This is a genomic window from Kitasatospora sp. NPDC097691, from assembly GCF_040302665.1.
GTDB lineage: Bacteria > Actinomycetota > Actinomycetes > Streptomycetales > Streptomycetaceae > Kitasatospora.
This window is the reverse complement of the sequence record NZ_JBEORY010000014.1, coordinates 1-41220: the sequence shown is the minus strand read 5'-3', so window position 1 is coordinate 41220 and position 41220 is coordinate 1. Positions and strand designations below refer to the sequence as shown.

Annotated in this window: 30 protein-coding genes, 1 tRNA gene and 1 pseudogene; 13 read left to right on the top strand and 19 right to left on the bottom strand. The window is 74.5% G+C overall.

Translation table 11 applies throughout. The features are described from left to right. Positions 1–79: 79 nt before the first annotated feature. Both ABTY56_RS12770 and ABTY56_RS12765 read right to left on the bottom strand, forming a co-directional pair. Positions 80–637 (bottom strand): bifunctional DNA primase/polymerase, encoded by a 558-nt coding sequence (locus ABTY56_RS12770; protein ID WP_350628698.1) that lies wholly within the window; start codon positions 635–637, stop codon positions 80–82. Between the two features lie 158 nt (positions 638–795). Next, entirely contained in the window at positions 796–1152 is a 357-nt protein-coding gene (locus ABTY56_RS12765) for a DUF8844 domain-containing protein (protein ID WP_350628696.1), read from the bottom strand. Positions 1153–1397: 245 nt separating this feature from the next. Here ABTY56_RS12765 and ABTY56_RS12760 point away from each other — a divergent pair, with 245 nt between their 5' ends. Beyond that, positions 1398–1706, top strand: coding sequence for a hypothetical protein (locus ABTY56_RS12760; protein WP_350628694.1), 309 nt, complete (start codon positions 1398–1400; stop codon positions 1704–1706). Between the two features lie 63 nt (positions 1707–1769). On the opposite strand, the gene ABTY56_RS12755 is transcribed toward ABTY56_RS12760, so the two are convergent. From ABTY56_RS12755 to ABTY56_RS12745, 3 genes are read right to left on the bottom strand one after another with little or no spacing between them, the layout of a single operon-like run. Continuing rightward, on the bottom strand, positions 1770–3179 hold the full coding sequence (locus ABTY56_RS12755) for an AAA family ATPase (protein ID WP_350628692.1): 1410 nt from the start codon (positions 3177–3179) through the stop codon (positions 1770–1772). Then, entirely contained in the window at positions 3179–4807 is a 1629-nt protein-coding gene (locus ABTY56_RS12750; protein WP_350628690.1) for a hypothetical protein, read from the bottom strand. Before ABTY56_RS12750 ends, ABTY56_RS12755 begins: the two co-directional genes overlap by 1 nt. Further along, the gene (locus ABTY56_RS12745; protein ID WP_350628688.1) at positions 4804–6036 is read right to left on the bottom strand and encodes a hypothetical protein; all 1233 of its coding nucleotides are present in this window, start codon (positions 6034–6036) and stop codon (positions 4804–4806) included. Before ABTY56_RS12745 ends, ABTY56_RS12750 begins: the two co-directional genes overlap by 4 nt. A gap of 199 nt (positions 6037–6235) precedes the next feature. Here ABTY56_RS12745 and ABTY56_RS12740 point away from each other — a divergent pair, with 199 nt between their 5' ends. Then, positions 6236–6892: a histidine phosphatase family protein gene (locus ABTY56_RS12740; RefSeq protein ID WP_350628687.1), complete on the top strand. Its 657-nt coding sequence runs from the start codon at positions 6236–6238 to the stop codon at positions 6890–6892. Between the two features lie 37 nt (positions 6893–6929). On the opposite strand, the gene ABTY56_RS12735 is transcribed toward ABTY56_RS12740, so the two are convergent. Continuing rightward, positions 6930–8552 (bottom strand): NsdA family TPR-like regulatory protein, encoded by a 1623-nt coding sequence (locus ABTY56_RS12735; RefSeq protein WP_350628686.1) that lies wholly within the window; start codon positions 8550–8552, stop codon positions 6930–6932. Positions 8553–8812: 260 nt separating this feature from the next. Between ABTY56_RS12735 and ABTY56_RS12730 the strand changes: the two genes are divergently transcribed. After that, entirely contained in the window at positions 8813–9328 is a 516-nt protein-coding gene (locus tag ABTY56_RS12730) for a hypothetical protein (RefSeq protein WP_350628685.1), read from the top strand. Positions 9329–9563: 235 nt separating this feature from the next. Continuing rightward, entirely contained in the window at positions 9564–10469 is a 906-nt protein-coding gene (locus ABTY56_RS12725; RefSeq protein WP_350628684.1) for a spermidine synthase, read from the top strand. 245 nt (positions 10470–10714) lie between these two features. Here the strand turns inward: ABTY56_RS12725 and ABTY56_RS12720 are convergent, their stop codons facing one another. The 5 genes and pseudogenes from ABTY56_RS12720 to ABTY56_RS12700 form a co-directional block, all read right to left on the bottom strand. Next, the gene (locus ABTY56_RS12720) at positions 10715–11617 is read right to left on the bottom strand and encodes a hypothetical protein (protein ID WP_350628683.1); all 903 of its coding nucleotides are present in this window, start codon (positions 11615–11617) and stop codon (positions 10715–10717) included. A gap of 110 nt (positions 11618–11727) precedes the next feature. Next, entirely contained in the window at positions 11728–12174 is a 447-nt protein-coding gene (locus ABTY56_RS12715) for a DUF4442 domain-containing protein (protein ID WP_350628682.1), read from the bottom strand. A gap of 148 nt (positions 12175–12322) precedes the next feature. Then, positions 12323–12398, bottom strand: a tRNA-His gene (locus ABTY56_RS12710). Positions 12399–12547: 149 nt separating this feature from the next. Further along, complete coding sequence (orn, locus tag ABTY56_RS12705; protein WP_350628681.1) at positions 12548–13150, bottom strand: oligoribonuclease; 603 nt, start codon at positions 13148–13150, stop codon at positions 12548–12550. Positions 13151–13991: 841 nt separating this feature from the next. Next, positions 13992–15009, bottom strand: a pseudogene (locus tag ABTY56_RS12700) (helix-turn-helix domain-containing protein); the annotation flags it as partial. A 1085-nt stretch (positions 15010–16094) separates the two neighbouring features. Here ABTY56_RS12700 and ABTY56_RS12695 point away from each other — a divergent pair. Continuing rightward, positions 16095–16895, top strand: coding sequence for a GNAT family N-acetyltransferase (locus ABTY56_RS12695; protein WP_350628679.1), 801 nt, complete (start codon positions 16095–16097; stop codon positions 16893–16895). A 10-nt stretch (positions 16896–16905) separates the two neighbouring features. Here ABTY56_RS12695 and ABTY56_RS12690 read toward each other — a convergent pair whose 3' ends face one another. Next, on the bottom strand, positions 16906–18162 hold the full coding sequence (locus tag ABTY56_RS12690) for an HAD family hydrolase (protein WP_350628677.1): 1257 nt from the start codon (positions 18160–18162) through the stop codon (positions 16906–16908). A gap of 1072 nt (positions 18163–19234) precedes the next feature. Between ABTY56_RS12690 and ABTY56_RS12685 the strand changes: the two genes are divergently transcribed. Continuing rightward, on the top strand, positions 19235–19774 hold the full coding sequence (locus ABTY56_RS12685; RefSeq protein WP_502893095.1) for a universal stress protein: 540 nt from the start codon (positions 19235–19237) through the stop codon (positions 19772–19774). 260 nt (positions 19775–20034) lie between these two features. Here the strand turns inward: ABTY56_RS12685 and ABTY56_RS12680 are convergent, their stop codons facing one another. The 4 genes from ABTY56_RS12680 to ABTY56_RS12665 form a co-directional block, all read right to left on the bottom strand. Continuing rightward, positions 20035–21225, bottom strand: a complete 1191-nt coding sequence (locus ABTY56_RS12680; RefSeq protein WP_350628675.1) for an acyl-CoA dehydrogenase family protein — start codon at positions 21223–21225, stop codon at positions 20035–20037. Between the two features lie 175 nt (positions 21226–21400). After that, complete coding sequence (locus ABTY56_RS12675) at positions 21401–22387, bottom strand: hydroxymethylglutaryl-CoA lyase (RefSeq protein ID WP_502893094.1); 987 nt, start codon at positions 22385–22387, stop codon at positions 21401–21403. Beyond that, on the bottom strand, positions 22384–24675 hold the full coding sequence (locus tag ABTY56_RS12670) for an acetyl/propionyl/methylcrotonyl-CoA carboxylase subunit alpha (protein WP_350628673.1): 2292 nt from the start codon (positions 24673–24675) through the stop codon (positions 22384–22386). Before ABTY56_RS12670 ends, ABTY56_RS12675 begins: the two co-directional genes overlap by 4 nt. Before the next feature lie 143 nt (positions 24676–24818). Next, positions 24819–26531: a carboxyl transferase domain-containing protein gene (locus ABTY56_RS12665; protein ID WP_350628671.1), complete on the bottom strand. Its 1713-nt coding sequence runs from the start codon at positions 26529–26531 to the stop codon at positions 24819–24821. A gap of 127 nt (positions 26532–26658) precedes the next feature. Between ABTY56_RS12665 and ABTY56_RS12660 the strand changes: the two genes are divergently transcribed. After that, the gene (locus tag ABTY56_RS12660) at positions 26659–27366 is read left to right on the top strand and encodes a TetR/AcrR family transcriptional regulator (protein WP_350628670.1); all 708 of its coding nucleotides are present in this window, start codon (positions 26659–26661) and stop codon (positions 27364–27366) included. A gap of 404 nt (positions 27367–27770) precedes the next feature. Then, positions 27771–31778: an ABC transporter ATP-binding protein gene (locus ABTY56_RS12655; protein ID WP_350628669.1), complete on the top strand. Its 4008-nt coding sequence runs from the start codon at positions 27771–27773 to the stop codon at positions 31776–31778. Between the two features lie 89 nt (positions 31779–31867). Here ABTY56_RS12655 and ABTY56_RS12650 read toward each other — a convergent pair whose 3' ends face one another. Next, complete coding sequence (locus ABTY56_RS12650; RefSeq protein WP_350628668.1) at positions 31868–32917, bottom strand: ATP-grasp domain-containing protein; 1050 nt, start codon at positions 32915–32917, stop codon at positions 31868–31870. Positions 32918–33039: 122 nt separating this feature from the next. Between ABTY56_RS12650 and ABTY56_RS12645 the strand changes: the two genes are divergently transcribed. Then, on the top strand, positions 33040–33585 hold the full coding sequence (locus ABTY56_RS12645; protein WP_350628667.1) for an NUDIX hydrolase: 546 nt from the start codon (positions 33040–33042) through the stop codon (positions 33583–33585). Between the two features lie 110 nt (positions 33586–33695). On the opposite strand, the gene ABTY56_RS12640 is transcribed toward ABTY56_RS12645, so the two are convergent. Both ABTY56_RS12640 and ABTY56_RS12635 read right to left on the bottom strand, forming a co-directional pair. Continuing rightward, a complete protein-coding gene (locus ABTY56_RS12640) occupies positions 33696–34910 on the bottom strand; it encodes a hypothetical protein (RefSeq protein ID WP_350628666.1) in 1215 nt (404 codons plus the stop codon). A gap of 271 nt (positions 34911–35181) precedes the next feature. After that, a complete protein-coding gene (locus ABTY56_RS12635) occupies positions 35182–35721 on the bottom strand; it encodes an ABC transporter substrate-binding protein (protein ID WP_350628664.1) in 540 nt (179 codons plus the stop codon). A gap of 234 nt (positions 35722–35955) precedes the next feature. Here ABTY56_RS12635 and ABTY56_RS12630 point away from each other — a divergent pair, with 234 nt between their 5' ends. The 4 genes from ABTY56_RS12630 (at position 35956) to ABTY56_RS12615 (ending at position 40785) form a co-directional block, all read left to right on the top strand. Next, a complete protein-coding gene (locus ABTY56_RS12630) occupies positions 35956–37527 on the top strand; it encodes an APC family permease (RefSeq protein WP_350628662.1) in 1572 nt (523 codons plus the stop codon). Between the two features lie 182 nt (positions 37528–37709). Beyond that, positions 37710–38828, top strand: a complete 1119-nt coding sequence (trpS, locus tag ABTY56_RS12625) for a tryptophan--tRNA ligase (RefSeq protein WP_502893093.1) — start codon at positions 37710–37712, stop codon at positions 38826–38828. 218 nt (positions 38829–39046) lie between these two features. After that, positions 39047–40039 carry a S66 peptidase family protein gene (locus ABTY56_RS12620; RefSeq protein ID WP_350628660.1) on the top strand — a complete coding sequence of 331 codons (993 nt, stop codon included), beginning with the start codon at positions 39047–39049 and terminating at the stop codon, positions 40037–40039. 71 nt (positions 40040–40110) lie between these two features. Continuing rightward, the gene (locus tag ABTY56_RS12615; protein WP_350628658.1) at positions 40111–40785 is read left to right on the top strand and encodes a nucleoside/nucleotide kinase family protein; all 675 of its coding nucleotides are present in this window, start codon (positions 40111–40113) and stop codon (positions 40783–40785) included. Positions 40786–41220: the final 435 nt, after the last annotated feature.

Genomic DNA, 41220 nt, shown 5'->3' with positions numbered 1-41220 from the left:
GCTAGCGGCGCCTGCTGACAGAGAAGACTCTAGCAGCGCCGTACGTCCGAGCCAAAATCGAATACCGGTCGCTCCGCGTTCACCCGCCGGTCACGACGGCCGCCCCGGCGGGAACCGGTGCGCCCGGCTCGCGCGCCGCCCGTACGCAGGCCCACAGCACCACCGAGGCGCCCGGCAGCCAGGGCTCCCGGTCCTCCGGGGCGACGATCCACCGGCCGGCGCCCTGGCCGGGGGAGTCCGGGCTGTTCAGCATGCGCTGCATCGGCGGCACGGTCACCGCGTCGCCCTTCCCGTGGCAGAGCAGCGGCGGCACGTCCCGGGCCCACTCCTCCCAGGCCAGCAGCCGACGCAGCCGGGGTGCCGCGCCCGGCTGGACGAACAGCAGCGTCCGCCCCCGGTAGGCCGCGACCGGGCCGCAGCCCGGGCCGGAGGCCCACAGCTCGTCCAGCACCCGGCGGCCGAACAGGGCCGGCATGCTGATCACGTCGAAGGCGCGTCCGCAGGGCAGCACCGAGGGCGCCCACGGGCGGGTCTCCCAGAGGGCGCGCATGCTGCGCGGGTACTCGCTGGCGGAGGCGAGCCAGGCCTCTCCGGCCACGCTGACGTACTCCACCGACTGATGCGTCCAGATGTCCACGCACAGCAGCCTGCGCCGTGCGCGCCGCCGGCGCGGCGGAAAGCCCCGTTCGCCGGACAGCGCGGCGGGGAACGGCGTACCCTTCCCGCCGCGCATATGCCGGAGGCCAGTGTCCGGGTGCGACGCGCGGGGGCGCGGACCGGCTCGCGCGGGGGCGCTCAGTCCTCGTGGCGGCGCGGCTGGAGCAGCGTGCGGCCGTACTCGATCATCTTGCCGGCGTAGTCCGGGGTCCAGTCCGCCCGCGCGGCGATCTCGGCGTCCGACAGGGCGTCGAACCGGCGCGGGTCGGCGAGCTGGGCGGCGGCGACGGCCTGGAAGTCGGTGGCCCGCTCGGCGGCCGCCCGGAAGGCCAGGGCCAGCTCGGTGGAGCGGCGCAGCAGCTCCGCCGGGTCCTCGATCGACTCCAGGTCGAAGAATCGTTCCGGCTCCGGTTCGGCGGACTGCGGCTCGAACAGCAGCTGCGCCGGACGCTGGCGCCTGGTGGGCTCGGTCGACTCGGCAGGGGAGTCGGGCATGGACGGACACCTCCGGGGTCTCGGTGGGGCGGGCAGAGAGCTGCTCCGGGCTGCGCCGCCCGGGTTGTGGCCGTCGTCCATTGTCTCGCGGCGATGGCCGGTAGCGGAACGGTGCGCGTGTGGGCGCTATTCCCCGGTGCGCGCCGGAGGCGTGATTCTGGCGCCGCGCATCCGGATCGCACGCGAACCGGTTGTGTCGGTGCAGTTCCGTGTAGTTCCAGTCACCCACAGATCGGGGAGATCCCATGCACGTGCGGACGATCCTGCCCTTCGGCGTCCTGCTGACCGCCTCCGCCCTCGGCCTGGCCGCGGCGGCGCCGGCCGTCGCCGCCGAGACGGCGGTGGTGGTGCAGGGCCAGGTCAGTGCCCCGGGCGGCCTGTCGCAGGCGACCTGCCCGGGAGGCACCCACCTGACCGGCGGCGGGTACCAGCTGCCGGCCGGGACGCACGACACCGTCACCTACAACGGCCCGTCCCAGGACGCCCGCAGCTGGTACGCGCAGGCCGACCACACGGCCGTCAAGGCCTTCGCGGTCTGCGAGACCGAGGACTGACCCGAGGCCCGAGGCCCGAGGCGCGAGCCACGGGACCCGGGGGTGGGAGCGGGGGTCCGGGGCCTACCGCAGGCGGACCCGGTGGCCGCCCAGGTGGTGCAGCACCTCGTGGTTGGCCTCCCAGCCGTCCGGGAAGGTCACCGGGACCCCCAACTGCACCGGCTCGGTCGCCGGGTGCTCGTCCAGCAGCTCGGCGATCCCGGCCCGGGCCACCACGATGCAGGCGTGCCGGTGGCGGGAGGCGAGCACGCAGAGCCGTCCGGTCTCCAGGTGGAAGGCGGTCGCGTCGGGGCGGCCGGAGAGCGGGTGCAGCACCACGGTGACGTCGTACTCGCGGCCCTGCAGCCGGTTGGCGGTGTCCACCGTGACGGCGGGCCCGGCCGTGCCGTCCACCGGGACGCCCGCCTTGAGCAGGGCCGCGCGCACCGCCGCCGCCTGGTCGCGGTGGGCGGTGCCGACGGCGATCCGGTCTGCGGTGAGCGGAGCCGCGCCCTGCTCGGAGTGCGCCGTCAGCCCGCGCTCCAGCAGTCGCCGCACCGTCGCCGCGACCGCCGCGACGGCCTGCGGGTCGGTTCGGACGGTGTGCCGGGCGGGCAGCTCGAGCAGGGCCCAGCCGTGCTCGGCGGCCCGGTCGATCGCCGCGTCCAGGGCGGAGCCGTCGGGGCGGACGGTGCCGGTCAGCCGGCGGTCGTCCGGACCGGTGCCGGAGCGGAACGGGGTGTACGGGTAGAAGGCCCGGGAGATCAGCGGCGCCGCGCTGGCGGGCAGCCGCCAGGAGACCGGCAGCCGGTGCGGCTCGATCTGCGGGTTGTGCGCCAGCATGGTGACCACGGCGCTGCCGGACGGGTCGTACGACAGGCCGGCCCACTGCTCGGTGCCGACCACGGTGAACGGGTCCAGCTGGCCCGGGTCGCCGACGAACAGCGCCCGCTCGAACAGCCGGGCCACCGCGAGCAGGGCGTCCGAACGCATCTGGTACGCCTCGTCGACGATCGCGTGCCGCCACGGCGCCTCGGCCCGCACCCACTGCCACTTGGCCGAGGTGGAGATCACCACGTCGTGCTCGACCAGGTCGGCGATCTTGTCCGAGGGCGTGACGCCGGCGTGCTTCAGCACCTCCGGGCCCGGACGGGCGTCCGCGGCGTGCAGCCGGCCGATCGTCAACTCCGGAGCCTTCTCGGCCAGTCGGCCGACCAGGTCGTCCACTTGGCCGTTGGTCTGGGCGACGATCATCAGCCGCTCGCCGGCCTCGACCAGCTCGCGGGCGGCCCGCACCACGAGCGTGGACTTCCCGGCGCCGGGCGGGGAGTCCACCACCACGCCGCGCGGGGCGCCGACCGGCGGGCGGACGGTCGCGGCCAGGATCCCGGCCACGGCGGCGTCGGCGGCCGCGCCCGGGGCCTGGTCGGGGGCCGACCGGGCGCCCGGGCCCGGCCCGCCGTGCCGGTCGGGCTGGGGGATCGAGGCGGTCATCACTCCCACTCCTCGGAGGCGATCGCGGCGGGTACGGGCGGTGCGGCGCCGGGCGGGCCGCCGTGCGTCCAGGGGGTGTCGTCCGGCTCGGGCAACGGCGCGGACTGGCGGACCGTCAACTCGAACAGGGTGAAGGTGACCGGCTCGCCGGGCTCGGGCAGACTGCCCGGCTCCGGCTCCTTCTTGCGGCCCATGCCGGACAGCACCCGCAGCGTGATGGTGCCCTCGGCGGTGTCGACCGCCACGATCTCGGCCTTCTGCGCGGACGGGCCCGCCCCGGTCTCCGCCCGGGGGGACCCCCACACCCGGTGCACCTCCCGGCCGAGGTCCGCGTGCGGGCGGTCGGCGGTGCGCAGGGTGACCAGCGGGCGGGGCTTGGGGGAGCGGCCGGTGGTGTCCCAGTCCGGCACCACCTCCGTCACCTCGCCGCTGAACGCCTCGCCGGCCAGCCGGTGTTCGGCCATCGCCAGCGGGTCGTCCAGCGCCTCCTGGACGTCCAGCCGGGTCTGCTCGCGCTCGCGCTGGGCGAGCTTGCGGGCGGCGGTGACGGCGTCGTCCTGCCGGGGCTGCGGTGGCTCGCCCGCCGCCAGGCGGTCCCGGTGGCCGGTGTAGGACCAGCGGTCGCCCGTCCAGCGCTCCGCCAGGTGGCCGGCCGGCGGCAGACCGCGCAGCAGGTCCAGGCCCTGCCAGACGTCGCGCCAGGTCGGCAGCAGGACGGCCGTCAGCGCCTCCTCCAGCTGCCCGACCGCGGCCCGCACCGCCGCCCGGGCGTGCTCGGCGGCCTCCTCGTCGTGCTGCTCGGTGCTGTGCCGCAGGGCGCCCACGGCGGAGTCGTAGCGGGCGATCGCCGGGGCGAGCACGGTCTCGTCGAAGCGGGGGTCGGTGGCCGGGCCGGCCGGTGGGTGCAGCAGCTGCCCGTGCTCGTCCCGCGCGGATTCGGCCAGCTCGGCGGCCTCGGCGCCGGTCAGGCCGGGCGGCGGGCGGTGCCAGGCCAGTCGGGCCGCGAGGTGCTGGTCCTCCAGGTGGCTCTGGCCGGTGGCCCAGTGCCGGGCCAGCAGGCCGGTCATCGGCAGCAGCAGGCTGGAGCCGGGCACCTGGGCGCGCTCGCTGAGGTGGGTCAGCCAGCGGCCCAGCAGCGGCACCCGGACCGGGGCCGGGTAGGGACCCGGCTCGTCGTCCTCGACGGTGCGGCGGAAGCGGGTCGAACGGCCGATCAGGGCGAGGTGGTGGATTCCCGCGCCGTTCGGCACGATCAGCTGCGGGGCGTCCGCGCACAGCTCGCGGAACACCTGGGTCTTCTCGCCGGTCTCCGGGTCCTTCTCGGAGCCCTCGACCTGCTCGACGTCGTCGGCGAAGGACTCCAGGTAGGGCAGCAGGTCGGCGGCCAGCTCGGCCAGGAAGTCGAACCGCAGGGTGCGGTTGAGCGGCTGCGGCACCAGGTGCAGCCGGGGCGCGTCCCGGTCGGTGCCCAGCATCATCGCCAGCGGCGCGCCGGCCTCACCGGCGGCGGTCAGCGGGACGAGCACCATCGGGCGGTCGGACAGGTGCCGGTGCCGGACGGTGGCCAGCGGCTCGGCCCGTCCGCTTCGGACGGCCTCCAGGCGGGCCAGGGTGGTGAGGAGACTCATGCCTTCCCCAGGGCTTCCGCGCGCAGGGCGGCCGCGTAGGCCAGGCGCTCGGCGGCGTCGTCGGTGCCGTCCTCCGGCCCGCCCGTCCGGTCTGCACCGCCACCGCCTGCTCCGCCACCGCCGACGCCGGCGGCGGCCAGCGCCGCGGCGACCGTCCGGATGCTGCCCAGCTCGCCGCGCACGCCCCGGCCCAGCTGCTCGACCCGGTCGCCGCAGCGGGCCCGGGCGCGGCAGTGGAAGCCGAGCTCGCACGTGGAGAGGCAGTCCGGGCTGTACGCGGCGGGCACGGCCTCGACCGCGGCGGTCAGCTGTTCGGCGGACCGCGCCGGCGTGCCCGCCTCGTCGGACGCCAGGTCGAAGTCGGTGCCCGGCGGCAGCGCGTCCAGCAACCCGCCGATGCCGGTCATCCGGCTCAGCTGGCGGCGGGTGGTGGCCAGCTCGCGGCGGACGTCGACGGCGACCGCGGTCGGCCGGTTGCCGAAGTCCTTGGGGCAGACCAGCAGCACGCTCGTCCGGGGACTGCCGGGCAGCCCCTGCTCGGTGTAGGGGTCGTCGTCCAGGGGCAGCCCGGCCGCCGCGGCGGCGGCCTGCTGGAGCGCCAGCACGTACACGGCGGCCTGGCGGGCGGCGGCGCCGACCTTGGCCGGGTCCGCGCTGCCGTCGACCACCGGGAAGGACTTGATCTCGACCACCGTGCACCGGCCGCCGTGCACCACGAGCGCGTCCGGCTCCAGGTAGGCCGCGCTGCCGGCCACCTCCAGGCGCAGCAGCGGGTGGTCGAGCAGCGTCCAGGACTCCGGGTCGGCGGCGGCCCGCGCCAGCGCCTGGGCCGTCCGGTCGGCGCGGACGGCCGGGCCGGAGCGCTGCAGCAGGTCCGGCACCTCCAGCGGGGAGTGGCCGTCCACCGGGACGTCGAGGTGGCGGCGGAGCGGCTCCAGCAGTGCGGCGTAGTCGTCCGCCTTCAGCCGGGACTCGAAGATCACGCCGCGGGCGATCGCGAAGGGGGACTGGCCGAAGGGGGCGGGGCGGCCGAGCCGGGCGGCCAGCGCCGACTTGTCGACCCCGGCCGCGTCGAGCACCGCGCGGCGGTGACAGCCCGGATTGGCCGCGAGCGCGGCGAGGGAACGGGCGTTCAGACTGCGCTGGAGGGCCGGTCCGCGCAGCTCGGCGAGCCGCTGGGCGAGCGGCTCAGCGGACCCGCCGGGCGGGACGTTCGTCGAGACGTTCATGGTGCGGCCCAGTGTCGCATCCGGGTCCGACAAGTTGGTGCGGACCGGCCACGGCGGACCGTGCGGGCCGCCGGAAGCGGTGCCCCGCGACCGTCCGCACCGGCCCGCGATCGTGGCCGCCGCCCGGGTGGGGGATCATGGAACCCGGTGCTCGATGGTGAGACCGACCGTTGCACCGCCCCGTTGCGAGGAGCCCCCCATGCCCGCCCGAATCGTGCTGGTCCGCCACGGCGAGACCGAGTGGTCCGCCACCGGCCGCCACACCGGCCGCACCGACATCCCGCTGACCGACGACGGCCGCGCGATGGCCCGGGCCCTCGGCGCCCGCCTCGCCGAGGCCCCCTGGAACGGGCTGCCGGACGCACTCGTCTACACCAGCCCGCTCGGCCGCGCCAAGGAGACCTGCGCCCTGGCCGGCTTCGGCGACCGCGCGGTGGAGCGCCCGGAGCTGATGGAGTGGGACTACGGCCGCTACGAGGGCCGCACCGGCGTGGACATCCGGGCCACCGACCACCCCGGCTGGCTGATCTGGCGGGACGGCGTGCCCGGCGGCGAGAAGCTGTCCGAGGTGGCCGCCCGGGTGGACGACTTCCTCGCCGACCTCAACCGGGAGCACGGCGTCCCGGAAGCCGACACCACCGTGATGCACTGCGCCGACCGGGACGTCGTGCTGTTCGCGCACGGCCACCTGCTGCGCATCCTGGCCGCCCGCTGGCTGGGCCTGCCGCCCGAGTTCGCGCAGCGGTTCAAGCTCGGTACGGCGGCGCTGTGCGTGCTGTCCTGGGAGTACGGCGCCCCGGCCGTGGAGATCTGGAACGACCTCTCCCACCTGGACGCCCTGAACGCCGGGCACTGACGCCCGCTGCGCCCCCGGGCGGCCGCCGCGGCTCCGGCTAGGCGGCCGCCGCCCGGTCGTACTCGGCCAGGAACCGGCGCACCTCGGGTACCGCGGCGTGCGGGCGCAACCGTCCCGCGGTGTCCGCCAGCATGCTCCGGATCCGGGCCGAGCGGACGTCCGCGAACAGCGCGACGGCGGACGAACCGTGGTGCGCAGCGCCGGCCAGGTCCCCCCGGCCGAGGCGGTCGTGGGCCAGCTCGGCGGTGTACAGCACCCGGTTGCGGAGGAAGTGCGGCTCCTGCAGCGTTATGGCCAGCCCGGCCTGCTCGCTGGCGCGGTCCCAGTCGCCGAGCGCGGACCAGCACTGCGACTGGAGGCCGGCGATCTCGGCCTCGCCGAAGAAGGACATCCACTCCGGATCGGCCTCGGAGTGACCGCGGCCGAACAGCGCGTACGCCCGGCCGAGCGCGCGTTCGCAGGAGGCGCGGTCCTGCAGCAGGGCCCAGGCGCCGGCCTCGCGCATGGCCAGCAGCGCGAGCAGGCGGCCGGAGCCCAGGCCGCGGGCGGCGACCTGCCCGGCCTGGGCGGCGCGCAGCGCCTCGCGGGGACGGCCGGCGTCCCGGGCGAGGAAGGCGCTGTTGCAGAAGACGTGGGCCTCCAGCGCGGAGTCCCCGGCCATCCGGGCGGTGGCCAGCGCCTCGGAGTAGAACGAGCGGGCGTCCGCGAGCCGGTTCGAGTCGTGTGCCAACCAGCCCACCGAGATGGCGAGTTCGCCGGCCCCGGCCTGCAGCCGGCGTTCCGTGTCGGCGCTGTACTCGCCCTCGTTGAGCAGCACGTACGCGTTGCGCAGCGACTGCCCGGCGAGCTCGTACAGGGCGTCGGCGCCGTGCGCGTCGTCGGCCAGCCGGATGTCCCGGACGGCCTGTTCGACACCGAGCACCTCGGCGGCGCCGACCCGGCGCAGCGGCGGGACCGGCCCGGGCCGGCCGGGTACCGGCGGGTCGACCGAGAGCAGCGACGGTGCGGCGAACTCCGCACCGGGAAGGGCGCCTCGGCCGGTGAGGACACCGGAGGCGCCGTCGGTACCGGCCTGCCGACCGGCGGCCGCGGCCGGCCGATCGATGCCGATCACGGCGGCCAGCGCGGTGGTGCCGCCGGCCAGGAACGTACGGCGACGCACGTCGTCGTTCTCCTCGTCGAGATAGGGCGATCCATCGGGCCCCCGGGGCACCGCGCCGGGACTCGGCCACGGGGGGCCCTTCGGAGCGGTCGGATCCGCGTACGGCGAGGCAGCGTACGGGAGTTGAGTGGAGAGTGGTGAGCGCGGGGCGGGCAGGGGCGGGAACGGCGGGTGGAGCGGAGGCGGCTCGGCCCGCCCGGTGCCGCCGTCCGCCGGGCGGCGGCGGACGGCGGTCCGGGGGGCGAAGCCGAGGTCGCTGAGCGTGCTGCCCGGCCACATGTGCCGGAAGACCCGCTCGTAGGCGTAGTTGGGGCAGCGGATCTCACCGGACTCGACCCGTCCGACGTAGCGGGCGTCGCAGGAGACGTGCTCGCCGATCTCGCGGGCCGCCCGGCGCACCGCCATGGCGAACTCGCCGGGAGAGCGGTCGCCGCGCAGCGCGCGCATCACGGCGTTGGGGAACGGTCGGTTCGGCTCGGCCGGTGGGGTGGCTGCCATGGCGCCGAGAGTACTCGGAGTCACCGACCGGCCACATTGGGTTGGCGGGAGATATAGGAACAATCCCGGGCAGAGCGGGCTATGTTGCGGGATATCTGCCATGAAATGCCATGCCTTGCTGTAAGGCGCCCCGTGGCCTGGGGTGCATCCCCGGCGTTGTCCTGATACGTGGAAGCCCAGGCCGTCGCCCCGGCCCGTCCCAGCCCGGTGGCCCCTCCGGGCGGCTGTGCTTCCGGATCCGACGAGGTACAGGAGGGCCCATGATGGCCACCGGACTGCCGCAGCACCGACCCGTCGCCGGGGGCGTGCTCTCCGGCGCAGCCCCCGCCCTGCTGCCCGACCCCGCCGACGACCGGATCCCCGGCCGGGGTCCGGCCGAGGGCGGTCACGGCCCCTGCGGCGGCCCCCGGCGCGAACGCGCCGTCCCCGACGAGGGCGCCCTCGTCACCGCCTGCGACACCGTGACGGTCGCCCTGCGCCACGGCCTGGAGGCCGTCGACATCCTGAGACTGCGCCGCGCATGCGGAGTCGTGCTGCAGAGCCGCAACGGCAGCACCGTCTCCTTCCTCGTCCCGGCCGGCACCTGGGAGACCTGGCACCTGCCCGGCAGCTCCTGTACGGCCGGCGCCCTCGTCCCCTCCGCCACCGACCCGCGCTGGGTGATCCCGCCCGCCGGATCCGGACCCGCCGCCCGCCCGACCGACGCCTGGGTGCTCCGCTCCGCCCTCTGCGAGGCCGCCTGCACTCTCACCGCAGGCGGCCTCGGCCCGTTCTAGCGGGCGTGCCGCGCGGATCCCGCCGGACCCACGAGCCCCGCTCGCCCTTCCGGCCCGATCCCCGTGGCACGGCCCTGACCGTCGGGTGTTCCTTCCGGTGGCAGCGACGTTCCCTGCGCCTGCGGCGACGCCTGCCTCTGCGCCTGCGGCGACGCCTGCCTCTGCGCCTGCGGCGACGCCTGCCCCTGCGCCTACGGCGACACCTGCCCCTGCGCCTACGGCGATAATGTCCGACATGGGACGAAGCAGTAGAGCCGCGCGCGGCAGCGAGGCGGCGGTCACGACCGGCGCGGGCGGACGCACCCACGACCAGGGGCCGCTCACCCGTCCCGTCGGCTCCGGCCTGGCCGAGCTGCGGCCCGACCGCGACCGCCCCGCCGCGTGGTCGCTGCTGATCGACGGTGCCCCGCAGTCCATGGTCGACCTCGCCGATCCCACGCACCTCGGCTTCGAGTACCAGCGCCGGCTCGGCCACCTGATCGACCTGGTCGCCCCGCCGGGCCGCCCGTTGACCGTCCTGCACCTGGGCGGCGGCGCCCTCACCCTGGCCCGCTACGTCGCCGCCACCCGGCCGCGCTCCCGCCAGCAGGTCGCCGAGATCGACACCGCGCTCACCGAACTCGTCCGCGCCGAACTGCCGTTGGACCGCGGCTGGCAGATCAAGGTGCGTGGCGGGGACGCCCGCAGCGTGCTGGAGCGCACCCCCGAGGGCACCGTCGACCTGGTCATCACCGACGTCTTCTCCGGTGCCCGCACCCCGGCCCACTGCACCACCGTCGAGTTCACCACCCTCGCCGCCCGAGCCCTGGCCCCCGGCGGCTGGTACTCCGCGAACATTGCCGACGGCGGCGCCCTCCCCTTCGCCCGCTCCCAAGTCTCCACCCTCGGCGCGGTCTTCCCCGAACTCTGCCTGATCGCCGACCCGGCCGTCCTGCGCGGCAAGCGCTTCGGCAACCTCGTCCTGGCCGCCGCCCACACCCCCCTCCCGGTCGCCGACCTGACCCGCCGCGCCGCCTCCGACTCCGCCCACGCCAGGGTCGAACACGGCCGCGGCCTCACCGACTTCGCCGCCGGGGCCGCGCCCGCGACGGACGCCACGGCGGCGCCGTCGCCGGAACCGCCGCCGGGCGTCTTCCGCTGACGGCCGGTGGTCGCCGCCGCGCCCCCGCCGTGACGCGTGCTGCCGACTGCGTCATCGGTGCAGGTCCGCGATCGGGCCTCGCCGCCGGGGCCGCGTCGGCGGGCCGACGACCCCGTCGCGAACGCCGAACCGTTCGGTCCGGCCACCCGGGTCCGCCCCGACCCCCGGTGCGAACTCCCGTCGATGGCGCCGGAAGCGGCCGCCGGGGCCGGCTCCCGGAGCTCCTCCGGGGGCAGCCACCCCGCTCAGTGGCCGCGCGGCAGCCCGCGGTGCTTGCACATGGCCGCTCCGGTGAGCAGCAGTCCGGCGGCGATGGGGGCGAGTACGGCGGTCGCGGTGGTGGAACCGTGCTCCACGGGGGTCACCGTGGCGGTGTCGGCGATGGCGAGGGTCTCGGGCGTCCCGCCGTCGCCCGGTGCGGCAGGGCCGGCGGGGGCCGTCGTTGTGTCCCGATCGGCGGGGGTCCCGGTCGCGGTGTCGGTCTCGGAGGCCTCCAGGATCGGCGGGGCGTCCGCGCCCTCGCCCTGCCGCGGCTCGGTGGAGCGGTTGGTGCCGGGGTGCGTCCGGTCGCCGGAGGGCAGGCCGGCGGGCCCGCCTTCGCAGATGGCGCGGGTCTCGGCCGGGTCGGCCTGGGCGGGGACGGTGTCGAGCAGGCCGGAGGCGATCGCGAAGGCGTCGGGGACGGCCGCCCGCTGGCCGGGCAGCGGCAGCCCGCCGGCCCGGATCCGTTCCTGCAGGCTGCCCCCGGACACTCCGGCGGCTCCTTCGGCTGTGGTGCCGGTGAGGCCCCCGAGGAGCCCGGGGGAGCGGCGCGGCGCCTCGCCCGTCGAAGGCTCCTGGCCGACGGGGCGTGCGGCTGACTGTCCGTCGAGTGCGGGGGCGTCGGGTGCGGCCGTGTCGAGGGCCGGCCCGCCGAGCGCCGGTGCGCCGTGCGGGACGCGGCGGACGGCGGGTCGGGCGGGTTCCCGCAGCGGGTCGGCGGACGCCGCGTACGCGCCGGCTGCGCCGAGGCCCCAGAGCTGTGCGAGCAGGGCTCCGGCGGCTGCGACGACGCGGGGGCGGGGCAGCCACCGCGTGATTCTGCCGCGGGCTCCGGCGACGCCGCGGCTGGCGGGTTCCCGGGGCTTGGTCGCGTGATTGGCTCGCACGTGAGTTGAGAACGAGCGGACGGGCGGTGAGGTCACGCCCGCCGTCACGGACAGTCATCGCGGGAGCGGCCCCGGGCCGGCGTTCCCCGGGGCCACCGACCGCGCGGCGGTCAGGAGTTGGGACGCAGGGTCCAGGTGACCGTCATCACACCGGTGACGGCGCCGTCGGCGCGGGTGATCTCGACGGTGACCGGGAACTCCGGGCGGCCGCCGGCGTCCAGCTCGGCGACGACCTCGGCGGCCGGGCGGCCGAGCACGGCGGTGGCGGTGACCTCACCCATGGCGAGCTTCTTGTACCCGATCTCGGCGTTCACGGCGAGCGGCACGGCCCGGGACAGCTGGTCGCCGAAGGCGGCGAGCACGATGCAGCCGCTGGCGGACTCGGCGAGCGTGAACATCGCGCCGGCGTGCGGGCCGCCGACGTGGTTGTGGAACTCGGCCTGGTCGGGCAGCCGGAGCACGGCGCGCTCCGGGGTGGTCTCCAGGTACTCGAGCTTCAGGGTGTGCGCCATCGGCACGGTGGCGTCGAGCATCTGGCCGATCGTAGGTGTGGTCATGGCGACGATGTTACTAGCCGGTAGCTTCGGGCGGCAGGGGTCGACCGGAAAACCCGGGCCACCGGGCGCAATTGAAGGGGTGCGATATCGGAGGAACGCGAAAACGCCCGAGGGGCCGACCTCTTGAAGAGATCGGCCCCTCGGGCTCTGGGGTGAGTGACGGGACTCGAACCCGCGGCCACCTGGACCACAACCAGGTGCTCTACCAACTGAGCTACACCCACCATCTGTCCGGTCCGTTCCCGCTCTCGCGTTCCCGTTCCGACAGGAAGAACTCTACAGGATCCGAGAGGGTGCTCGCGCCAGGGTTCCGTTCCGGCAGACGCGGCACCCCCGCGGACCCCGTTCCGGGCCACCGCCGGGTGCTACCGGGTCAGCTCGTGGGGGCCTGGTACTTCGCGGCGATGGTGCGCGCGGTGTCGGCGTCCGGGCCGGGCTGGGGGACGAACACGGCCTCGCGGTAGTACCGCAGTTCGTCGATGCTCTCCCGGATGTCGGCGAGCGCCCGGTGGTTGCCGCCCTTCTGCGGGCTGTTGTAGTACGCCTTCGGGTACCAGCGGCGGGCCAGCTCCTTGATCGAGGAGACGTCCACGATCCGGTAGTGCAGGTGCTTCTCCAGGGCCGGCATGTCCCGGGCCAGGAAGCCGCGGTCGGTGGCCACCGAGTTGCCGCACAGCGGCGTCTTCCCGGCCTCCGGCGCGTGCTCGCGCACGTACGCGAGGACCCGCTCCTCGGCCTCGGCCAGGGTCACGCCCTGCTCGAGCTCCTCCAGCAGGCCGGAGGCGGTGTGCATCGCGCGCACCACCTCGGGCATGTTCGCCAAGGCCTCCGCCGGCGGCCGGATGATGACGTCCACGCCCTCGCCGAGGACGTTCAGCTCGGAGTCCGTCACCAGCACCGCGACCTCGACCAGAGCGTCCCGGTCGAGGTCGAGGCCGGTCATTTCACAGTCGATCCATACCAAACGGTCATTCACGCAACTCACCCTACGGCGCGATCACGCGCCGTGGGGACCGGTGGAGCCGAGCGGGGTGCCGGAGCACAGCCCTCGGCCTGGTGCTCCTCCGCCCCGTCGTGCGCGCCGCGGCCGTCCGCGTGCTCGCCCTCCCGGCCGGTGCGGACCGCGTGTCCGTCCCGCCCGGCACGGGCATCGCGCGCCGCCCGGGCGCCGTCGGCCGCGGGCCGACCGCCCTGGCTGCGGACCTGCGGCGCCCGCGCCTGCCGGCCGCGGAGCTCGCCCGCCCCCGGCGTCGGCTGCCCGGCGGGGGCCGCCATCCGTCCGGCGGCCGCACCGTGACCGCGCCCGGCCGCGCCGGGCTCGTCCGCGGGCCGTTCGACCGCGCTCCGGTGCCCCTGGCCCTGACCGCGCGCCCCCGGCTGGGGGAGGCCGTCCTCGGCCGCCGCGTGCTCGGCGGTACGCGGTGGACGTCCCGCCCCCGCGCCCGGCCCGGCCTGCGGCGGCACCAGCGGTGGCCGCACCGGACCGCGCCCCGCCGCACCCTGCTGCCCGGGGTGCGGCTGCTGCGCGGCCGGCTGGTGCGGGTACGCCTGACCGGCACGGGCGTGGAAGGCCTGGGCGGCCGGCGTCCCGGCCTGTCCCGGACCGAACCCGCCCGGCTGACCGTGGCCCATCGGCTGCCCGTGCATCGGCTGCCCGTGCGGACCGACCGGCACCGGCGCCCCCGGCCCGGCCGCGAACGGCTGCGCCGACGGCCCGCCGTGCGCCCCGCCGAACAGCGCTCCGCCCGCCGCCGAGGAGGCCGCCGCGTGCGACAGCGCGCCGGGCAGCCGCAGGTCGCCGCCGTGCGCACCGGCCGCCGCGGGCGACTGCTGCCCGGGACGGCGTGCCCGGTAGCTGGTCCGGTACGCGGCCGGGGACACCCCGAGCTGGCGGCGGAAGTGCCCGCGCAGCGCCACCGGCGAACGGAACCCGCACCGGCGCGCGACGTCGTCCACCGACAGCTCCGAGGTCTCCAGCAGCCGCTGCGCCTGGAGCACCCGCTGGGTGATCAGCCACTGCAGCGGCGCACTGCCGGTGAGCGTGCGGAACCGCCGGTCGAAGGTGCGCCGGCTCATGTACGCGCGAGCCGCCAGCACCTCGACGTCGAACTGCTGGTTGAGGTTCTCCAGCGCCCAGGTGACCACCTCGGCCAACGGGTCGTTGCCGATCTCCTCCGGTAAAGACTGATCGATGTACTGGGCCTGTCCTCCGCCGCCGCGACGGCTGGGCACCACCAGGCGGCGGGCCAGCGCGTTGGCCGCCTCGGCGCCGTGGTCACTGCGCACCACGTGCAGGCACAGGTCGATGCCGGCGGCGGTGCCTGCCGAGGTGAGCACGTCGCCGTCGTCCACGAACAGCTCGCGCGGGTCGACGTGCACCCGCGGGTAGCGCTTGGCCAGGGTCGGCGCGTACATCCAGTGGGTGGTGGCCGGCCGCCCGTCGAGCAGGCCGGCCGCAGCCAGGACGAAGGCGCCGGTGCAGAGGCCGATGATCCGCGCGCCCTCGTGGTGGGCCTTGCGCAGGGCGGTGATGGCCTCGACGGGCGGGGGCTGGGAGATCGAGCGCCAGGCCGGTACGACGATCGTGCCGGCCCGGGCGAGGGCCTCCAGGCCGTACGGGGCGGAGAGGGTCAGGCCGCCCGTGGTCGCCAGCGGCCCCTCCTCGCCGGCGCAGACCAGCAGGCGGTAGCGGGGCACCCCGGCGTCCTGGCGGTCCACGCCGAAGACGGAGAGCGGGATGGAGCTCTCGAAGATCGGGGCGCCGCCGAAGATCAGCACCGCGACGGTCTCCCGGCGGCGTCGGCCCGACAGCTTGCGCGGCGCGGCGGCCGTCACCGACGAGAGCGAGCCGTTCGCACCGGGGCCGCCGCCGTGGCCCAGCGGCCCGTGGCCGGGGGCGGAACCGAGCGCGAGTCCGCCGAGCGGGCCGCCGACGGATCCGGAGGCGCCGTTCGGGCCCGGAACGCCGCCGGGGTGGGCGGGGTGCGAGGGGTGGCCGGAGTAGGCGGGGTAGCCGGGGTTTCCTGCGTAGCCGGGGTGCTCGCCGCCGTACGCCGGTGCGTGGCTGACGAGGCCTCGGCTGACGGGCTGTCCGCCGGTCGGCTGGCCTCCGAACGGCTGGCCGCCGCCGGCGGGGTGCCCCCCGCTGACGGGGAGTCCGGCGGCGTGCTGGCCGCCGGTGTTCTGTCCGGGGCCGTGCTGCCCCGGGCCGTGCTGCCCCGGGCCGCTCTGCCCCGGGCTGCTCTGCCCGGCGAACGGGGGCTGGCCGCCGTACGGTGCCGTTGCGCGGTGCTCGGCGCCGGCCGGGGTCGTGCCCGGGTCACCGGCGGGGGAGGGCACTGCGGGGTACGAGGAGTGCGGGGCGGCGCCCGGGGTGCGGGTGCTGGCGGCGATCGCGGAGGTGGCGGAGGTGCCGGTGCTTCTCGCGGACCGACCCGCGGTGCCGGCCACCGCCTGGCCGCTGTCAGGACCCGCGTCGCTCCTGCTCACCCTGCTCAAGGCGCTCAAGCCCCCTCGGTGGTGTGGTGTGGGTGGTGCGGCACTGCTGGCCAAGATCGAAATCTATCGGGTGGACCATTGCCGTTGTGACAAGTTCACCATCCGACGCTATGTCGACATGGCAATTTGGCGTGATGCATTCGATCACGAAGCGTGGCACCCGTCGACCCTTCTGGGAAGAGGGCCGGGGCAACGGTGGCTGGTTGTCGCGGGGCCGCTCCTGGGGTGTCCGGCCCTCGTGCGCCCGATCGGCGGGTCTGGGCTGCGGATTTGCCCAAGGGGGAGGGATCGGCGCGAAATTGACCGAAAATCGGCGGTGCACGAGAGGGCGCACGGACGTGAGTCGTGCGCCTCCCAGGCTTCATCCGGCCAAGCCTGGTGCGGCGGAACCGGTATCCGGACCGCCGGGTTACGGTCCTGCCGTGAACAGCAACAGCCGGCTCGAACGGGCCAACGACAACGCCGCCGCCTTCTGGCTCGCCCAAGCCCGCGTGCACGGCTGGCGATCCCTCGTTCTCCCCGGTCTGACGGCCGTCCGCTGCGCCCGCACACCGGACGACTCGCACCGCGTCGTGGTGACCCGCCCCTACGCCGAACCCGGCGCGGTGGAAAAGGAGTTGGCGGACCTGCTGAGCGAGTGGTCGACCATACGCTTCACCCTGGAGGACCCGTACGGCGGGCTCGACCTCTCCCGCTTCGGGGCCACCCGGATGCCGGAGATGCCGGTGATGGTCCGGGACCCGGGCCCGGTCGAGGGCGCGACGACCGCCCTGCCCGCGGTCTCGGGGGCGCACGGAGGCGGCAGCCTGACGGTCGATGAGGTGCTGGACGGGGACGGCTTCGCGCTGGTCGAACGCGCGATCGTGGAGGGCTTCCCGCTGCCCGCCCGCCAGCCCTGGGTGCGCGGCGAGGCGCTCCCGGAGCAGTTGCTGGGCGAACCCGGATGGCGGGCGTGGCTCGGCCGCGTCGACGGCGCCGTCGCGGGCACCTGCCTCACCTACGACGACGGGCGGGCCACCGGCGTGTACTGGGTCGCCACCCTGCCCGACTGGCGCGGCCGCGGAGTGGCGAAGGCCGTCCTGCGGACCGCGCTGGTCCACGCGCACCCGGACCGCCCGGCCACCCTGGTCGCCACCACGCTCGGCGAACCGCTCTACCGCACGCTCGGGTTCGTCGAGCAGGCCCGAACCTGCTGGTGGAGCCGCACGTCGGCGGAGGGCTGACCGGCGGGCGCTACCGAGCGACCGCTGCGACCGCGACTGCGGCTGCGGCCGGTGCCGCGGTCGCGGTGACGACGGTGGGTGCGGTGGGTGCGGTGCGCGCGGGGGGCGTCGCGCGTACTGAGGGTGTCGCGGGTGTCGCGGGTGTCGCGGGTGTCGCGGGTGTCGCGGCGAAGGCGGCCCGGGTGGGCGCGGCGGCCCCCTCGTCCGCCGGAGCGAGGGCTGCCGGAGCGAGGGCTGCCGGAGCGAGGGGCGCCGCACGGAGGGGTGTCGGGCGCGCCGCCGGGGCCGGCCCGCAGCCGTCCGCACCCTCCCCCGGCACGGTGCCCGCCCGCGCCCCGGATGCCGCCGCGACGCCGGTGAGGGCGTCGGCGATCACGGCAAACCCGGCGGATCGGTTTCGGACACCGGTTCCGGCTCCGACTCCCGGAGCGCTGTCCGCCCCGGCGTTCGCAGGAAAGGGCGCATTCGGACCCTCCGGGGCGGACGCCGTCGAGAGTGCGCCGGACCGTGCGCCGACCAGCGCCGTCGCCGCCCGCACCGGTACCCCGGCAGCCCGCCGCCGGGCGGGCCCGGTGGCGCGGATCCCCGGCCGGGGCGCCGGCGCGTTGCGCGCGGTGAGCACCTGGCCGACGGCCTCCGGCAGCCCGGCCGCCTTCAGCGTCGGCCGGTAGCCGCTCTCCGCCCACGGCCGGCCGTGGTGCAGCCAGACGCTGCGCAGCCCGGTCAGTTCGGCCCCGGCGATGTCGGCGGGCGCGTGGTCCCCGATCATCCAGGTGTGCGCGGCCCAGTCGCCGGTGGGCACGACGCCGCAGCGCTGGGCGGCCATCTCGAAGATCAGCGGATCCGGCTTGACGCAGTCGGCCTCCTCGGAGATGACCCAGCCGTCGACCAGTGGCCCCAGACCGGTCCGCCGGATCTTCTCCAACTGCGGCCGGGTGCCGCCGTTGCTGACGATCCCGAGCGTCCACCCGGCCGCCCGCGCGGCCTTCAGCGCCTCGATGTGCCGGGGCGGGCAGTGGATGTGGGAGTTGATGCCGCGTCGGTAGTGGGCGAGCAGGAAGTCGGCGGAGACGTCTAGGCCGTAGCGGCGCCGGACCGCGGACAGTACGGTGCTGCGCGGCACGTAGCCGCCGCCGTCGATGGTGACGAACCAGTCGAGGTCGCCGGGCGGGAGGTCGTGATCGGACAGGAAGTCCTGCGCCCAGGCCCGGAAAGCGGCGTCCCGGGGGAGCAGCGTGTTGTCGAGGTCGAACAGGAGCAGGGGCATGCCGAGCATGGTGCCAGCGCCTGCGGCTATGCACCTGGCAAATGCCAGAGCGCGTCGCGAAGCCGTACCAAGTGGCTGGATCGGGCTCCGGCACCTGGCGTACGGATCCCGTCCGGGCCGGGTGCGGATGGTGCGCGGGCAGGCCGGCGGGGCCGGATGCGACCGGTGGGGCGTGACGGTTCGCGACGTGCGGCAACGGATCGTCGCCGATCAATGACAGTCCGGTCACGGTGTCCCGGGGGGCTGTTGCGCCGCCCGGTCCGCTCAGTCAAGCTCCAGGGAACCCCTTTCCGGAGGGGGCGCGATCGCCCGCGGGCAGGGCGCACTGCCACGGCGGGCGCATCCTCCTTTCGCGGGAACAACGTCGCTCCGGGGCTTCGCCGCTGGGCCGGGCCCCGCGCCCGTCGTACTCTGAAAGGAACAGGTCACATACGGTGCTGCGCGGTGCGGACCGACGTCATCCCGTGGGCGGGCCTGCTGCCCGGGCAGCGTTGTCCTCTCCTGTCGGCCCCTCTCCCTCGAAGAGCCGTGAGCCATGGCTGGTTTTGAGCCTCCCCGACCGGTTGAACCGGACACGCCCCGCAGCGCGGGAGCGGCGACCGGGGGACGAGACGGCGTCCGCACGAACCTCGGCCCGGTCGACGGGCTTGCCTCCGAGCGCAGCGACGGCGGCACGGGTGAGTTCGCGGACGGTCCTGTGGACAGCGGAGTGGACGGCGACGGAGTCATTGGCGGGGGCAGTCGTGGAGACGGACGCAGCGACGGACACACCGACGGCCGTGAGTACGGCCATGAGGACGGCCGTGAGGCCGGCCCGGCCGACGGGCGCGGGGGCGCGCACGCCGATGGGTGCGCCGATGCGTGCGGCGAGTCGCGGATCGAGGCTCGCAGCGAGGTGCCGGGGGGCATCGAGGGGACTCGGCCTGCGGAGCCGGATGCCGGTGGCGACGGACCCCACGGTCTCGCACGCGCTCTGCGCGGCTTCGCCCGCCGTGGCAGCCTCGCCCGCCGCGACCGTCCAGGGCCCCGCCAACGGCGTGGCGAGCCCCCGGCCGACCCTGCGGGGTCTCCGGTGACGGGCCGCCTGGGCCCGGGCGCGGAGCGTCCGGAAGCGGCCTCCGGCGCGGCCGACGCCTTCGACGGGCTCTTCGAGCCGTCGGTGCAGGACACCCCCGCGCCGGCGCTCGACCCGACGTTCCAGCACGGAGTGGTGGTCGGCTTCGACGGCTCGCTGTCGAGCGAGCGCGCCCTCGCCTACGCGGTCGGCATGGCGCGTCGTTCGCAGTGCGGCCTGGTGATCGTGCACGTCGCCAACCGGCTGCCGGCCACGGTCTGGGCCGGCTGTGAACCTCCCGTCTTCGTCGATCTCCCCGACCACCGGACCGAGGTCCTCGGCCTGGAGCTCGCCTGCGCGGACTTCCTCGCCGGGGTGCCGTGGATCCTGGTCGAGCGCGGCGGCGACATCTGCCACGAGATCGAGGAGGTCGGCCGCGAGTACGCCGCCGACGCGATCGTCGTCGGCACGACGCACGGTCTGCTCGGCAAGATCTTCGGCTCGGTCTCCGGACGGCTGGCGCGGCGGGCCAACCGCCCGGTGATCGTGATCCCCTGAGAGGTCGTCCGGTCGTCTCCTCCTGGCGCCTCCTCCGCCGTGGCCCGCTCCCCAATGCCGGTTGTGGAGAGGAGCGTTGACCCGGCAGGGCTCGGCTCAGGGCGTGACCGCCGTGACTGCTGCGGCCATCGTGACCTTCGCGGCCGCCGAGGCCTTCGCGGCCGCTGCGGCCGCCGCGGCCGTGACGGTCACGAAGGCGCCGTCACGGCCGCGAAGGTCACCAACGAGTCGGTCACAACACGCCGGTCAGCAACGCGCGGTCACGAGCTGATGCCGAGCTCCCGGGCGATGAGCATGCGCTGGACCTCGGAGGTGCCCTCCCCGATCTCCAGGATCTTGCTGTCGCGCCAGAAGCGCGCGACCGGGAATTCGTTCATGAAGCCGTACCCGCCGTGGATCTGGGTCGCCTCGCGGGCGTTGTCGACGGCGGCCTCGGACGAGTACAGCTTCGCGATCGCGGCCTCCTTCTTGAACGGTTCACCGTGCAGCATCCGGGAGGCGGCGTCCCGCCAGGCCAGGCGGGAGGTGTGGGCGCGCAGCTCCATGTCGGCAAGCTTGAACTGGACGGCCTGGTTGGCGCCGATCGGCCGGCCGAAGGCCCGGCGCTCGCCGGCGTACTTCACGGACTCGTCGACACAGCCCTGGGCCAGGCCGGTGGCCAGGGCCGCGATCGCGATGCGGCCCTCGTCGAGGATCCGCAGGAACTGGGCGTAGCCTCGGCCACGCTCGCCCAGCAGGTTGGCCGCGGGAACGCGGCAGTCGGTAAAGGACAGTTCGCGGGTGTCGGATGCGTTCCACCCGACCTTCGAGTACTTCTTCGAGACCTGGAACCCCGGGGTCCCGGTGGGCACGATGATGGAGGAGATCTCCCGCGTGGGCGAGCGGAATTCGCCTTCTTCACTCGAACGAGCGATCGGTTCGGTGAGCGCGGTGACGGTGACCAGACCGGTGATGTCGGTGCCGGAGTTGGTGATGAAGCACTTGGTGCCGTTGATGACCCACTCGTCGGTGGTCTCGTCGTACCGCGCGGTGGTGCGGGTGGCGCCGGCGTCCGAGCCGCCCTCCGGCTCGGTGAGGCCGAAGGCGCCGAGGAGTTCGCCCGAGGTCAGCCGGGGCAGCCACTCGCGCTTCTGCTCCTCCGTGCCGAAGCGGTAGATCGGCATCGCGCCGAGCGAGACGGCGGCCTCCAGCGTGATCGCCACCGAGGAGTCGACGCGGGCGAGCTCCTCCAGGGCGAGGCCGAGGGCGAAGTAGTCGCCGCCCATGCCGCCGTACTCCTCCGAGAAGGGCAGACCGAAGAGCCCCATCCGCCCCATCTCGCGGACGATCTCGTAGGGGAACTCCTCCCGCTCGTAGAACTCGCCGATCTTCGGCGCCACCACGTCCTGGGCGAACTCGGCGACGGTGCGCCGGAGTTCCTCGTACTCGCTGCTGAGTCGGTGGTCGAGCATGGTGATCCTCCTGATGCCCGGCCTGGTGGCCGCGGGCGTGAGCGGGACGACCGGCGTCCGTCGGTCGGACGGACGCGCGGGTGCGGTCGGGGGTGGGTGGTGGGGGCGGACGGGGTGCGTGGCGCCGGCCGGACCGTACGGGGCGCGACCGGCGCCGGAGCAGCGGCGGGGCGGGTCAGCCCCGGGCGGCGCCGAGCAGCGCCTGGACGGTGCGGGAGGGGCTCGGGCGGCCGAGACGTTCGGCCATCCAACCGCTGGTCGCGACGAGGGCGCGCAGGTCCACGCCGGTCCGGATGCCGAGTCCGTGCAGCATCCAGACCAGGTCCTCGGTGGCCAGGTTGCCGGTGGCGCTCTTCGCGTACGGGCAGCCGCCCAGGCCGCCCGCCGAGGCGTCCACCGTGGTGACGCCCTCGCGCAGCGCCGCGAGGGTGTTGCTGAGCGCCTGGCCGTAGGTGTCGTGGAAGTGCACGGCGAGCCGGTCGGCCGGCACCCCGGCCCGGGCGAAGCCGGTCAGCAGGGCGCTCACCTGGCCCGGGGTGGCCACGCCGATCGTGTCGCCGAGGCTCAGTTCGGAGCAGCCCATCTCCAGCAGCCGGACGCCGTAGCGGACCACCTGCGGGACCGGGACCGGCCCCTCCCACGGGTCGCCGAAGCACATCGAGAGGTAGCCGCGGACCGCGACCCCGGCCTCGGTGGCCCGCGTCACGACCGGGTGGAACATCGCCATGGCTTCGTCCGCCGAGCGGTTGAGGTTGCGGCGGGCGAAGGTCTCGGTGGCGCTGGCGAACACCGCGATGTCGCCGGCGCGGTGGGCGAGCGCGCGGTCCAGGCCGCGCTCGTTGGGCACCAGGACCGGCAGCCGCAGGCCGGGGTGGCGCTCCGGCAGGTCGGCGAGCCTGGGCATCAGGTCCTCGGCGTCGGCCAGCTGGGGCACCCACTTCGGGTGCACGAAGCTGGTGGCCTCGACGGTGCGCAGGCCGGCGGCGGCGAGCCGGGCGATGAACTCGGCCTTGACCTCGACCGGCACCAGGGCGCCCTCGTTCTGCAGGCCGTCGCGGGGGCCGACCTCGTGGATCCGGACCTCCTCGGGCAGGCCGGGGGCGCGGACGGGGTCGGGCAGGCCCAGGTCGAGGGCGTCGGGTTCGCGGGCGGGGGCGGTCACGACCTCACCTCCGCGGGCTCCGCGGGGGCGCCGGCCGGCTCGGCGGCGGTCTCCCCGCCGGCGGCCTCCTCGACCGGGGTGACCACGACCAGCAGGTCCTCCATCGCGACGGTGGCACCGGCGGTGGCCCGCAGTTCGGCGACCACGCCGTCGTGCGGCGCGGCGATCACGTGTTCCATCTTCATGGCCTCCAGCACGAGCAGGGGCTGGCCCTTGCGGACCGTCTCGCCCGCCGTGGTCTTGACGACGGTGACGGTGCCCGGCATCGGGGCGGTCAGCGCGCCGTGGTGGGCGCCGGCCCCGGCGGCGCTCTCGACGGCCGGGTCGTAGGTGTGCATCGGCCAGGCGTCGCCCTCGATGCCGAGCCAGGTCACCGGTCCGGCGGCGAGGCCGGGGGTGGCGTCGGTGGCCAGCGAGAACGTGGTCTGCAGGCCGTCGACGGTCAGGTGCAGCCGGTTGCCGGCCAGGGCCGCGCGGGCGCGGTGCACCGCCCCGTCGCCGAGCCGGAGCTCCACCTCACGGGCCCGCCCGGCGGAATTGTCAGTGGCGTCGACTACGTTGCTCGCAGTGATCGAACGGATGCGCACCGAGACCGGGTCCTGGCCGGAGGTACGGAGTCGGTGGGTCGTCCAGGCGGGGGTGCCGCTCAGGCGCCAGCCGGAGGGAAGGGAGAACGGGTCGGTCCAGCCGCCGGGGGTGGCGGCCGGGGTGAGTTCCAGGTGCCGTGCGAGCGCGGCTGCGAAGTAGAGGAGGTGCGCGGGCGACGGCGGTTCGGCCGCTGCGGCGTCGGTCCCGTTCCCGGGGTGGGCGGGCGCCGTGGCCTCGGCCGGGGCGGTCGCGTTGACGGGGGAGTACGACGAGGTGAGCAGGGCCGGCTGCTGCTGGGCGGTCTGCTCCACGAGGCCGGTGTCCAGTCGGCCGGCGGCGACCTCGGGGTGTGCGAGGAGCCGCCGCAGGAAGCCGGTGTTGGTGGTGACACCCAGGATGCGGGTGTCGGCCAGCGCGGCGCGGAGCCGGCGCAGCGCGGTCGGGCGGTCGGGCCCGTACGCGATGACCTTGGCGAGCATGGGGTCGTAGGCGCTGGTGACGACGGTTCCGGGGGCGACTCCGGAGTCGACGCGGATGCCCTCGCCCTGGGGCTCGTCCAGGGTGAGGATGCGGCCGCCGGTGGGCAGGAAGTCCCTTTCCGGGTCCTCGGCACAGATGCGGGCCTCGATGGCGTGGCCCAGGAAGGAGATGTCGGACTGGGCGAAGGAGAGCGGTTCGCCGGCGGCGACGCGCAGCTGCCACTCGACCAGGTCGAGCCTGGTCGCGTCGGCGCCGACGGCGACGGCGAGTTCGGTGACGGGGTGTTCCACCTGGAGACGGGTGTTCATCTCCATGAAGAAGAAGTCCCGCACCCCCTCGGCGGCGGAGGGGGCGTCCGGGTCGATGCCGGGGACGATGAACTCCACGGTGCCGGCCCCGGTGTAGCCGCAGGACTCCGCGGCACGGACGGCCGCGGCGCCCATCGCGGCGCGGGTCTCGGCATTGAGGAGAACGGAGGGAGCCTCTTCGATCAGCTTCTGGTGGCGGCGCTGCAGACTGCACTCGCGCTCGCCGAGGTGGATGGTGGTGCCGTGGGCGTCGGCCAGCACCTGCACCTCGATGTGGCGCGGCCGGTCGATCCAGCGCTCCAGCAGCAGGGTGTCGTCGCCGAAGGCGGTCCGCGCGACGCGGCGGGCGGCGGCGATCTCGGTGGGCAGCTCGGCCCTGTCCCGCACGAGGCGCATGCCCTTGCCGCCACCGCCGGCGGACGGCTTGAGCAGCACCGGGTAGCCGATCTCGTCGGCGGCGGCGACGAGCTCCTCGTCGGTGGGCGCGGTGGCCTGGCTGCCCGGGACCACCGGGACGCCGGCGGCCCGGACGGCCTCCTTGGCGTTGATCTTGTCGCCCATCAGCTCGACCGCACCGGGAGGCGGTCCGATGAAGGCGAGGCCGGCGTCGGCGCAGGCGCGGGCGAAGCCGGCGTTCTCGGCGAGGAAGCCGTAACCGGGGTGGACGGCCTGGGCGCCGGTGCGGCGGGCGGCGGCGAGGATCTGGTCGGTCCGCAGGTAGGTCTCGGCGGCCGAACTGTCGCTGCGGTCGGCCGGGCCGAGCCGGACCGCGACGTCCGCCTCGCGGACGTGCGGAGCGTCGGCGTCCGCGTCGCTGAACACGGCGACCGAGCGGACACCGAGCCGCCGCAGGGTGCGGATCACCCGGAGGGCGATCTCGCCGCGGTTGGCGACCAGAACTGTGTCGAACATGGGAGGCGTTCCTCCGGGTCGAGGGGAGCCGTACGAAGGAGGTGGCGGTGGGCGGTCGGGCGCCGGCCCGGGGTCGGACCGGCGCCGTGGACGTCACACCCGGAAGGGAGGGATCACGAACGCAGGGGCGCCATGAGGAGGAATCACATGCGGAAGACGCCGTACGGGGCCGGCGGCGCCAGCGGGGCGTTGGCGCAGGCGGTGAGTGCGAGGCCGACGACGGTGCGGGTGTCCATCGGGTCGATCACACCGTCGTCCCAGAGCCGGGCGGAGGCGTAGTAGGCGTTGCCCTGGCGCTCGTACTGCTCGCGGACGGGGCGCTTGAACTCCTCCTCCGCCTCGGTCGGCCACTGCTCGCCGTGCGCCTCCAGCTGGTCGCGGCGGACGGTGGCGAGGACGGAGGCCGCCTGCTCACCGCCCATCACGGAGATCTTGGCGCCCGGCCACATCCACAGGAAGCGGGGTGAGTAGGCCCGGCCGCACATCGAGTAGTTGCCGGCTCCGTACGAGCCGCCGATCACCACGGTCAGCTTCGGGACGCGGGTGCAGGCGACGGCGTTGACCATCTTGGCGCCGTGCTTGGCGATGCCGCCCGCCTCGTACTGCCGGCCGACCATGAAACCGGTGATGTTCTGCAGGAAGAGGAGGGGGATGCCGCGCTGGTCGCACAACTCGATGAAGTGGGCGCCCTTGAGGGCCGACTCGGAGAACAGCACGCCGTTGTTGGCGACGATGCCGACCGGGTGGCCGTGGATCCGGGCGAAGCCGGTGACCAGGGTCGCGCCGTACTCGGCCTTGAACTCGGCGAAGCGGCTGCCGTCCACCAGGCGGGCGATCACCTCGCGCACGTCGTAGGGCGTGCGCGGGTCGACCGGGACGGCCCCGTACAGGCCCGCCGGGTCCACGGTCGGCGGCTCGACGGGGGCGAGCGGCCAGGGCTTGGCCGCGCGCGGGCCGAGCCCGGCGACGATCGTGCGGACGATGGAGAGGGCGTGGGCGTCGTCCTCGGCCAGGTGGTCCGTCACACCCGAGGTGCGGGAGTGCAGGTCGCCGCCGCCCAGTTCCTCGGCGGTGACCACCTCACCGGTGGCGGCCTTCACCAACGGTGGCCCGCCCAGGAAGATCGTGCCCTGGTTGCGGACGATCACGGCCTGGTCGCTCATGGCCGGGACGTACGCGCCGCCGGCCGTGCAGGAGCCGAGCACCGCGGCGATCTGCGGGATGCCCGAGGCGGAGAGCCTGGCCTGGTTGTAGAAGATCCGGCCGAAGTGGTCGCGGTCGGGGAAGACCTCGTCCTGCATCGGGAGGAAGGCGCCGCCGGAGTCCACCAGGTAGACGCAGGGCAGCCGGTTCTCCAGCGCGACCTCCTGGGCGCGCAGGTGCTTCTTCACCGTCATCGGGTAGTAGGTGCCGCCCTTGACGGTGGCGTCGTTGGCGACCACCACCACCTCGCGGCCGGCGACCCGGCCGATGCCGGCGATCACTCCGGCCGCGGGCGCCGCCCCGTCGTACATCCCGTCGGCGGCCAGCGGGGCCAGCTCAAGGAAGGGCGAGGCCGGGTCGAGCAGGGTGTCCACCCGGTCGCGGGGCAGGAGCTTGCCGCGTGCGGTGTGTCGGGCGCGGGCCTTGGCACCGCCGCCCTGGGCGGCCGCGTCGAGCTTCGCGCGCAGCTCGGCGACCAGCTCCTGGTGCGCCTCGGTGTTGGCGCGGTAGGCCGCGGAGCCCGGGTCGACGGAGGTGCCGAGCCGGGGCGCCGGTGCGGCGGCTCCGGGCGGTACGGCGGTCGGCGCCGCCGCCGTGCCGTTCGCCGCGCTGAGCTGGATGCCGGTGGCTGTGCCGGCGGTTGAGATGACCATTCCCAAGAGCTCCCTTGCCCTCGGCACCAGGTGGGCGCCGCTGCGCCCAAGGGGTCCCACGTTAATTAACGTTAACTTACGCCGCCCAGGTTAACGACCGATAACCCGACTGTCTACGATGGGCGGCATGCCGAACGTCCCCGCAACCTCCGCGCTCCCACGCCGCGACCAGATCCGCCGGGAGGCCGCGCGACTGTTCGCCGCCCGCGGCTTCCTCGGCGTGGGCGTGGACGAGATCGGCAAGGCCGTCGGGATCAGCGGCCCCGGGCTCTACCGCCACTTCGCCGGCAAGGACGCGATGCTCGCCGACCTGCTGATCGGCATCAGTGAGCGCCTGCTGGAGGAGGGGCGCCGTCGGGCGGGCGGCGGCGACGGTCCGGTCGCCGCACTGGACGCGCTGATCGGCGGCCACGTCGACTTCGCCCTGGACGACCGCGACCTGATCACCCTGCACGACCGCGAGCTGCTGAACCTCAAGGAGGAGGACCGCCGCACGGTCCGCCGACTCCAGCGCGGCTACGTCGAACTGTGGGTGGACGTGGTCCGGCAGGCCTACCCGCCGCTGGCCGACCCGACAGCCGAGCCGGTGGCGCGCGCCGCCGTGCACGCCGTCTTCGGCCTGATCAACTCGACCCCGCACAGCGTCGGCTCGAACCCCGGCCAGGGCGAGCGGTCCGGCCAGAGTGAGCGGTCCGGGCAGGGTGAGCGGTCCGGCCTGCAGCGCGACGGCATGGCCGCCCTGCTGCACACCCTCGCCCATGGCGCCTTCGCCGCCGCCGCGAATGCGGCCGCTGCGGGCGCGCAGCCTCCGGGCGCGACGTCCGCGACAGACTGACGCCTGCGGGTTGATGCCCGCGGGCAGCTGAGCCCGTCGGCGGGCGAGTCCGTCAGTGGCCGGGGCCGAGGTCGGTATTGTCCCGCCGGGCTTCGCGCTTCCCGCCGGGCTTCGCGCTTCCCGTCAGGCATCGCTCGCGTGCGCGCCCGCCCGGAGGCCTAGGCCGAAAGGACTGCGCGCGACGGCCCCCGGTCGCTGGGCGCCGGACGGGCGGTCGGCGACCCTGGATGCGGGGCGGTGGTCGACGCCGGCCGCGCGGATGTTCGATCGGGAATCTCCGCCGGCCGCAGGCTGTTGCCCAGTCCGCCGGACCGGACGATCCGGGCTGCCCCGGCCCGCCCCGAACCCACCCGGGCCGGAAACGCCGTGGCGGCCACTCGACGAAATGGTTAGCATCTCTAAATATGCCTGAGACTCACGGATCCACGGTGGAGCAATCCCCGAGCGGCCCACCGGCCCCCGGCTCGACGACCCCGGAGGTCCCGGTCGGCGAGCGCGCTGCCGGAGCGGACGTCGCCGACGGACGCACCGAGCCCGCCGGCTGGCTGCGCCGCCTCATCGGTTACAGCTGGCGGTCGCGTCGCAGCCTGCTGCTCGCCTTCGGTGCCTCGCTCCTCGGCATGGCCGTCACCGCGCTGGTGCCGCTGGTCACCAAGCTGATCATCGACGACGTCATCGTCGCCCACACCCGCTCGCTGGCTCCCTGGGCGGTGGTGCTGTTGCTGGCCGCCGTCGTGGTCTTCGGCTGCACCCAGGTCCGCCGCTACTACGGGGGCCAGCTCGCCCTCGACGTGCAGCACGACCTGCGCAGCGACCTGTTCCGGTCGCTCGGTCGGCTCGACGGCCACCGCCAGGACCGGCTGGACACCGGCCAGGTGGTCGGGCGCGCGACCTCCGACCTCCAACTGGTCAACGGGCTGCTCTCGATGGTGCCGATGATGACCGGCTACCTGCTGATGTTCGTCATGTCGCTGATCGTGATGCTCTGGCTGTCCCCGCCGCTCACCCTGGTCGCCCTGGTCATGGCGCCCGCGCTGTGGTGGGTCTCCGTGCTCAGTCGCAAGCGCCTGTTCCCCTCCACCTGGGCCGCCCAGCAGGAGGCGGCGGCCGTCGCGGGCGTGGTGGACGGTGCGATCGGCGGCGTCCGGGTGGTCAAGGGCTTCGGCCAGGAGGCGCAGGAGCTCGACAAGCTGGAGCGGGCGTCCCACAACCTGTTCGCCGCCCGGTTGCGGTCGATCCGGCTCAACGCCCGCTACAACCCGGCGATGCAGGCGATCCCGGCCCTCGCCCAGGTCGCCGTCCTGGCCTTCGGCGGTTGGCTGGCGGTCGACGGACAGGTCTCGCTCGGGACCTTCGTCGCCTTCTCGACGTACGTCGCGCAGATGACCGGCCCGGTCCGGATGCTGACCATGATCATCACGGTCGGCCAGCAGGCCCGGGCAGGCGTGGAGCGCGTCCTGCAGCTGATCGACGAGCGCCCGCTGGTCCAGGAACGCCCGGACGCGCTCACCCTGGACCTCACCGCCGACCTCGCTCCGGATCCGGCGCGCGACGGCACCCCGTCCGGCGACCCGTCCGATCCGCCGCACGGCACCACCCCGCACGGCACCACCCCGCACGGCACCACCCCGCAGGGCGACACCGCACGGCGCACCATCGTCGGCCCCCGGAGCCCCGAGGTCGCCCTGGAGTTCGACGAGGTCGAGTTCCGCTACGACCCCGAGCACCCCGCCCCCGTGCTGCACGGTCTCAGCCTGAAGCTGGCCCCCGGCGAGACCCTCGCCGTGGTCGGCGCCTCGGGTTCCGGCAAGTCGACGGTGGCCCAGCTGGTGCCCCGCTTCTACGACCCGGCCGCCGGTACCGTCCGCCTCTACGGCCACGACCTGCGCGACCTCACCCTGGACTCGGTCCGTGCGACGGTCGGCATCGTCCCGGAGGAGAGCTTCCTCTTCTCCGAGTCGGTCCGCACCAACATCGCCTACGGCCGCCCGGACGCCACGGACGAGCAGGTCGTCGCCGCCGCGCGCGCCGCCCAGGCCGACGAGTTCGTCCGCGCGCTCCCGGAGGGTTACGAGACCAAGGTCGGCGAGCAGGGCCTGACCCTCTCCGGCGGCCAGCGCCAGCGCATCGCCCTGGCCCGGGCGATCCTCACCGACCCCCGGATCCTGCTGCTGGACGACGCCACCTCGGCGGTGGACCCGCAGGTCGAGGCGGAGATCCACGACGCGCTGCGCTCGGTGATGGCGGGCCGCACCACGCTGCTGATCGCCCACCGCCGTTCGACCCTCCAGCTCGCCGACCGGATCGCCGTCCTGGACCACGGTCGGCTGCTGGACCTCGGTACGCACGAGGAACTCGAAGCCCGATGCCCCCGGTACCGGGCGCTGATCACCGACCCCGAGGCGGGTCGGTCGCAGGCCGCGGCACCCGCCGAGCACTCGGCCACCGAACAGCCGTCGGGCCGGCAGCCGTCGGCTCAGCAGCCGTCCGCCGAGCAACCGTCCGCTCCCGCCACCCCCGACCTCCCCACCCCCGCCCTGGCCAAGGCCGCCCGCACCGCCGAACCCGACCTGCTGGACAAGGTCGCCGCCCTCCCGCCCGCCTCCGACACCCCGGCCGTCCCCCGCGCCGAGGCCGAGGCCGGCGACCCCGACTTCACCCTGAGCCGCCTGCTGCGTCCCTTCCGCACGCCGCTGCTCATCGCCCTCCTACTGGTCTCCCTGGACGCGGCGGCCGGCCTCGTCCTGCCGGTGCTGATCCGGCACGGCATCGACGAGGGCGTCCGCAAGGGCCTGATGTCCGGCGTCGCGGTGGCCGCGCTCACCGCGCTGGTCGTTGTGCTGCTGGACTGGCTGGTGCAGGGTGCCGAGAACCGGGTCAGCGGCAGAACCGGCGAGCGCGTCCTCTACACGCTCCGGCTGAAGATCTTCGCCCACCTCAACCGGCTCGGCCTGGACTACTACGAGCGCGAGCTGACCGGCCGGATCATGACCCGGATGACCACGGACCTGGACTCGCTGACGTCCTTCCTGCAGACCGGCATGGTCACCGCGGTGGTCAGCCTGCTGACCTTCGCCGGGATCTTCGCCGCCCTGCTGATCATCGACGCCGGCCTGGCCCTGGTGGTCTTCGCGGTGCTGCCGCTGCTGGTGATCGCCACGCTGGTGTTCCGCAAGAAGTCCAAGGACCAGTACGAGCGCTCCCGCGACCTGATCAGCGCCGTCAACGCCGACCTCCAGGAGAACGTGGCCGGCATGCGCATCGTCCAGGCCTTCCGCCGTCTGGACACCAACACCGACCGTTTCGTCGCGCGCGGCATCGCCTACCGCGAGGCCCGGGTCCGCGCGCAGCTGTACATCTCGCTGTACTTCCCCTTCGTGCAGTTCCTCTCCAGCGTGGCCGCCGCGCTGGTGCTGATCGTCGGTGCCGCCCGGGTCGACGCCGGAACGCTGACGGTCGGCGCGCTGGTCGCGTACCTGCTCTACATCGACCTGTTCTTCGCACCGGTCAACCAGCTGTCCCAGGTCTTCGACGGCTACCAGCAGGCCTCGGTGGGCCTCGGCCGGATCCGCGAGCTGCTGCGCACCCCGACGACCACGGCCGAGGCGGCCGACCCGGTCCCGGTGTCCAAGGGGCTGCGCGGCGAGATCGACTTCGAGGGGGTCGGCTTCGCCTACAACGGCGGCGCGGACGGCGCCCCGAACGTGCTGTCCGGCGTGAACCTGCACATCCCGGCCGGGCAGACGGTGGCGCTGGTCGGCGAGACCGGCGCCGGGAAGTCGACGCTGGTGAAGCTGGTCGCCCGGTTCTACGACGCGACCGAGGGCACCGTCCGGGTGGACGGGGTCGACCTCACCCGCTACGACCTGGCGCAGTACCGTCACCGCCTGGGTGTGGTGCCGCAGGAGGCCTACCTGTTCGCGGGCACGGTCCGCGAGGCGATCGCGTACGGTCGACCGGGCGCCTCGGCCGACGAGGTGGAGGCGGCGGCCCGGGCGGTGGGCGCGCACGACATGATCGTCCGGCTCTCGGGCGGCTACGACCACGAGGTGGCCGGCCGTGGCCGCAACCTCTCGGCGGGGCAGCGCCAGTTGATCGCGCTGGCCCGGGCCGAACTGGTCGACCCGGACGTCCTGTTGCTCGACGAGGCCACCGCGGCTCTCGACCTGGCCACCGAAGCGGCGGTCAACCACGCCGCGGACCGGCTCAGCGGCGGTCGCACCACGCTGGTCATCGCCCACCGCCTGACCACCGCCGAGCGCGCCGACCGGGTGATCGTGCTGGATCACGGCCGGGTGGTCGAGGACGGCACCCACACCGAACTGCTCGCCCGGGGTGGCACGTACGCCCGGCTCTGGCAGGCGTTCATCGCGGACGGCCACCCGGCAGTCGAGACCGTCGCCGCCGGGTAGGCCCCCGGCCGCTCCCCGGACGGCGCTCTGTCCGGACGGCGCCCGGTCAGGGGAGCGGCTGGTTTGCGAGGGCCGTCGCGCGGGGCCCGTCAGGCGGTGATCAGCGAGGTCAGCAGCCCCGACGGGTCGATCCCGCGCGGCAGGTCGCTCACCTGTCCGTCCCCGACCTCGACCACCCGCCAGCCGGAGCCGTCGGCCCGGCTGGCGAGGTCGGTGGTGACGAAGCGGCAGCCGAGCCGCCGGACCAGCGCCCCGACCTCGGTGAGGTCGGGCTCGACGTTCTGGCGCGGGGCGTCCGGGTGCGGCCCGACCAGGATCGGTCGGCCGTCCAGCCACCACACCCGCGCCTCCACGGCCCGCCCGTCCGTACCCGGCCCGTCCCCCTTGCCGCCGTCGGAGCCGTCGGAGCCGTCGGAGTCGTCGGAACTGCCGGAACTGCCGGAACTGCCGGAGCTGCCGGAGCCCCCGGAGTCGGAGCCCCCAATGCCGTCGGTGCCCGCGGCGGCATCGGCGTTCCCCGCACTGCCGTCGGCGTGCTCGAACTCCTCGTACCGCCGCAGCACCACCCCGCCGGCCAGGAACTCGCCCTGCAGCTCGACGAACCGCCGCACCACCCGCCCGACGGCCGGAAGGTCGGCCAACTCCGGTACGTAGCAGGCCTCGTGCCACTCGTGCTTGCGGGACTTCACGTAGTCCTTGACGATCGCCGGGCCGCTCCCGCCGAGTCGGGCCACGGCCGCCGCCAGCTCCTGCGGCCCGGGCGCCACCGGCCCGTCCGACGGGATCCACGTACTCGCCGGCGTCGCTCCTTCGAACACGCCGTACCAGCCGGGCAGTTCATGCGCTGCCGCGTAACCGGGCGCGCTGGTCAGCAGGTTGCCGCCGCGGGCGGTGAGCGCGACGGCGAAGTCGGCGTACCGGGTGGAGGGGAGCATCCAACCCCGGTACCAGAGCGGGCCGCTGTCCCGTGGCACCCGTCGGACCGCCTCCGCGGCCTGGCCGGCGAGCAGCGCGTCGTGGTCGACCAGGTGGTGCTCGCCGCCCGACTCCCGCAGCAGCCTGGCCTCCCAGGCGAAGTGCGGATCGGGCCGACGCGGGTTGAGCGGATCGGCAGGGAAGATGATCGCGGGTACGGGCATGGCCGTCAGGGTACGGCGAGCGGGCGGGTCCCACGCCCGCGCCAGGCGGCTCGGAGCCCTCAAAGGCCGGACGGAGCGCGAATCCGCTCGACGTTCCAGGGGACCGCTGCGAGAGTGATCCGATGCGAAACCCGATGCGAAATCTGCTGCGCCCCCACAAGCGTGTGCCGCGGCAGGCCGCCCGCACGGTGGTCCTGGACGAGAACGGCTCGGTGTTCCTGCTCCGTTCGGACAACGACGAGGTCGGCGTCCACTGGACGATGCCGGGTGGCGGACTGGAGCCGGGCGAGTCCCCGTGGGAGGGTGCCCGGCGCGAGCTGTGGGAGGAGACCGGCTGGACGGACCTCGAACCCGGCCCGCTGCTCTGCACCTGGGAACACGACTTCACCTGGCACGGCACGCCGGTCCGCCAGCACGAGCACATCTACCTCACCGCCGGACCGCACCGCGGCCCGGTCGGCGACGTCAGCGAGGTGCACGCTGTCGACCGGATCCTCGACTGGCGCTGGTGGACCCGGGCCGACCTCGCCGACGAGAACGCCGACGCCCTGTGGCCGCCCCGGCTGCCGGAGCTGCTGGATGCCGTCCGCCGGGGCTGGGCCGTGGACGGAAACCCGCCGGTGCCCGTCGACCTCGGGTACATCCCGAACGCCCCGGCCGTCCGCTGACCGTCGACCGGTAGCCGCCGCCCGCCGCCCGGGCTCGCCGGTCGGGCCCGCCGAGCTCCCACGGCGGCCGGCCGTACCCGCGAGGAGCTGTCAGGAGCCGTCAGGCGATGTCAGGTCCGCCCGCGGCGTCGGCCCCGCGTGCCCGGACCGGGCTCCCAGCCGTGCAGTTCCAGCTCCCGGTCGTGCAGCGCGCTCGGGTTCATCAGGACCGTAAGCCGGGCGCCCGCGAGTTGCTCGAAGCCGAGACCGGTCGCGGCCAGCAGCTGCTCGGTCGACACCGAGACGGCGATGGCGGGGCGCCAGGAGGGCAGCACCACCAGGCTGGTGCCGCGCCCGACCCGGATCGGCTCGGCCACCACCCGGACCGGCGCCCGCTCCTCCGGCCGACCGACGGCCTCGGGCAGGCCGGGGTTCCCGCCGATCAGGATGCCGAGCGGCGGCTCGGCGTGCGGCGCCTCGGCGTGCGGGGCACTGCCGTCCAGGGGGACCGCGGTCGTGGCACCGGCCCCCGACACCACCTGATCCGCCACCGCGCCTGCCGCACCGCCGAGTTCGCCCGTCCATGCGGCGGCACCCGGGAGGCGCGCCCCGGCCGGGCCGGTCGCGGCCGTCTCCCGTGCGGCCGCCTCCTGCCCGTTCGATGTGGCCCGCGGGTGCATCCGGCGCAGTCGGCGCGAGGGCGAGGGCCGCAGGGACCCGAAGGTCCGCGGCTCCTCGCGCGCCGAACGCTGCGCCGGTACGGACAGGACGCCCTCCGACGTCGCGACGACCGACGGGAAGCGGACGAACCCGACCTCGACCTCGGCCTCTGGCCCGGTCCGGCCCCCGGTCCCGCCCTCCGACGGGGCCCCGACCTCGGCGACGCCTCCGGTCCCGGCCCCGGCTTCGGCCTCCTTACCGAGCAGCGCCCGTACCTCCGCGACCGGCCGACGGCACGCCGCTGCGAGCTCGGCGACCGAGCGCCCCTGGGCACGTGCGGCCCGCAGCCGTTCGGTGAACGCCTCCCGCAGGCGCGCCGCGGTCGGGTCGCCGTCCAGGACGGACGGATCCGGTGCGGAGACGGCCGCGGGGCGGACCTGCGCGTCCGCGTCGGCCCGACTGCGCGGCTGCGGCACCGAGTCGTGACGGGGTGCGGGGTTCCGACGGATCGCCCCGTCGGAGGAGCCGGTCCAGGCCGTGCCCGTCTCGACGGCGGTCGCGATCGAGCACATCGGGCCGGCCGCGGCGGCCGTCCCGGGTACGGCGGGCGGGGGTGCGGACCCGGCGCTGTCCCCGGGCGGGCCGGGCAGGGGCGGATCGGTTGCGGCGAGGTGGGGCGAGGTCATCGGCGGGCCCTTCGGGGGACGGTCCCGACGATCCTCCCGCACCGCGCGACCAGCTCCAAGCGTCTGACCCGGCGGTGTGCGCGAGAGCACCGCGCGATCACCGTGAGACCACCGCGAGACCACGCGAGGGCACCCGGAAGGACCCCCGCGAGGACCCCACCGAGGATCTCGCCGAGGACCCCGCGAGATCGTCACATCGCCGTCGGCCCACGGCCGTGGCACCACGTCTGCGCGCCTCGGCCCACGCCCCTCCCCGCCCGGCTGTGCCCGATCAACTGCCGCCCGCGACAAACCCCTTGAGGTCGGCGAGCACCGCGTTCGCCGCCATGACGCCGAGCCCGAGGAACCAGGTCTCGTCCGAAACCGGTCGGGCCTGACCGGACTTGACCGCTCCGAGGGTCTTCCAGAGCGCGCCGCCCAGCACCGCGTCCTGGTTGGTCGAGCTGGGGCTGCCGTACACGCCGTAGAAGATCCAGTCGGCGTCGGCCTTGTCGATCTGCTCCGGGCTCACCTCCACCGCGAGCTCCTTGACCTGCTCGATCGTGGGCTGCGGCAGTGGAACGTCGGTGAGGACGGTGCCGATGAAGGAGAGCTCGGCGTAGAGCCGGGTGCGGCCCGGCATGAAGCGCAGCGGTGTGATGGTGGGCCGCGTGCCGCCGAGCCGGGTGCCGATCGCGGTGGCCGCCGCCCGGTACGCGTCGAGCTGCGCCCGGGCCTCGGCCTCCAGGCCGAACGTGCTCGCGTTGAGCAGGAACCTGCGGCGGTCGGGGGTGCGGGGGGCGAGGGCCAGGTCGTCGGAGGAGGGGGCCACGCGACGCTCCTGCACGGATCGGAACAGGCAGATCGAATTTAGGTGAGGCTAACCTATCTCGACGTCGACCGTGCGCTACCGCCAGAGGGGCCGGAGGGGGGAGCCAGAAGGGGAAAAGTCATCGTAAGTGCATAAAATCACCAAGAGTTGGTCTATTCAACCTTCCGTGTCCGCACTTAGAGTGCGCTGGTGTTTGATCAGCAGCTCTCAGAGCACACGAGTAGCGGCCGGGCAATGGCGCCCGGCGCTCCGCAGGGTGCCCCGGTCAGTGGCATCAGTGGTGGAGTTCCCGAGCCGGGGACGGCTGGGGGAGCGGGGGACAAGGGTCTACGGGGCGGTTCCGTGGGCCTGCTGAGCAGTGTGGTGCTGGGCGTCTCGACGGTTGCCCCGGTCTACTGCCTGACCGCGACGCTCGGGCCGACCGTCACCGCCGTCGGTGTCCAGATGCCCGCGGTCTTCCTGGCCGGCTTCCTGCCGATGCTGCTCGTCGCGTTCGCCTACAAGGAGCTGAACAAGGACTTCCCGGACTGCGGAACGTCCTTCACGTGGACGGTCAAGGCCTTCGGTCCCCGGGTCGGCTGGATGGCCGGCTGGGGGCTGACCGTCGCGACGATCATCGTGCTCTCCAACCTGGCCGGGGTGGCGACCGAATTCCTCTACTTGATGCTCGGTGAGATGACCGGCAGCGGCTGGGTCGCCGGTCTCGACCAGAACAAGGCCGTCCACCTGCTCACCGTCGTGCTGCTGATAGCCGGTGCCACCGCGATGAGCTACCGGGGGATGACCGCGACCAAGTGGTTCCAGTACAGCCTGGTCGGACTCCAGCTGGCCGTGCTGCTGCTCTTCTCGGCGATCGCCATCGGCAAGGCCGTCGCCGGCGACCTGCCCCACTCGATCGGCTTCTCCTTCTCCTGGCTCGACCCGCTCCAGGTCGGCTCGTTCAGCGCGTTCACCGCCGGACTCTCGCTGTCGATCTTCATGTACTGGGGCTGGGACACCTGCCTCACCATGAACGAGGAGACCCTCGGAAGCGCCAAGACCCCCGGCCGCGCCGCGATGATCTCCATGGTCACCCTGGTCGGCTCGTACCTGCTGGTCGCGATCTCCGCCCAGATGTTCGCGGGCGTCGGCACCACCGGCACCGGTCTGGGCAACCCGGAGACCGCCGACAACGTCTTCGCCGCGCTGGCCCGCCCGGTGCTCGGCTCGCCGTGGAGCATCCTGCTCTTCCTGGCCGTGGTCGCCAGCGCAGCCGCCAGCCTGCAGACCACCTTCATCCCGGTGGCCCGGACCCTGCTCGCGATGAGCGCCTACCGCGCCGTGCCGCCGCGCTTCGGCGCCGTCCACCCGCGCTTCCGCACCCCCGGTTACGCCACCGTGGCGGCCGGCATCGCCACCGCCGTCTTCTACGTCGGCATGAGCCTGATCAGCGAGAACGTCGTCCAGGACACCATCCTGGCGCTCGGCCTGATGATCTGCTTCTACTACGCGCTGACCGCCTTCGCCTGCGTCTGGTACTTCCGCCGCTCGCTGCGCACCGGCCTGCGCGACCTGCTGCTCAAGGGCGTCGCCCCGCTCCTCGGCGGCCTGCTGCTGAGCGCGGTCTTCCTGCAGACCCTCACCGACGCCTGGGCCCCCGACTACGGCAGCGGAGCCGTCCTCGGCATCGGCTCGGTGTTCGTCATCGGCGTCGGCATCCTGCTGCTCGGCGCCCTGCTGATGACCTGCTACGGCCTGGTGCGGCCGGAGTTCTTCCGCGGCGAGACGCTGCGGAGGGAAACTCCAGCGCTGGTGGTGGAGGACTGACGCTACGCTTGGGCGCATGAAGCGCTTCGTGGGCCTGTGCTGGTGGCCGTCCTAGGACGGCCACCAGTACTCGCCTGACCAGGGCCGTCCGGGATGGACGGCCCTGTTGCGTTTCCCCGCTCTCCCGCGGGACGGGCCCCTCGCCCCGGACGGCCGCCACACCGCCGCACCGAGGAGAACCCGTGATCACCGAGACCGCCGCCGCCACTGCCACCACTGCTGCCGGGCCCGCCACTTCTGCCGGGCCCGCCGCTGCCGTCGCCGGGCCTGCCGCTGCCGTCGCCGCGCCTGCCCTGATCGACGACCCGACCGCCCACCGCGTCCTCACCGGGGACCGCCCCACCGGCCCGCTCCACCTCGGCCACTACTTCGGCACCCTGCGCAACCGCGTCCGACTGCAGGACCAGGGCGTCGAGATGTTCGTCGTGGTCGCCGACTACCAGGTCATCACCGACCGCGACCTCGCCGACCGGCTCGCCGAGCACACCGAGAACCTCGTCCTCGACTACCTCGCGGCCGGCCTCGACCCAGAGCGGGCCACGATCTTCGCGCACAGCGCCGTGCCCGCCCTCAACCAGCTGCTGCTGCCCTTCCTCAGCCTGGTCAGCGTCGCCGAACTGAACCGGAACCCCACCGTCAAGGACGAGATCGTCCACTCCCGCCAGTCCGCCGTCAGCGGGCTGATGTTCACCTACCCCGTCCACCAGGCCGCCGACATCCTCTTCTGCAAGGCCGACCTCGTCCCGGTCGGCCAGGACCAGCTGCCCCACCTCGAAGTCGCCCGCACCGTCGCCCGCCGCTTCAACGAGCGCTACCCGCACACCGACGGCAGCGCCGTCTTCCCCCGCCCGCAGGCCCTGCTCTCCGACGCCCCGATGCTGCTCGGCACCGACGGCGGAAAGATGAGCAAGAGCCGGGGCAACGCCGTCGCCCTGGGCGCCACCGAGGACGAGACCGCCCGGATCATCCGCGGCGCCAGGACCGACGCCGACCGCCGCATCGGCTACGACCCGGTCGACCGCCCCGAGGTGGCCAGCCTCGTCCTGCTCGCCGCGCTCTGCCAGGACCGTGCCCCCGAGGCCGTCGCCGAGGAGATCGGGGACGGCGGCGCCGCCGTGCTCAAGCGCGTCGTCACCGAATCCGTCAACGAGTACCTCCGCCCGCTGCGCGCCCGCCGCGCCGAACTCGCCGCCGACCGCGGCCACCTCCGGCAGGTCCTGCGCGACGGCGCCGAGCGCGCCAACGCCGTCGCCGACGCCACCCTGCGGGAGGTCCGGGAGGTGATGGGCGCCGTCATCTGAAGAGCCCTCACCCCGGCGGGCCCGCACGCCCAGGACCCCCGCGCCCGGACGCCGCCCTTCGGGCCCCGGCCCTCGGGCCCCGCCCATCGGCACCTTCCTCGGGTGCCACCCCTCAGACATCGGCCGGTCACCGCGGGGGCATATCGTCACCGGGCGGCCGCGACCACATCGCGGCCGCCCGCCCCCCCTGCTCCCGCGCCCGAAAGGCGGCCCGGCCCATGGACCAGCACCCGACCACACCCGGCCAGGGGCTGACCCGTCCGCCGCACCTGCGCCCCGGCGACCACATCGCCGTCGTCGCCACCAGCGGCCCGATCGAACCCGAACGCCTCACCGCCGGCTGCGCGATCCTCCGCTCCTGGGGGCTGCGCGTCACCGTCGCCCCGCACGTCCTCGACACCCACCCCGCCCTCGGCTACCTCGCCGGCACCGACGCCGACCGTGCCGCCGACCTCCAGAGCGCCTGGCTCGACCCCACCGTCGACGCCGTCATCTGCGCACGCGGCGGCTACGGGGTGCACCGGATGGTCGACCTGCTCGACTGGACGGCGATGCGTACCGCCGCACCCAAGCCCTTCATCGGCTTCAGTGACGTCAGCTCCCTGCACGAGGGCTTCGCCCGGCACCTGGGCCTCGCCACCCTCTACGGGCCCCTGGCCGCCGGCGCCTCCTTCATCTCCGACGGCCCGACCGCCGAGCACCTGCGCCGCACCCTCTTCGACCCCGCCGCCACCACGGTCCTCACCTCCGCGACCGCCGGCCCGCTCGTCCCCGGCCGCGCCCGCGGCGTCACCGCCGGAGGATGCGTCCACGTCCTCGCCGCCGAGCGCGGCACACCGGCCGCCCGACCCTCCTACGAGGGCAGCATCCTGGTCCTCGAAGACGTCAACGAGCACCCGTACCAGTTGGACCGCCTCCTCACCCAGTTCCTGCGCTCCGGCGCCCTCGACGGTGTGGCCGGCATCGCCCTCGGCTCCTGGGAGGGCTGCGGGCGGCCCGAGCGGGTCCGCGAGGTGATGCTCGACCGGCTCGGCGGACTCGGCATACCCGTGCTCTGGGAGCTGGGCTTCGGTCACTGCCCGTCCACCCTGACCGTCCCGCTGGGCGTCCCCGCCCTGCTCGACGCCGACGCCGGCACGCTCACCCTGGACGTACCCGCGCTGGACGTCCCAGCGCTGGACGTGCCCGCGCCGGCCGAGCGGGCGATCTGACCGCCGGGTCCTCGAAAGGCCCGGTCGTCGAAGGGCCGGTTCCTCGGGCTCCCGGTGAGTAAGGTGCGGCCATGAACGAGGACCGCCTCACCGCCCTAGCCCTCGGCTTCCTCCGCGGCCAAGGCAGCAACGCCCGCACGATCCTCGGACTTGCCGGCCCGCCCGGCGCCGGCAAGTCCACTCTGGCCCGCCACCTGGTCGCCGAGGTCGAGCGCGCCGAAGGACCGGGCACCGCCGCCTACGTCCCGCTCGACGGCTTCCACCTCTCCGGAGCCCAGCTCGACTGCCTCGGCCTCGCCCACCGCAAGGGCGCCCCGGCCACCTTCGACGCCCACGGCTACGTCGCCCTGCTGCGCCGCATCGCCGCCGACCGCTTCCAGGACATCTACGTCCCGGACTTCGACCGCACCTTGGACGAACCGGTCGCCGCCCGCCACGTGGTCCGCCCGCACACCCGCCTCGTCATCACCGAGGGCAACTACCTCGCGTCCGCCGACACCCCGTGGCCGGACGCCCGGCGACTGCTGCGCGAACTCTGGTACGTCCAGGCCGACGACGCCGTCCGCGAGGAGCGACTCCTCGGCCGCCACCGCGCCGGCGGCCGCGACGAGGCCACCGCCCGTCATTGGGTCACCGGCAACGACCACCCCAACGGCGAGTACGTGAAGCCCGGGCGGGCGCTCTGCACCCGGACCGTATCCGGGACGGGTTTGCCTCCGACGCCGGACAGGGGTAGTGTTCTCTAGTCGCTCGGCAGGGAGCACCGGACACGCATCGGCGCGGACGGTCCCGGGGCGGCCAATGCTCTGAAACACCACTTCCCAGGTTCGGGCTGGGTTGCGTTCGCATTTCTGCGTCGCGGCTTGGCGTGTATTTGGTGTGTCGTTTTATCGGATTGCGGCCGATTCGCTTTTCGGAGTACGGATCGGCTAGAGTTTGAAACGTCGGACAGGGCGTCAAGCCCCGAAAGACACCGACGAGTTGGATGAACGAAGCCCCGGAAACGGAGCGGAAAACATCTGATAAGCTGGAAACACGAAAGAACGAAGCCCGGAGGGTCCGCTGGAAGGCGGTCCGAAGGAAGCGTCCGTTCCTTGAGAACTCAACAGCGTGCCAAAAGTCAACGCCAGATATGTTGACATCCCCGGCCTCGGTCGTTTGATCGGGGTTGGAGATTCCTT

Bases quoted from the DNA above. Each gene is read 5' to 3' on its own strand.
- ABTY56_RS12765 (WP_350628696.1), bottom strand. From the start codon at position 1,152: ATGCCCGACTCCCCTGCCGAGTCGACCGAGCCCACCAGGCGCCAGCGT.
- ABTY56_RS12760 (WP_350628694.1), top strand. From the start codon at position 1,398: ATGCACGTGCGGACGATCCTGCCCTTCGGCGTCCTGCTGACCGCCTCC.
- ABTY56_RS12755 (WP_350628692.1), bottom strand. From the start codon at position 3,179: ATGACCGCCTCGATCCCCCAGCCCGACCGGCACGGCGGGCCGGGCCCG.
- ABTY56_RS12750 (WP_350628690.1), bottom strand. From the start codon at position 4,807: ATGAGTCTCCTCACCACCCTGGCCCGCCTGGAGGCCGTCCGAAGCGGA.
- ABTY56_RS12745 (WP_350628688.1), bottom strand. From the start codon at position 6,036: ATGAACGTCTCGACGAACGTCCCGCCCGGCGGGTCCGCTGAGCCGCTC.
- ABTY56_RS12740 (WP_350628687.1), top strand. From the start codon at position 6,236: ATGCCCGCCCGAATCGTGCTGGTCCGCCACGGCGAGACCGAGTGGTCC.
- ABTY56_RS12735 (WP_350628686.1), bottom strand. From the start codon at position 8,552: ATGGCAGCCACCCCACCGGCCGAGCCGAACCGACCGTTCCCCAACGCC.
- ABTY56_RS12730 (WP_350628685.1), top strand. From the start codon at position 8,813: ATGATGGCCACCGGACTGCCGCAGCACCGACCCGTCGCCGGGGGCGTG.
- ABTY56_RS12725 (WP_350628684.1), top strand. From the start codon at position 9,564: ATGGGACGAAGCAGTAGAGCCGCGCGCGGCAGCGAGGCGGCGGTCACG.
- ABTY56_RS12715 (WP_350628682.1), bottom strand. From the start codon at position 12,174: ATGACCACACCTACGATCGGCCAGATGCTCGACGCCACCGTGCCGATG.
- ABTY56_RS12690 (WP_350628677.1), bottom strand. From the start codon at position 18,162: ATGCCCCTGCTCCTGTTCGACCTCGACAACACGCTGCTCCCCCGGGAC.
- ABTY56_RS12680 (WP_350628675.1), bottom strand. From the start codon at position 21,225: ATGCTCGACCACCGACTCAGCAGCGAGTACGAGGAACTCCGGCGCACC.
- ABTY56_RS12670 (WP_350628673.1), bottom strand. From the start codon at position 24,675: ATGTTCGACACAGTTCTGGTCGCCAACCGCGGCGAGATCGCCCTCCGG.
- ABTY56_RS12665 (WP_350628671.1), bottom strand. From the start codon at position 26,531: ATGGTCATCTCAACCGCCGGCACAGCCACCGGCATCCAGCTCAGCGCG.
- ABTY56_RS12660 (WP_350628670.1), top strand. From the start codon at position 26,659: ATGCCGAACGTCCCCGCAACCTCCGCGCTCCCACGCCGCGACCAGATC.
- ABTY56_RS12655 (WP_350628669.1), top strand. From the start codon at position 27,771: ATGCCTGAGACTCACGGATCCACGGTGGAGCAATCCCCGAGCGGCCCA.
- ABTY56_RS12650 (WP_350628668.1), bottom strand. From the start codon at position 32,917: ATGCCCGTACCCGCGATCATCTTCCCTGCCGATCCGCTCAACCCGCGT.
- ABTY56_RS12645 (WP_350628667.1), top strand. From the start codon at position 33,040: ATGCGAAACCCGATGCGAAATCTGCTGCGCCCCCACAAGCGTGTGCCG.
- ABTY56_RS12640 (WP_350628666.1), bottom strand. From the start codon at position 34,910: ATGACCTCGCCCCACCTCGCCGCAACCGATCCGCCCCTGCCCGGCCCG.
- ABTY56_RS12630 (WP_350628662.1), top strand. From the start codon at position 35,956: ATGGCGCCCGGCGCTCCGCAGGGTGCCCCGGTCAGTGGCATCAGTGGT.
- ABTY56_RS12620 (WP_350628660.1), top strand. From the start codon at position 39,047: ATGGACCAGCACCCGACCACACCCGGCCAGGGGCTGACCCGTCCGCCG.
- ABTY56_RS12615 (WP_350628658.1), top strand. From the start codon at position 40,111: ATGAACGAGGACCGCCTCACCGCCCTAGCCCTCGGCTTCCTCCGCGGC.